This is a genomic window from Streptomyces sp. NPDC007189, from assembly GCF_040703635.1.
Classification (GTDB): domain Bacteria; phylum Actinomycetota; class Actinomycetes; order Streptomycetales; family Streptomycetaceae; genus Streptomyces.
On sequence record NZ_JBEYEY010000005.1, the window covers coordinates 219,568 to 277,238 of the forward strand.

Here is a 57,671-nt window from a genome sequence, read left to right on the forward strand (position 1 = left end):
CTTGGGCGGCACGATGACCCCGCCCTCGCCCTGCACCGGCTCCAGGATCACGCACACCTCGCCGGGGTGGGCCCGCAGCTCGGCCTCCAGGGCGTCGGCGTCGCCGTACGGCAGGTGCTGGAAGTCGGGGACGAGCGGGCGGAACGGCGCCTGGTAGACGTCCTTCGCGGTCGCCGACAGGGCGCCCAGCGTCTTGCCGTGGTAGCCGCCGCGCATCGAGACGGTCCGCTTGCGGCCGCCCGCGCGGGCCAGCTTCAGCCCCGTCTCCACGGCCTCCGCGCCGGACAGCGCGAAGTGCACCCGGTCCAGGCCGGGCGGCAGCACCGACACCAGCGCCTCGGCGGCGCGGGCCACCGTCGGCTCCAGCAGGATGCGGGTCGCGGTGGGGTGGGTGCGCAGCTGGCGCTCCACCTCCTCCATGACGATCGGATGCCGGGCGCCCATGATGAACACGCCGTAGCCGCCGGCGTTCAAAAAGCGCTCACCGTCACTGGTGGTGACCCAGGCGCCCTCCGACGCCACCTCCATATGACTACCGAACAACTCGGCAATCGTGGCCCGCCCCTTGCTGAGGTGGGCCCGGTAGAGACTGAGGATTTCCGCCTCGCTGTCGGCGGTGGTAGCCGCCGGAAGCTCCTGTATGACGGTCACGTGTCGCTCACTCCAAAAGGGTGGGTAGGGGAGCGCCCCGCAGGGGCGCGGGGAACTGCGCGATCAACCACGACGAACCCGCAGCCGCACACGCAGCTCTGCCGACCGAGCTCTACGCCAGAACCAACGGCCCCCCGCCGAAATACGCGAGCAACGGCTCCGACGCGGCGATCCGGGACGGCGGGTGAAAGGCCAGCGCACGCGTCGCGGCAGCGGCCTGCGCACTCGCGGAGTTGCTGATGAACTCCAGCCCGCCCAGCAGCTCCAGCGCCCGCCCCACGATCGCCGGCAGCGCGTTCTGCACGGCGTACCGGGCGACCAGCACCCGCGCCACCGACTCCTCGTCGCCGGGCTCGGCGCCCGTGCCGCGGGCCACGCCCTCCAGCAGGGCCAGCGCGGCCTCCATGTCCACGGCGAGCGCGGCGCGTTCCTCCGCGCCGCCCCGCTTGCGCTCCAGCACCTGCTCCACCAGCGCGGCGGCGGCTCCGGCGTACCCGGCGGAGATCAGCATCTCGAACCAGACGAAACCGGCCGACTGCAGGTCGTCCAGGCGGTGCGGGTCGTCGGCGCCGGCCCGCACCACCATCTCGGCCGGCACGAACACGTCCTCCAGGCGGACCTCGTCGCTCTCCGCGCCGGCCAGCAGGTCGTTGCCCCAGAAGGGGTGCACGGACAGGCCGGGCGCGCGGGCGGGGACGATCGCGAGCGCCAGCTCCGGCTCGCCGCCGTCCTCGCCGTGGATGGCGATGGACGCGGTGAGCAGGCTCATCGAGCGGGACAGGCTGCACGGCTTCTTCGACCCGGACAGCAGGAACCCGCCCTCCACGGGGCGCGCGGTGACGGCCGGCTTGAGGACGTTCTGCGCGGTACGGCCCTCGGCCCAGCCGGAGGCCATCACCTGCTGGTCCGGCACGATCCGGTGCAGCAGCTCGGTCTGCGCGGCGGTGAGCCGGCCGTCCTTGACGGCGAGGGAGTACAGCATGGCGGCGGTGAAGTGGTGCATGGACACGGCCGCGACCAGGGACGGGGACAGCGCGCCGAGGGCCAGCTGGACGCGCAGCGCCTCCAGCGGGGCGGCGCCGTGGCCGCCGTAGGACTCGGGTATGAGCAGGCCGACCCCGCCGTGGATGCGGAACAGGTCGATCACCGGGCTGCCGGGCCGCTCCCGTTCGGTGTACGGGAGCTGCTCCAGCTCCTTGAGCAGTCCGGGGTGGAACCGCTCGCAGACGGTCCTGGCGGCATCGAGGGAACGCACGGGAAACCTCCGCGGGACTCTGGGGATGGTCAGGCGCCGAAGACCGCGTCGTACGGGCTCACGTCGCGGGCGATGCTGACCCCCTGCACATGGGAGGTCTTGAGCATCGGGTAGTTGGCCTCGCCGAAGGCGCCGCCGGTGCGGCCGGTGCCGCCGTGGCTCGGCAGGTACGGCAGGAAGCCGATGTGGGAGTCGTTGACCTTCAGCAGGCCGCCGTTGACCGTGCGCCGCACGAAGGTCTCCACGACGTGGTCCGAGCGGGACCACAGGGAGTTGCGCAGCCCGTAGTCGTTGCTGTTGACGAACTGCAGGAACGCTTCCAGCAGGGCGTCGTCGTTCTCGCGTTCGGCGACCACGATCGGGACCAGCGGGAAGAAGGTCTCCTCGCGGACCACGTCGTACGTCCGCGCCCGGTCCAGGCCGTCCACCCGCACCACCGTCGGCTGCAGGAACACCCCGGTCTCCGAGACCGTGCCGTCCAGCTCGGTGCGGTGGCCGCCGGTCACCAGCTCGGCGCCGTTGTCCAGGGCCTGCCGCAGCAGCCGGAAGAACCGCTCGCTGCGCCTGACCGGCGACAGCAGCACGTCCTCCTCCTCGGGCAGGCCCGGACGGATGCCCTTGACCTGCTCCTTCACCTCGGCGATCAGCGCCTCGGCGACATCCGGGTGGACCAGGACGTAGTTGGGCACCATGCAGATCTGCCCGGAGCCGTAGAAGGCCTCCGTGATGGCCTCGGCCGCCCACTTGACGTCGGCGTCCTTCCACACCACGATGCCGTCGTTGCCGGCGAGTTCGAGGATCGGCTTCTTGCCGTGGGCCACGCACTGCTGCTCGAAGCGCAGGCCCTCCTGGCTGCCGCCGATGTAGAAGATGTCGTTGATGAGCGGGTCGGCGATCCAGCGGTCCATGGTCTGCTTCGGGTTGGAGCACACCGCGTTGAGCACCCCGGCGGGCGCGTCGATCTCCTCCAGCAGCGGGGCGACGACCTCGCGCAGCAGCCACATCGTGGACAGCGCGATGCTGCGCGGCGCCCGCACCACGACCGCGTTGCCGGCCATCAGGGCCAGCACGCACAGGGCGGCGCTGGGCAGCGGGGCGTTCTGCGGCGGGTTGAAGGCGACGACGCCGTCCGGCTGGCGGTGCAGGATCAGCTTGCGGCCGTTGTACTCCTTCTCCACCCGCATCTGCTTCAGGTACCAGCGCAGGGAGCCGGGGGCGTAGATCTGCAGCAGGCAGCTCAGCTCCCACCGGGCGAGCTTCACGGGGTGGGACTCGGCGACCAGCATGCGCAGGAACTCGTCCTGGTGCTTGATCAGTTCCTCGCGGAAGCGGGTGCCCAGCCGCATCCGCCGCTCCAGGGGCACGGCCGCCCAGTCGGGGGCGGCAGCGGCGGCGGCCTGGGTGGCCAGGTCGATGGCGGAGTCGTCCGCGATCGCGCAGCGCCCGACGACGTAGGGGTGCCTCGCCGCCTCCGACTCGGGGTCCTGTTCGAGGGAGCGCTTCAGGCTCACGCTGGTGAACACGTCTTCCAGCAGGGAACGTCCGCTGACGGTGTAGACCCAGCCGTCCCCGGCGACGTCCTTGCCCGCGATATAGAGGTCGTAGCTCTTCAATCCGGAAGGTGCCTCAGCACTCTCCTCCTGCGCGGCTTCGCGAAGCATCTTCAGCCTTTCGGATATGGCGTGTGGATTTCTTGAAGCAAGGCGAGCCTGACAGCGGAATCTGACCCGGCGCTGACGCCCGGCTGACCGGCCTGATCCGGCCAACCACACCGGTGGGAAGCCGTCAGTGGGGCGTCAGCCGGCGCTGCTTGCATGAGGCGCATGCCACCTGTCGACAGCACGAGCCGGCGCCTGCGTGAGCTGCCGCGCAGCGAACTCGCCGAAGAAATCGAGTCAATCGTCCTCGGCAAATTCAGGGCCGTTCTCCTCATGGACGATTCCGAGGATCTTCCGCTCGACATCAGCTATTTCGATCTCGGCCTCACCTCACTGCGGCTGACCGAGATACGGCAGAGCCTGGAGCAGCTCCTGGATCTGTCGATCAACGTCAGCGTGCTCTTCAACGAGCCGACGATCGACCATCTCGTGGACCACCTGACCCAGGCCATCCAGGAAGCTTGAGGAGTCGCTCCATGCCGCGTACGGAGACAGAGCAGGCGCCCGAGCCGGTCGCGATCGTCGGAATCGGTCTGCGGTTCCCCGGCGGCAGCGGCTCGCCCGACGAGTTCGACGCCTTCCTGCGGGAGGGCAGGAGCGGGATCGGCCCGATCCCCCGGGACCGCTGGGACGTGGAGGCGTTCACCCCCGAGGGCCCCGACGACAAGGGCAAGATCATCGCCTCGGCCGGCGGGTTCCTCGACCGCATCGACCTGTTCGACGCGGGCTTCTTCAACATCTCCCCGAAGGAAGCCCGGTACATGGACCCCCAGCAGCGGCTGCTGCTGGAGACCGCCTGGCAGGCCCTGGAGCACGCCGGCATCGACCCGGCCCCGCTGCGCCGCGGCAACGGCGGCGTCTACATCGGCGCCAGCTCCATCGACTACGCTCTGGAGCTGGACTCACTGCCGTACGAGGAACTGGACGGCCATCTGGCCTCCGGCATCACCATGTTCCCGCTGTCCGGCCGGCTGTCGTACTTCCTGGGCTGGCGCGGCCCGAGCATGAGCGTCGACACCGCCTGCTCCTCCTCGCTGGTCGCCCTGCACCTCGCCGTGCAGGCGCTGCGCGGCGGCGAGACCGACATCGCGCTGTGCGGCGGCGTCAACGCCCTGCACCACCCGCGCATCCCGGTGATGTTCTCCAACGCCCAGATGCTCGCCCCCGACGGGCACTGCAAGACCTTCGACGAGTCCGCCGACGGCTACGCGCGCGCCGAGGGCTGCGGCATCGTCGTCCTCAAGCGGCTGAGCGACGCCGAACGCGACGGCGACCGCGTCCTCGCACTGGTCCGGGGCACGGCCGTCGGACAGGACGGCGACAGCGCGGGCCTGACGGTGCCCAACGGGCCGGCCCAGGAGAAGGTCATCCGCAGCGCGCTCGGCGCCGCCCGCCTCACGCCCGGGGACATCCAGTACGTCGAGGCCCACGGCACCGGCACCCCGCTGGGCGACCCGATCGAGTTCGGCGCCATCGGGGACGTGTTCGTCGACTCGCACACCAAGGACCGCCCGGTGCTGGTCGGTTCGGTGAAGACCAACCTCGGCCACATGGAGCCCGCCTCCGGCATCGTCGGCGTCATCAAGACCGTGCTCCAGCTGCGCGCCCGCACGATCTACCCGCACATCAACCTTCAGACGCCCTCCGGCCGCATCCCCTGGGACCTGTACCCGCTGCGGGTTCCCACCGCCTGCGAGCCGTGGGACGCCGAGGTGCGGCGCGCGGTCGTCAACAGCTTCGGCTTCGCCGGGACCATCGGCGCTGTCGTGCTGGAGCAGGCGCCCGAGCGGGCGCCGGCCGCCGAAACGGCGGGTGGCGTGCCGCCGGTGTTCACCCTGTCGGCGAAGAACGCCACCGCACTGCGCGAACTCGCCGCCGCCTACCGCGGGCTGGTCGACGACCAGCCGCTGGAAGCGCTCTGCCACAGCGCCAACACCACGCGCGCCCACCACCCCCACCGCATCGCCGCCCCGGTCGCCGACCGGGCCGCGCTGGCGAGGCTCCTGGACCGGGCCGTCGGGCAGGAGCACGAGGGGCCCTCCGGCATCCGCAAGACCGCGTTCCTGTTCACCGGCCAGGGCTCCCAGTACGCCGGCATGGGCGCCGCCCTGTACGAGGCCTTCCCCGTCTTCCGCGCCCACGTGGACGAGTGCGACGAACTCTTCGCCGCCCATCTCGGCCGCTCCGTACGGGAGTTGCTGCTCGGCACCGCCGGTGACCCCGAGGCCGTCGACCGCACCGAGTACACCCAGCCCGCCCTGTTCACCCTGGAGTACGCGCTCGCCCGGCAGTGGATGGCCTGGGGCGCCCGGCCCAACGTGCTCATCGGGCACAGCATCGGCGAGGTCGTCGCCGCCGCCGTCGCCGGGCTGTTCGACCTGCCCGACGCCGTACGGCTGGTCGCCGCCCGCGCCCGGCTGATGCAGGCCGTGCGCACCGAGGGCGGGATGGCCGCCGTCACCGCGCCCGTCGAGGACGTCGAGCCGCTGCTCCAGGGCCGCGACGACCTCGCGCTGGCCGGGGTCAACGCCCCCGACCAGACGGTGATCTCCGGCGCCACGGCCGCCCTCGACGAGGTCAGCGGCATCCTCACCGGCCGGGGCGTCCGCGTGGAGCGGCTGAAGGTCTCCCACGCCTTCCACTCTCCGCTGATGACCGAGGTCTACGACGACTTCCGCGCCGCCCTCGACGGCATCGCCTTCCACGAGCCGCAGATCAGCATCGTCTCCAACGTCACCGGCCGGCTCGCCCGGTTCCGCGACATCGGCACCGCCGACTACTGGGTCCGGCACATCGGCGAACCGGTCCGCTTCCTCGACGGCATCCGGGCCGTCGCCCGGCGCGGCCGGCACGCGATGGTCGAGATCGGCCCGCAGGCCGGGCTGACCGCGCTCGCCCGGCGCGCCGTCACCGCCGAGGACCACGTGTGGCTGCCGAGCCTGCGCCGCCGCGACACCACCACCGCCACCACCCTCACCGCCCTCGCCGACTACTACACGGCCGGCCTGGCCGTCTCCTGGACCGGCTACCACGCCGGGCAGCCGGCGCCGGCCCGCGTGGACCTGCCGACGTACGCCTTCCAGCGCAAGCGCTACTGGCTGCCCTCCGTCACCCCGCGCCGCTCCGCCGCGAACGGCACCGCACGGCACCCGCTGCTCGGCACCGAGGAGCGGTTCGCCAGCGGGGTGCGGGAGTTCACCGCCGAGTTCACCGCCGAGGAGCTGGGCGCGCTCGCCGACCTCGCCGACGGCGGCCGTACCGTGCTGCCCGCCGGCGCCTACGTCGACCTGCTGCTCGCCGTGCAGGACGCGGTCCAGGGCCACGCCCGCTCCGCCGTCCGCGACCTGGCACTGCTCGCGCCGCTGGAGCTGCCCGCCGAGACCCTGACCGCGCTGACCACCCGCTGGCGGCCCCGGCAGGGCGGCGGCGCCGAGGTCGAGGTGTTCACGACCGTCGGCGGAGAGGAGAACCTGCACGCCACCGCCGTCGTCGCCGCCGACCCCGAACCCCTCGTGCCCGTCTCGGAGCTGGCGGAACTGGACGCGACCCTCGCCCCGGCCGCCCAGCACATCGACGACGAGGACATCTACACCGACCTCGCCTCCGTCGGCCGCCCCCAGGGCCCGCGCATGCGCCTGCTGCTGCGCGCCGCCCGCCACGGCGACGGTCTGGTGACCGGCGAGCTGACCGGGCGCGACGCCACCGCCGTCGAGCACGTCCCGGCCGAGCTGCTGGAGGCCGCCGTGCAGGCCCTGGTCGTCCTCGACCCCGAGGGTCCGGTGTTCGTGCCGCGCGAGATCGCCGCCGTACGGCACTTCCGCAAGCCGCGCGGGGAGAACCTGCGGGTGCTGGCCCGGGTGCGCGGCGAGCAGGACCGGCGCCTCGCGGACGTGCTGCTGCTGGAGAACGGCGAGCCGGTCGCCGAGCTGCTCGGCGTGCGCATGGCCCGGCCCGAGGGCCGCGCCGGCCGCCGCCAGTTCCTGCACCGCCCCGACTGGGTGCGCCGCGCCCTGCCCGCCCGCGAGCACGCCCCGGCCCGGCACGTGGTGCTGCTCGACCCGTCCGCCGCGCGCGCCGCCGAACTCGCCGCCGAGCCCGGTGTGAAGGTGACCTGGCTGGCCGACCTCACCGACCTCAAGGCCGCCCTGGAGGACCCGACCGTCACCGATGTGTGCCGGCTGTGGCGGCAGCGGCCCGAGCCGATGTCCGCCGGGCGGCTGCGCGCCGAGTGCGAGGACAACTACCGCGAACTGCTCGCGCTGCTGGGCACGTTGGAGGCCGCGGCGCGCCCGCCCCGGCTGTGGCTGGTCACCGAGGGCGCCCAGTGGCTGCCCGGCGACCCGGCCGGCGACGGCGGCCACCTCGGCGCCGCGACCCTGTGGGGCTTCGGCCGGGTGCTGCTCACCGAGTACCCGCAGTACCGGGCCACCCTGGTCGACCTCGCCCCCGGCAGCGGCCTCGCCCCGATCGCCGAGGAGTGGCGGGCCGAGCCGCCCGGCGAGTACCAGGTCGCCCACCGCCCCGGCCGCCGCTATGTGCGCCGGCTGCTCGCCGGTGACACCGCCCTCACCTGGACCGGAGGCTTCGAACTGCGCGCCCCCGACTCCGGCGACCTCTCCGACCTGGCCCTCGCCCCGGTCGCCGACCGGGCGCCTCGGGCCGGCGAGGTCCAGGTCCGCGTGCACACCGTCGGCCTCACCGCCGCCGACGCCCGCACCGCCCTGGACACCGGCAGGGCCGAACGCGCCGAAGAGGTTGCGGAGGAGGAACCCCCGCCGCTGCTCGGCCAGTTGGCGCGCGGCACCGTCCTCGCCGCCGCCGGCGGCACCGGATTCGCGCCCGGCGACGAGGTCCTCGTCCGGCACGACGGCACCTTCCGCTCCACCCTCACCGTCCCCGTCCCGGCCGTCGTCCACGCCACCGGCTCCGACGACACCGCCCCCCGCTTCCGGCTCGACGAGACCGGCGAGGCCCTGCGCACCGCCCTCGCCGACCCCGCCGGGCGGGCCTGGGTGACACTGCCCGAGGACATCGAGGAGCAGCCGCACCAGGCGGACGAGGGTCCCACCGGGCTGCGCGCCGACCGCACCTACCTGGTCACCGGCGGTCTCGGCGGGCTCGGCCTGGTCACCGCCCGCAAGCTGGCCGCCCTCGGCGCCCGGCACCTGACCCTGGTCAGCCGTAGCGGCCGCGCCACCGAGGAGGCCTCCGAGCTGCTCGCCGACCTCGCCGCCGACGCCGAGATCGACGTCGTACGCGCCGACGTCTCCCGCCCGCAGGACGTCCAGCGGCTGGTGCGGAAGCTGGCCGCGGGGCCGTACCCGGTCGGCGGGATCGTGCACGCCGCCGGCTCCTACGACAAGAAGCTGATCTCCGAACTCACCTGGGAGTCCATCGACGCCCAGCTCGCGGCCAAGGCCTACGGCGGCTGGCTGCTGCACGAGGCCGCCGAATCCTCCTTCCCCGAGCTGGAGTTCTTCGTCACCTACTCCTCCATCGCCTCCGTCCTCGGCGGCGCCACCCAGGGCCACTACGCCGCCGCCAGCGCCGCCCTCGACGCGCTCGCCGAATGGCGCGGCCGGCGCGGGGTGCCGGGACTGTCGGTGAACTGGGGCGCCTGGGCCCGGGTCGGCATGTCCGCCCGGCTGGAGGAGCACCTCAGCCAGGAGATCGAACGCAGCGGCGTCCGCTTCTTCTCCCCGACCCGCGCCCTGGACACCCTCGCCCGGCTCTGGGGCCGGCCGCGCACCCAGCGGATCGTCGGCGAGTTCGACTGGGACCGCTATGTCTCCGGCAGCGTCACCGGCGACCTGTTCTACGACCGGCTCGCCCGGCACACCCACGACGAGGACGGCACCGGCCTCGACCTCGGCGCGCTCGCCGCGCTGCCCGAGTCCGAACGCCTGGCCGCCGTCACCCCCGTGGTCCGCGAGAAGGTCGCCGCCGTCCTGCACCTGGAGGAGGGCGACGAACTGGACGTGAACTCCGAGTTCGTGTCGCTGGGCCTGGACTCGCTGATGGCCCAGCAGGTCAAGTCCGCGCTGGAGCAGGCCTTCCGGCTGCCCCTGCCGGCCTCCCTCACCCACGACCACCCCACGGTCCGCGCGCTCGCCCGGTTCGTCGCCGGGCAGCTCGCCTAAGGCAGCGCGGAAAGCAAGGGACGGGAAACCGAGATGACCGACATACCAAGGGAGCGCTGGACGCTCCACCACTCCTTGCGGGCCCACGCCGGAAGCCGCCCCGACCACCCGGCGATCATCTGTGAGGGCCACGTCACCACCTACGACAAGCTGCACCGCGACAGCAACCGGGCCGCGCACGCCCTGCACGCGAGCGGGGTCGGGCGCGGCGACCGGGTCGCCTACCTGGGCCGCGAGTCCGCGAACTACTACCTGGTGATGATCGCCTGCGCCAAGGCCGGCGCCGTCCTGGTCCCGGTCAACTGGCGGCTCACCCCCGGCGAGGTCGACCACATCCTGCGCGACTCCGGCGCCACCCTGATCTTCGTGGACGACGAGTTCTGGGACACCGTCGCCACGGTCCGCCACCAACTGCGCGGACTGCGCCGGGTGATCCGCGTCGACGGCACCGACCCCTACGGCGAACCCGCGCGCGGCGCCGGCCTGCTCGCCTGGGCGGCCGACCAGCCCGAGACCGACCCCGCGCCCGGCACCGGACCCGACGACGCCGTCATCCAGATCTACACCAGCGGCACCACCGGCCTGCCCAAGGGCGCCGTCCTCGCCCACCGCAGCTTCTTCACCCTGCCCGACGCGAGCCGCGCCGCCGGCGTCGACTGGATCGACTGGCTGCCCGAGGACGTGGCCCTGATCTCGCTGCCGGGCTTCGGCGTGGCCGGCATCGGCTGGTTCCTGCACACCTTCAACGCGGGCGGCACCAATGTGATCATGCCCCAGTTCGACCCGCAGGAAGCGGTCCGCCTCATCCGCGCCCACCGGGTGACCACCACCTTCGCCGCACCCGCCATGCTCCAGGCGATGGCCGCCGAACGCGAGGCCGGGCCCGAGGCGTTCGCGTCCCTGCGCAAGATCGCCTACGGCGCCGCGCCCATGTCCCCGACGCTGCTCAAGCAGTGCCTGGAGACCTACCGCTGCCAATTCGCCCAGATCTACGCCAGCACCGAGACCGGCAGCGTCGCCGTGTGCCTGCCGCCCGACGCCCACCACCCGGACAGCGCCAAGCTCACCTCGGTGGGCCGCCCCTGCCCCGGCAACGAGGTCAAGGTGATCGGCCCCGACGGCGAGAGCCTGCCGCCCGGCGCCGTCGGCCAGATCTGCGTGCGCACCCCCTCCCGGATGCTCGGCTACTGGAACCTGCCCGAGGCCACCGCCCGCACCCTGGTGGGGGAGTGGCTGCACATGGGCGACGCCGGCTACCTCGACGAGGACGGCTACCTCCACCTGTGCGACCGGATCAACGACACGATCATCGTCGCCGGGCAGAACATCTACCCGGCGGAGGTCGAGAAGGCCCTCGCCGCCCACCCCGCCGTCGCCGACGCGGCCGTCGTCGGCCTGCCCGACGAGCGGTGGGGCGAGAGCGTGCACGCGGTGGTCGTGCTCAAGCCCGGCGCGAGGGCGACACCCCGGGAACTGCTGCTGTCCCTGCGGGGCCGCATCGCCGACTACAAGATCCCGGGCGCCTACCACTTCACCGACTCCCTGCCGCGCAACCCCTCGGGGAAGATCCTGCGCCGCGCGGTACGGGAGCAGCTGACGGCACCGGCCAGGGACGTACTCGGGAGCACAGTGTGACCTCACTTCGGATCGGCATCCTCCTGCCCACCCGCGAGCAGGCCATCAACGGCAGCTACGCCGCCGCGCCCCTGCTCGACTTCGCCCGCCGGGCGGAAGCGCTCGGCTTCGACTCGCTGTGGGCCGGGGACTCGCTCACCGCCCGGCCCCGGCTCGACCCCCTGGTCGTGCTCTCGGCCGCGGCGGCCGCCACCACCCGCATCACCGTCGGCACCGCCGCCCTCACCCCGGCCCTGCGCCACCCCCTCATCGGCGCCAACATGATCGCGAGCCTGAGCCATGTGGCCGCCGGCCGGCTGGTCCTCGGGCTCGGCTCCGGATTCCCCATGCCCGAGACCGAGGAGGAGTTCGCCTCCGTCGGCGCCTCCTTCCAGGGCCGGGTGGGGCGGCTGGACGAGATCACCGCGCTGTGGCGCACCGCCTGGCGCTCCCACGACGAGGGCGAACCCGCCGAGTTCCAGGGCAGGTTCTGGCAGGCGGAGAACCTGGACCGGCTGCCCGGCCCCGCCGTCCCCGGCGGCCCGCCCCTGTGGCTCGCCGGCAGCGACACCCCCAAGGTGCTGGCCCGCGCGGCGGCCCGGTACGACGGCTGGCTGCCCTTCCTGCCGGACGTCGACGCCTACGCCCGCGCCCGCCGCCGTATCGCCGAACTCGCCGACGAGGCCGGCCGCGCGGTCACCCCCGCGCTGTACGCCACGGTCACCGTGAACAGCGACGAAGCCGCCGCCAGGGCGGAACTGGAGCACTACATCAGCCACTACTACGGCCGCTCCCTGGAGCAGATGAGCAGCATCCAGGCGTACGCCTGGGGCAGCGCCGAGAAGTGCGCCGAGTGGCTCGGCGGATACGTCCGGGCCGGCGCCCGGCACCTGGTCCTGCGGATCGGATCCCTGGACCCCGAGCCGCAGTTGAAGGAGATCGCCGAGGTGCTGCTGCCCGCCGTGCGCGCCCTCGGCCCGTCCACCACCGTTGGGAGTACGCAGTCGTGACCACCGAGATCGGCACCATAGGCAGCCGGATGTCCAGCGAGGGCCACTGGTTCCACCCCGTGGAGCCCTCGCCCGACGCCTCGATCCGGCTGTTCCTGCTGCCGCACGCCGGCAGCGGCGCCATCATCTACCGCGACTGGGAGCGCCTGCTGCCGCCGGACATCGCCCCGCAGGCCGTCACCCTGCCCGGCCGCCACAACCGCCGGGACGAGCCCACGTACGAGGAGTTCTGGCCGCTGCTCGACGCCCTGCACGAGGCGGTGCTGAACGACCTGGACGAGCGGCCGTTCGCCTTCTTCGGGCACTGCCTCGGCGCCCAGCTGGCGTTCCGGCTGGCCATCCGCATGCAGGAGGAGGGCGGGCCGGCGCCGGTGATGGTCGGCATGTCCGGCTGGTCGCCGGAGGGCTTCTTCCAGCCGACGGAGGAGCAGAGCCGGATGCCGGAGCCCGAACTCGTCGAGTGGATCAAGAAGTTGGGGTCCTTCCCGGCCGAGATCTACGACAACCCCGAGATGCTCGCCCTGGTCGTGCCCGCCCTGCGCGCCGATCTGCGGGTCGCCGCCCAGTACGAGGACGACGGCAAGGCCGTCACCTGCCCGCTCGCCTCCTACGGCGGCCGCAGCGACCCGCTCCAGGAGGCCCCGGACGCCATGACCCACTGGGCCGGCCGCACCCCCGCCTACCTCGGCCACAACGAGTACGAGGGCGGCCACTTCTACATCGACACCCACGCCCAGGCCGTCACCGCGCACTTCGCGCACCGGCTCCAGCGGCTGGCCGCCGCGGCCGTGGGCTGACGGCCGCCGGCGGTACGTGTCAGCGCCGTGTCAGCGGGGCGCGGGACAGTGCTCGGAGGACCGTCGTACCGAGCACCGTCCCGTGCCCCCTCGCGTGCGCCGCGGACACCTTCGGCACGCCCCCCACCAGCACGAAACGACCTAGGAGGGTCGTCCATGACCACCGAAGCGGAACTGACCGGCAGCGCGGCCTCGGCCGCCCCGCCACCGGACATCGAGGAGGCCGCGGGCAAGCCCGCCTGGGGTGCGCTCTGGGTCGTGCTGGCCGGTCTCTTCATCGCCAACGTCGACTTCTTCATCGTCAACGTGGCCATCCCGTCGCTGCAGCAGAACATGCACGCGACCAGCGCCGAGATCCAGCTCGTCGCCGCGACCTTCAACATCGGCCTGTCCGCCATGCTCATCACCGGCGGCCGGCTCGGCGACCTCTACGGCCGCCGTAAGGTCTTCTCCATCGGCCTGGCCCTGTTCACGCTGTCGTCGCTGGCCTGCGGCATCGCCCCGAACATGGCCGAGCTGATCGTGGCGCGCGCGGTGCAGGGCGCCGCGGCCGCCCTCGTCATCCCGCAGGTCCTCGGCATCCTGACCACGGCCTACGCGGGCAAGGCCCGGGTCGCCGCGTTCAACGCCTACGGCATCACGATGGGCGCCTCGGCCGTGTTCGGCCAGCTCATCGGCGGCCTGCTGATCAAGGCCGACGTCTTCGGCTGGGACTGGCGGACCATCTTCCTGATCAACGCCCCGATCGGCGCGGTGGTGCTGCTGCTCACGCCGAAGGTGGTGCCCGAGTCCCGGGCCGAGGGCCACACCGGCCTCGACTGGACCGGCGTGATCCTGGTGACCGCGGGACTCGCCGCCGTCGTGCTGCCGCTGGTCGAGGGCCGGGAGCAGGGCTGGCCGACCTGGACGTGGGAGTGCCTGGTGGCGGCGGTGCCGCTGCTGGCCGCGTTCTGGTGGACCCAGCGCCGCAAGGCGGCCCGCGACAAGTCGCCGCTGGTCCACCCGAGCCTGTTCGAGGACCGCGCGTTCGGCGTGGGCGTCGTCTCGCTGCTGGTGTTCTTCGCCGCGATGGCCTCCTTCTTCCTGGTCCTCGCGCTGTACCTGCAGGAGGGGCGCGGCCTGTCCGCCCTGGAGTCGGGTCTGCTGTTCATCCCGCTCGGCCTCGGCTTCTTCATCGGCTCCGCCCAGTCGCCGAAGGTCGCGGCCAAGCTCGGCAGGCAGGTCCTCACCATCGGCGCGCTGCTCCAGGCGGTCGGCAACGTCGCGCTCGCCGCCACCGCCTGGGAGCTGGGCGGCAGCGGCTCCGTCGCCTGGTGCATCCCGGCCATGGTGCTCGCCGGCTTCGGCATGGGCTTCGTCGTCGCCCCGCTCGCCTCGCTGGTCCTGGAGGGCGTCGCCCCGCACCACGCGGCCGCCGCCTCCGGTGTCTTCTCCACCGCCCAGGAGATGGGCAACGCCGTGGGCATCGCGGTCATCGGCGTCGTCTTCTTCGGCGTCGCCGGCCACAAGGTCACGCCCCACTCCTACTCCCACGCCTTCGGCGCGGGCCTGCTGGTGCAGGCGGCCATCTGCGTGGCGGTGGCACTGCTGGTGCAGCTGCTGCCGCGCAAGGCCGAGGCGTCCTGACGGCAGCGGAGGAACAGAACCCACACCCGGCGGGCGCACGGAGGCAGAACCTCTGTGCGCCCGTCAGTGCTGCGTCAGAAACCCGTCAGCCGTCTCCTCCACGCTGGCCGAAACGACCCGCCGCTTTTCGGCCGAGCCGACGGAGGACATCCGTGCCCGACACCCTTGACCCACTCCCCGCGTGGCCCATGCCGCGCTCCTGCCCCTACGCGCCCCCCGACGCCTACGCCGAGCTGCGCGAACGGCCCCCGCTGAAGGTGCGCATACGCGGCGGCGAGGCCTGGCTCGTCACCCGCCACGCGGACGTGCGCCAGGTGCTCAACGACCACCGCTTCAGCGCCGACGACCAGCAGCCCGGCTTCCCCATCCGGATCCAGCTGCCGCCCGAGCCCGGCGTGATGTCGTTCAACCGCATGGACGACCCGGAGCACGGCCGGCTGCGCCGCATGGCCATGACCGAGTTCACCGCCCGCCGCACCCGCGCCCTGCGCCCCGAGGTCGAGCTTCTCGTGCAGCAGCTGCTGGACGGCCTGGAAGCGGGCCCCCACCCGGTCGACCTGGTGCGCCACTTCGCGATCCCGCTGCCGTCGCTGGTGATCGCCCGGATGCTCGGCGTCCCCGAGCAGGACGAGGCGGACTTCACCGAGCAGAGCCAGGTCATCCTCTCCCAGGAGGCCGGCCCCGAGGAGACGTACGCGGCCTTCGTCGAGATGACGCGGTTCCTGGACCGGCTCGCCGCGCAGCGCACCGCCGAACCCCGGGACGACCTGATCAGCCGGCTGGCCACCCGGTACGTCGCCAGCGGCGAGCTGAGCCACGACGAACTCGTCGCCATGGCCCGCTTCTTCCTCGTCGCCGGGCACGAGACCACCGCCCACCAGATCAGCCTGAGCGTCCTCAGCCTGCTGCGCGACCCGGCCCAGCTCGCCGAACTGCGCGCCGACCCGTCCCTGTACAAGCGGGCGGTCGAGGAACTCCTGCGCTACTGGTCCATCTCCCAGGACAACCAGGTCCGCGCCGCCGTGGACGACGTCGAGCTGAGCGGGGCGCTGATCCGCAAGGGGGAGGGAGTGATCGTCGCGATCCCCGCCGCCAACCACGACGAGTCGGTGTACGCCGGCGCCGGCCGCCTCGACGTCCAGCGCGACGCCTCCGGCCATCTCGCCTTCGGCTACGGCGCCCACCTGTGCCCCGGCGCCTCGCTGGCCCGCATGGAGCTTCAGGTGTGCCTGAGCGCCCTCTTCGCGCGCTTCCCCACCCTGCGCCTGGCGGTGCCGCCGGAGCAGGTCCGCTTCCGGGAGAACACCATCGTGTACGGCCTGGAGGAACTGCCGGTCACCTGGTGACGCCGCCGGACAGGCCGAGGCCACCGGGCGAACCCGGTGGCCTCGGCCGGCTCGGGGTCAGGAGACGGCGTGGCTGAGCCAGAAGTCCAGCAGGGCGCGGTCGCCCAGCACCGTCATCCGCGGGCTCCGCGGCCGCAACCGCCCCTTGACCACCAGCAGCAGGTCCGAGGGCGTGGCGATCACGGTGGCGTGGGCCGGGTCGCCGGCCGGTGCGTCCCGGCCGACACGTACGCCCTCCGCCGCGCACGTGATCAGCCAGGCGCCGGGTCCGCCGGGTGCCGCCCGGGACGACCGGAAACTCAGCGTCTCGCCGCCGCGCGGCACCTCGGCGAACCGGGGCGAGAGGAACGGCCGGGCGGCCGGTTCCCCGAAGGCGCTGAGGCAGAAGTCGACGCAGTCCAGTGCGACGTCCGTGTCCATCTCGAACGGCAGGCCGGCCGCCAGGGCCACGTCGGCCCGGTGCACGGCCGTCTCGTACAGCGCCCAGCGCAGCCAGAACTCCTTGTTCTGCCTGCCGTGCGGCGCCCAGAGCGGCACGTCGGTACCGACCCCGTCGAGCGCCTCGGCCAGCCGGTGCGCGCCCTCGGCCAGGAAGCGCGCCCGTCGGCCCGGGTCGGCGAGGTCGCCGGCCGCTCCACGGGCGCCCAGCTCGGCCACGCGCTCGGTCCAGCTCCTGCCGTCCTCCGGGGCGTCGGAGAGGTCGCTGGGCGGCAGGAACTCGGTGCTCCGGCGGGTCAGGATCGTGGTCGCCCAGTCGTGGCCCTGTCGCACGTGCCGCACCAGGTCGGCGAGCGTCCATCCGGGGCACGTCGGGACCGGCTCGGCCGGCGGGATGCCGCGGGCCGCGTTCGCTAATCGGGCGGCCTCCCGGCGGAACTCCGAGGTGTAGCGAGGGAGGGCAAGGGCCGGACGCGTCCGTGTGGTCATGGCTGTCTCACTCCGGTCGACGGGACACAAATCGGTGCCATTCGACCCCGCACCGCTGATCGACCGCTGACGCGTCCGACGATCACCGGCCGGCCCCACGGCCCGGGCCGGACCCGGCGTCAGCCGCGCGTCAGCGCCGTGACAGAGGCCCCCGGCACAGTGGGGATCACCGCGGCGCCGGGCGTCCCCCGGCCCGGTCCCACCGGTGCCGTCCGACGAGAAGGAGCAGGCCCGCCATGGCAGACACCGCAGCCCCGGCTCCCACCCGGGCGCTCGTCCTGGGCAACCCCGCCTCCGGCAGCCACTCGCCCGAACTGGTCGAGGAGGTGCGCCAGTTGTGCGCCTCCTGCCTGGAGCACACGGAGGTGCACCTGACCACGGGTCCGGGCGACGCCACGGCCGCCGTGCGCCGCGCCCTGCAGCGGCCCGCGCAGGCCGCGCCCGGGGCGCCGGACCTGATCGTCGTCATCGGCGGGGACGGCACCGTCCGGGAGGCCGTCCAGGGACTCGTGCCCGTCACCGGGAACGCCACCCTCGCGGTGGTGCCCGGCGGCACCGGCAACTCCGGCTACAAGATGCTGTGGGGCGAGCGCCCCTGGAGCGAGTCCCTGAAAGCCGTCCTGACCGACTACGGCATCGGCGGCAGCGCCCGGCTGCGCCGTCTCGACCTGGCCCGCCTCGCCGAGACCCGCAACCTCGTGTACCTGGGCGCCTGTTCGGGGGTGATCGCCGACGCGCTGATCACCGCCCGCCGGCTGCCGCTGACCGGCCGGGAGCGCTACGCCCGCGCCTTCGCCGACACGGCCGCCGGCTACGAGCCGTACCCCGGCCGGGTCACCGTGGACGGCCGGGTGGTGCACGAGGGCCCCACGGTCCTCGCCAACGTCGGCGGCGGCCGCTACCGCGGCGGCCGGTTCCTGGTGCTGCCCGACTCGCTGCTGGACGACGGACTGCTCGACGTGTGTGTCATCGGCGGCGCCGTCCCGGCCGGCCAGGTGCCCGAACTGACGCTGGACGCACGGCACATGGACCATCCGGCGACCGTGTACGCCCGTGGCCGCACGATCACCGTCGAGCGCACCGACGGCCGCCGGCTCCCGCTGGAGCACGACGGCGAGTACCAGCACGGCATCGGCGCCAGGGCCACCTTCGAGGTGCTCCCCGGAGCCCTCCCGGTCTGGGCGCCGGCCCTCCCCTGAACCGGCCCTCCCCCGAACCACCTGTCCGAAGAACTGCCAGAAGCAACACCACGTAAGGAGATCGCCCGCATGAGCGACCTGACCACCACCGTCAACCGCTACCTCGCCATCTGGAACGAGGCGGACGCCGACAAGCGCGCCGCGGCCATCGCCGAGCTGTTCACCGCCGACGCTCCGTACATCGACCCGCTCGCCGCGGTCGAGGGCCACGAGGGCTTCGCGGCCGTGGTGGCCGGCGCCCGCGACCAGTTCAAGGGCCTCAGCTTCGAGCTGCACGGCACCGTCGACGCCCACCACGACCAGGCCCGCTTCCAGTGGGGCCTGGTGACCGAGCCGGGCGCCGAGCCGATCGCCATCGGCTTCGACGTGATCGTCACCGACGGCGCCGGCAAGATCAAGGGCGTCTACGGCTTCCTGGACAAGGTCCCGGCGGCGTAACACCCCTCTCACGGCGGGAGCACCGGGGCGACGGTGCTCCCGCTGCCGTGTCCGCGGACGTACCACCAGGCAGCAGGAAGGTTTCCGCCATGACCGCCGTCCTCGCGGAGAGCGTCGCCCGGGCGCTGTGCGCCGACTGGGCCGAGCAGGGCAGCGTCCCGCCCCGGGCCGCCCGCGGCCGCACGCCCGCCGACACCCCGCTGCGCGAACTGTCGCACTGGGCAGCGACCCTGCGCCCCAACGACGTGCCCTGCCGGGTGCTGAAGCTCGCCGCGAGCCAGGTGCTGTCCCAGATCGCCTCCATCCGCGCCGGACTGAAGCACCCGCTCGGCAGAAAGCTGGTGGCCGCGTTCGGGCACCCCATGCAGCGCGACCCGCGCCAGGCGGCCGGCGTCTTCGCCGCGCTCGGCTCCTGGCTCAACCTGGACGACACCGCGTACGCCGGGCACCTGTCGAACTCGACGGTCGCGGTGCCGCTCGCCTTCGCCTACGCCCGGCAGCTGGACGGGCTCTCGCTGCTCACCGCGGTCGTCGCGGCCAACGAGTGCGCGGCCCGGATCACCGCCTCCGCGACCCTCGGACCGCTGCGCGGCCAGAGCGCCGTGCACACCCATCTGGCCGGGGCGGTGGCCGGCCGGCTGCACTGCGACCGGGCGCCGGCGACCCTGTTCGAGAACGCCTTCGGACTGGCCTTCGCGATGCCCAACTGGCCGCTGATGCGGGCCTTCCTGGCCAGCGACGCCCGCCTGTTCAACACCTTCACCCCGGTGCGCACCGCGATGGACGCCTGCGACGCGGCGTACGCCGGGCTGCGCGGGGCCCCGGACATCATGGAGCACAGCGACGGCTTCCTGGCCCGCTTCGCCACCGTGCCGCTGCCGCAGGCGGTGGCCAAGGGCCTCGGGCGCCGCTGGCACACCGACACCCTGTCGTTCAAGATGCACCCGGGCGGCCCCGGCATCGACGCGGCGGTCGACTGCGCGGCGGAGATCCACAAGGAGCTGGGTCCCGTCCGGCCGCGGGACGTGGCCGAGGTGGTCGTGGAGGCCTCGCTGTACACGCTGTTCGCGGGGGAGCGGGCCGCCCGCTATGTCACCGGCCCCGGCTCCCCGCTCGGCGCGCTGGTCCTGGACGTGCCCTATCCGGTCGCCACCACGCTGCTCACCGGCGGCTTCGGCGTGGACGACTTCTCCCCGCCGCACCTGGACGACCCCGACCGCTGGGCGCTGGCCAAGCGGATACGGCTGGAACACGACACCGAGATGACCCGCGAGCTGTTCCTGTCCGACGCGCCGTTCGGCGAGGCCGTACGGGAGGCGGGCGAGCTGGCCGTGCCGTGGCTGCGCGGCTTCGGCGGCGACGAACTGGTCGACCTGGTGGGCGCGCCGGCCGCCGACGAGCGGGACTTCTCCCGGTCCACGAAGGCCACCGGCGCCCGGGTCACCGTGCGTCTGACGGACGGCCGTACCGTCTCGCGCACCCGGCTGATCCCCGTCGGCGCCGCCGGGCCGGAGACCCGGGCGGGCCATGCGGGGCTGGTGCGGGAGAAGTTCCTGTCGGTGGGCGGCGCGCCGGAGGTCGCCGACACCGTGGACCGGCTGCACCGGATGCGCCCGCGGGCGGTGCGCCGCTGGATCGAGACGGCGTTCCTGGACTGACGGCAACGGCAACGGCCGCGGCGCGCCGGTTCCCTCAGGGGACCGGCCGGCGCAGTCCCGCTTCCCCCGCCGGCCGGCGCAGGGCGGCCACGAACTTGTACCGGGAGCCCCGGTACACCGAGCGCACCCACTCCACCGGGGCGCCGTCCGCGTCCCGCGAGTGCCGGGAGAGCAGCAGCATCGGCAGGCCCACGTCGGTGCCGAGCAACTGCGCCTCGCGCGGGGTCGACAGGGAGGTCTCGATCGTCTCGTCGGCCTCCGCGAGCCGGACGCCGTACACCTCGGCGAGGGCCGTGTAGAGCGAGGGGTGCGTCGCAAGGGAGCGGCGCAGGCCGGGGAAGCGGCGCGCGGACAGGTGGGTGGTCTCGATCGCCATGGGCTCGCCGCCGGCCAGCCGCAGCCGCTCGATGCGCAGCACGCGTTCGCCTGCCGCGATGCCGAGCAGCTCGGCGAGCCGCCGGCCGGCCTCGACCTCCCCGAGGTCCAGCACCTGCGAGGAGGGCGTGAGGCCCTGGGCGCGCATGTCCTCGGTGTGGGAGGTCAGTTGCAGCGTGCGGTACAGCTTGGGCGGGGAGACGAAGGTGCCCTTGCCCTGGATCCGGTCCAGCCGGCCCTCGCCCACGAGTTCGGTGAGCGCCTGCCGCACGGTGGTCCGCGAGGTGCCGAACCGGACCGCGAGCAGCCGCTCGGCCGGCATGGCCGAACCGGGCTGCAGCGCCTCGGCCATGGCGAGGAGCTGCTGCTTGATCCGGTAGTACTTCGGCACGCGCGCGCCGCTGACGTCGATGGTCATGCCTGCCTTCCCGGCCGTGCCGACGGCCTCCCGTTATAGCGACCAACTGCCCTATGGTCTAGTCCAACTCGCCGCGCCCCTGATGGTCCGGTCCAGCGCCGGGCGAAAGGGGCGGATGCGGACGGAGGCGCTCCGGTGACGTTCTCGTAACGGCCGGAATCGGCTCGGTTGACCACCCTTGACACCCCGAAAGGTCTAGGCCAAGCTCCACCGTACTGGTCTACACCATTAGTGGCCAGGTCCCGAGCCCTACGTGCAACAGCGTCGTACGCAGGTCACCGCCGAGGGCGTGGGGGGTTAGTGGCATCCCTGAGGAGGGTGGCGTGAAGCGCAAGCTCGCTGCCGCGATCGTGATCGCGGGCATGATGGTCTCCGTTGCGGCGTGTGGCGGAAACGGCGGCAAGGACGGCTCCAAGGACGCGGGACCGAGCAGCTGGAAGGGCCAGACGCTCACCGTCTGGACCATGGACGGCTCCGCTCCGCCGCAGTGGAGCAAGGACGTCCAGGCCGCGTTCGAGAAGAAGACCGGCGCGAAGCTGAAGTTCGAGATCCAGAAGTGGGACGGGATCCAGCAGAAGATCACCACCGCCCTCTCCGAGGACAACCCGCCGGACGTCCTGGAGGTCGGCAACACCCAGACCCCGGCCTACGCGGCCACCGGCGGCCTCGCCGACCTCTCCGACGTCAAGAAGGCGATCGGCGCCGACTGGACGCCGTCCGTCTCCCAGTCCTCCGTGTACGACGGCAAGCAGTACGCCGCCCCCTGGTACTTCGCCAACCGCGTCGTCATCTACAACAAGGCGATCTGGGCGAAGGCCGGCATCAAGACCACCCCCAAGACCCGCGACGAGTTCTTCAAGGACCTTGAGACGATCGGCAAGAAGACCGACGCGGAGCCGCTCTACCTGCCGGGCCAGAACTGGTACTTCCTCGACGGCCTGATCATCGGCCAGGGCGGCGACCTGGTGAAGAAGCAGGGCGACACGTACGTCTCCAACCTCGCCGACCCCAAGGTCACCGCGGCCATGGAGCTGTACAAGAAGTACGCCTCCTACTCCAAGGCCCCCAAGGACAAGGACGAGGCCACCCCGCAGCAGGCCACGATCTTCGCCAAGGGCAAGACCGGCGCGTTCATCGGCATGGGCTGGGAGGCCGGCACCGCGATCCAGGCCAACAAGTCCATCGAGAAGCAGATCGGCTACTTCACCGTCCCCGGCGCCACGGCCGACAAGCCCGAGGGCGTCTTCCTCGGCGGCTCCAACCTCGCCGTCGCCCAGAACAGCAAGAAGCAGTCCCTGGCCAAGGAGTTCCTGAAGATCGCCCTGTCCGACCAGTACGAGGGCGAACTGGCCAAGCTCAACGGCGTCATCCCGAACAAGACGTCCCTGCAGAGCAACCTCCAGGGCAACGGCGCCGCCGAGGCCGCCGCCCCCGCCGCCGCCGTCGGCGGCACCACCCCGCTGATCCCGGAGTGGGCCGCGGTGGAGAACACCCCGAACCCCATCAAGTCCTACATGACCGCCGTGCTGAACGGTAAGGCTCCCGCGGCGGCCGCCAAGGACGTCCAGTCCGAGATCGACAAGCGCCTGGCCCAGCAGAACTGATGACCCGCGCCGGGGGCGCCGCGGCAGGCGCCCCCGGCTCAGCCGTTCGTACGGCCGGTTCGGCCACGGAAGAGATGACACCTCATGTCAGTGCAGACCCAAGGCACGGACACGGCCGGGGAGCCCGCTGTCCGCAAGGCCCGGACACCGGGGCCGCCACGGGGCGCGGAGCGCGACTCCGGATCCCCGGCCCGCCGCGGTGCCGCCACCCCCTATCTCCTGCTGCTCCCGGCGCTGCTGGCCACCCTGGTCCTGCTCGGCTGGCCCCTGGTCAAGAACGGCATGCTGTCGTTCCAGAACCTCAACCCGCGCCAGCTCATCCAGCACCTCACCGAGTGGAACGGCGTCGACAACTACAAGGAGGTCCTGACCGGTTCGGACTTCTGGAAGGTCGTCGAGCGCTCGGTCCTGTTCACCGCCGCCAACGTCGTCCTGATCATGGTGTTCGGCACCCTGACCGGGCTGCTGCTGGCCCGCCTCGGCAGGAAGATGCGGCTCACGCTGATGATGGGCCTCGTCCTCGCCTGGGCCATGCCGGTCATCGCGGCCACCACCGTCTACCAGTGGCTGTTCGCGCAGCGCTTCGGCGTCGTCAACTGGGTCCTGGACAAGGTCGGCTGGCACTCCATGGCCGACTACAACTGGCTCGGCACCCAGTTCTCCACCTTCTCCGTGGTCACCCTGCTCATCGTCTGGATGTCGGTGCCGTTCGTCGCGATCAACCTGTACGCCGCGACCACCACCATCCCCAGGGAGCTGTACGAGGCCGCCGCCCTGGACGGCGCCGGCGCCTGGCAGAGCTTCGCCTCCGTGACGCTGCCCTTCCTGCGGCCGTTCCTGTACTCCACGACCTTCCTCGAGGTCATCTGGGTCTTCAAGGCGTTCCCGCAGCTCTTCGCCATGAACGCGGGCGGCCCCGACCGGCTCACCGAGACCCTGCCGATCTACGCCTACGTCGAGGGCGTCGGCAACCAGCACTTCGGAGTCGGCGCGGCGATCTCCTTCCTGACCATCCTGGTCCTGCTCGCCATCACCTCGTACTACCTGCGCATGGTGCTCAAGCAAGAGGAGGACGAGCTGTGAAGCGCTCGCTCTTCGGCCGTATCTGGCCCAACGCGACCGCCGTCGTCCTCTTCGTCGGCTTCGTGTTCCCCGTCTACTGGATGTTCGCCACGGCCTTCAAGCCGACGGGCGACATCATCGCGGAGAACCCCGTGTGGTTCCCGACGCACGTCACCCTCGGCCACTTCGACCGGGCCGTGCACGCCGACCACTTCTGGACGCTGGTCCTCAACTCCGTCACCGTCACCGTCTGCTCGGTGCTGTGCTCGCTCGTCATCGCCCTGTTCGCCGCCTTCGCCCTCGCCCGGATGCGGTTCCGGGGCCGGCGCGGGCTCATCGTGACCTTCATGCTGGCGCAGATGGCGCCCTGGGAGGTCATGATCATCGCCATCTACATGATCGTCCGCGACGACGACATGCTCAACAGCCTGGTGCCGCTCACCGTCTTCTACACGATGATGGTGCTCCCGCTGACCATCCTGACCCTGCGCGGCTACGTCGCCGCCGTACCGAAGGAGCTGGAGGAGTCGGCCATGGTCGACGGCTGCACCCGCATGCAGGCCTTCGTCAGGGTGATCTTCCCGCTGCTCGCGCCCGGCCTGATGGCGACCTCGCTGTTCGGCTTCATCACCGCCTGGAACGAGTTCCCGCTCGTCCTGATCCTCAACAAGGACATCGAGAAGCAGACCCTGCCGCTGTGGCTGTCGCAGTTCCAGACCGCCTTCGGCGACGACTGGGGCGCCACCATGGCGGCCTCGTCCCTGTTCGCGCTGCCCATCCTGATCCTCTTCGTCTTCCTGCAACGCAAGGCCGTCAGCGGCCTGACCGACGGCGCCGTGAAGGGATGACCCCGCCGATGACCACACTCGCCACGGGCACGGACACCCTCACCCGGGACGCCCTCGCCGTGCTGCAGCCGGGGTTCGACGGCACCACCGCGCCCGACTGGGTGCGCCGCCGCCTCGGCGAAGGGCTCGCCTCCGTCGCCCTGTTCGGCCGCAACGTCGTCTCCGAGGACCAGGTCACCGCGCTCACCGCGCAGTTGCGGGCCGAACGCGACGACCTGCTCGTCGCCATCGACGAGGAGAGCGGCGACGTCACCCGCCTCGACGTGCGCACCGGCTCCTCCTTCCCCGGCAACCACGCCCTCGGCGCCGTCGACGACCCCGGCCTCACCCGCGCCGTCAGCCGCGAGCTGGGCCGGCGCCTCGCGGCCTGCGGCGTCAACTTCGACTGGGCGCCCTCCGCCGACGTCAACGCCAACCCCGACAACCCCGTCATCGGGGTGCGCTCCTTCGGCGCGAGCAGCGACCTGGTCGCCCGGCACACCGCCGCCTGGGTCGAGGGCCTGCAGTCCACCGGCGTCGCCGCCTGCACCAAGCACTTCCCCGGGCACGGCGACACAGCCGTCGACTCCCACCACGCGCTGCCCCGCATCGACGTCGACGCGGAGACCCTGTACGAGCGTGAACTGCCCCCGTTCCGCGCGGCCATCGCCGCCGGCACCCGGGCCATCATGAGCGCGCACATCCTCGTCCCGGCCCTCGACCCCGACCGCCCCGGCACCCTCTCCCACCGCGTCCTGACCGGACTGCTCCGCGAGGAACTCGGCTACCAGGGGCTGATCGTCACCGACGGCATGGAGATGCGCGCCATCTCCGGCACCTACGGCCTGGAGCACGGCGTGGTCCTGGCGATCGCGGCCGGCGCCGACGCCATCTGCGTGGGCGGCGGACTGTGCGACGAGGACACCGTGCTGCGGCTCAGGGACGCGCTCGTGGCCGCGGTGCGCTCCGGTGAACTGCCCGAGGAACGGCTCGCCGACGCGGCCGCACGGGTACGCGAGCTGGCCCGGTGGACGGCGCGGGCCCGCGGCCACGCGGCGGCCACCGCGCCCGACCCGGAGATCGGCCTGGTCGCGGCCCGCCGCGCGCTCACCGTGACGCGCGCGGGCGCCGCCGCACCGGTCACCGCGCCGGTGTACGTCGCCCAGTTCGAGCCGGCCCGCAACATCGCCGTCGGCGACCAGACCCCCTGGGGCGTGGCCGCCGAGCTGCGGCGGCTGCTGCCCGGCACCGCCTCCGGCTCCTTCACCGGCGACACCGCGGGCGCCGACGCCCTCGCCGTCTCCGACGGCCGCCGGATCGTCGCCGTGGTCCGCGACGAACACCGGCACCCCTGGATGCGCACCGCCCTCGACACCCTGCTCGCCGCCCGCCCCGACACGGTCGTCGTGGAGATGGGCCTGCCCGGGGCGGCCCCGCGCGGCGCCGTGCACATCACCACCTACGGCGCGGCCCGGGTGTGCGCGGTGGCGGCGGCGGAGGCGGTGGTGGCGGGCTGACGCCCTGGACGCGGGCCGGCCCTCACCGCGCCGGCGTGCCCCCGGCCAGGATGCCTTCCAGAACCGTGGTGCACGCGGCGTGCAGGTCCGCCTCCAGGTCCATTCCGGGGTTCGGCTGCGCCCACCGGAAGAGCGTGCCGAGATAGACGTCGCGCAGGAGGAAGCCGGCGAGCCGGGCGTCGACCGACGGCCGGATCTCCCCGCGGCCCTGCCCGGCCGCCACGAAGGCGGCGAACGTGTCGCTCACGTACGGCTGTTCGTGCAGCGGGAACCCCGCCTTCACCCAGGCGGTCAGCAGCGCACGCGTCTGGTCGGCGTCCCGCAGGCTGATGTCGGCGAGGATGCTCATACAGCGCAGCAGCGCATGGACGGTGCTCTCCCCGCCGTCCGGCCGGAGGCCCTCCGCGGCGAGCCCGCCGTGCAGGAGTTCGCGGCGGGTCTCCCCCCAGGCCGCGATGACGTCCTCCTTGCGCTGGAAGTGGTTGAAGAAGGTGCCACGCGCGACGTCCGCGGCCTCCGTGATCTCGTCGACCGTGGTCTGCTCGTAGCCCTGGCGCGTGAACAGCTCCAGGGCGGAGTCGTAGATGCGGCTGCGGATTCGCAGCTTGTTGCGCTCGCGGCGGCCAGGGACCACCGACTCCCTCTCTGCCATATTCGCTTCGCTCCTGTCACCGGCGTGGCCCCCGTCGGCGGAGGGCCGGTCAGGGCCCCTCCGTCTTACATGTATCACGATCTATCAATGAGTCATAGTTCACGTTTGGGGTGGGGGCGGCCTCCTGACGGGGCCGCCCCCCGGGGGGACCGCTCAGCAGGCCGCCGCCAGCCCCTGGGCCAGCGTCTGCAGGGTGCTGTCGCCGAGCAGCCGGGCGAGGGGCATGTCCTGTCCCAGCTCCTCCCGGACGCGGTTGCGCACCTGCACGGCCGACAGCGAGTCGACGCCGTAGTCGCTCAGCCGGCGGCGGGTGTCGATGCGTGCCGGACGGGTGCCCACGACCCCCGCGACGATCTCGACGAACCGGGCGGCCGCATCGCGGCGTCCCGGGTCCGTCTCGGCGCGCACGGGCTCCCCGGCAGGCGCCTCCACCGCGCGGATCGCGGGGACGGCGGCCGCGGTACCGCGCGCGGCGCCCGGCGCGCACGGAGGCGATGCCGCCGCGCCGGTCGCCCGCACCGCCCGGAACAGCCGCTGCGCGAGCAGCCCCGGCAGCCGCATCATCTCGTCGGTGCCCACGGGATGCAGCGTCCGCACCGCCCCGGCGACCAGCGCTCCGGCCGACCGGCCCAGCTCCCACAGCGGGCGGACGGTGGTCGGTCCGTCCGGTGCCGCGCCGAGGCGGCACAGCCGGATCCCGCGGAACTCGGCGAGCGGCCGGCCGTCCGGGTCCAGGACGGCCACGTCGGCACCGGCCGCGGCCGCGCCGCGCTCGGCCCGGAACGTGGCGTGCACCCAGCACTCCGGGGTCAGCGCGGCGAGGAACCGTGCCCGGTCCAGGCCGGCCACCCGGTAAGCCCAGTGCGCCGGAACCGATCCGGGGACCGCGGCGAGCAGCGGCAGCAGGCAGGCCTCCCAGGCGGCCGGCCCGGAGATCGCGGGGCGGTGCAGCTGCGCCACTGCCTCTCCGTCCCGGCGCCACAGGTGACGTACGGCGACCAGTGCGGGACTCGGTTCGTAGCCGCGGGTGGCGAGTCCGGCCAGGAACTCGTCCCGGGTGAGGTGCGTGCGGCAGCGGCCGAGCGCGGTGTCGAGCCGTTTCCGTCCGTCCGGGACGGCCCCCGCCGCCGTGCCGGACTCGGCGGGATCCGCGCCGCTGCGCACGGTCGCCGTCAGGCAGAGCGTCCGCGCCGCCCCGGGGCCGGCGTACACCTCGGCGGCGAGCGCCCCGTCCCGTGCCTCGGTGTGCACGCGCAGCGCCAGCTCCGCGCGGTCGGACGGTATCTCGACCAGCTCGTCCGACAGGCGGATGTCCTCGATGGCGACGGCACCGGGGTCCGCGGCGGCCGTACCCGAGACGACCGCCTCGTGCAGCACGGCCAGATGCACCGCGGGCGGCACAGGAGCCAGCCCGCCCACCCGCACGACCGCCTCGCGCAGGTCGGCACGCACCTCGGTGGCGGACCGCAGGGGCGCCGGGACCGGCGGGGCCAGGGGGCGCCGCAGCGGCTCGGTGTCCCAGGGGAGGGCGGGCAGCGGGACCCGGCGGACCTCGCCGCGGAACCAGCGCTCCCAGTCGACCCGGCCGCCGTGCGCGAAGAAGGCGCCGAGCGACCGCGCGAGCGCCAGTGGTCCGTCCGGCCCGCGGCGGTGCAGGGAGGCGATCACGGTGGGCGCACAGCCGGCTTCCAGCAGGGTGTCGCGGATCGCGCCCTGCAGCAGCGGGTGCGGGCTGATCTCCACGAAGACCGGCGTGTTCTCCTTGGCCAGGTGGCGTATCGCGTCGTGGAAGAGGACCGGCTCGCGCAGGTTGTCCATCCAGTATCCGGCGTCGAGTTCCGGGCCGGCCAGCAGGGCACCGGTCACGGTGGACAGCATCGGAATCGTGGCCTGACGAGGAGTCAGATCGGCCAGCCGGGCGAGGAGTTCCGCACGCAGCGGTTCCATGGCGGGGGAGTGGGAGGCGACGTTGACCTGGACCTGCCGGTGGAAGACCTCGCGCCGCTCCAGCCGCGCGGCGATGCGCCGCAGGGCGTCGGCGTCACCGGCCAGGACGCAGGAGCGCGGCGCGTTCTCCACGGCGACGCACACGGCGCCGCCGTCCTCCGCGATCGCGTCCCGCGCCTGCTCGGGGGAGAGTTCCACGGCCAGCATCGCGCCCCGGCCGGTGACGCCCTGCATCAGCGCGCTGCGACGGCAGATCACGGCCGCGGCGTCGGCCGGGGTGAGCCCGCCCGCGACGGCGGCCGCGGCGGCCTCGCCCATGCTGTGCCCGACGCAGAGGTCCGGGTCGACGCCCATGTCGCGCCACAGGGCGGCGAGCGCGACCTGCATGGACCACAGCACCGGCTGCACGGTGGCGACGTCGTCGGGGAAGTCGCCCGTGGCGGAGGCCGGCGTCTGCAGGACGGATCGGCCCGTCTCCGCGCGCACCAGCGCGTCGCACTCGGTCAGCGCGCGGGCGAAGGCGGGGCTCTGGGCCCGCAGGGAGCGCTCCATGCCGGTCCACTGGGAGCCCTGGCCGGGGAAGACGAAGGCCGTCGGACGGGGGCCGTCGAAGCCTGCCTCGCCCATGCCGCCGTGGTCGGTCGGCCGGTCCTCGGCGAGCGCGCTCAGCACCTCGGCCAGTTCGTCGTGGTCGGCGCCGACGGCCCACAGCCGGTAGGGATGCGCCTGCCGTTTCAGCGCCGCCGTGGCACACACGTCCCACAGGGGAAGGGCGCGCCCGGCGCCGTCCGCACCGAGGAAGGCGGCGTGGTCGGCGGCCGTGCGCCGCAGCGCGGTGGGCGAGTGGGCGCTGAGCACCAGCAGGTGAGCGGGGCGGCCGGCGGGCAGCTCCGTCGGGCCGTGCGGCCGTACGGCGGGCGGCGCGGGCGCAGCGGCGACCACCACATGCGCGTTGGTGCCGGACAGGCCGAAGGAGCTCACCCCGGCCAGGGCGCGCTCCCCGCCGGTCTCCAGCGGCCGGTTGGCGGCCACCACCTCCAGTGGGCAGTCGTCCCCGGCGAGCAGCGGCTGGGGGTCCCGCAGGTGCAGGGAGGCCGGGACGAGCCCGTGGCGGACGACGAGGAGCGCCTTGATGAGCCCGGCCACGCCTGCGGCCGCCTCGGTGTGCCCGATGTTGGACTTGACCGAACCGACGGGCAGCCGGCGGCGCACCGGTCCGTCCTCGCGCAGCACCTGGGTCAGCGCCCGCAGCTCGACGGTGTCCCCCACGGGGGTGCCGGTGCCATGGGCCTCGACGTAGTGGAGCTGGGAGGCGCGCACTCCCGCGGACCGCAGCGCCTCGCGGAGCATCGCCGCCTGGCCGTCGACGGCCGGTTTGACCAGCGAGCCGCCGGCCCGGCCGTCGTTGGTGACGGAGCTGCCCAGCAGGACGCCGAGCACCGGGTCGCCGGCCTGCTCGGCGTCCCGCAGCCGCTTGAGGACGACGACGCCGACCCCTTCGCTGCGGACGAACCCGTCGGCCTCGCTGTCGCCGAACTTGCACCGGCCGTCCGGGGAGAGCATGCCGCCCTGTGAGAAGGCGACCGCGTCCCGCGGCGAGAGGATGATGTTCGCACCGCCGGCGATGGCCAGGTCGGTCTCCCCGGACAGCAGGCTCTGCCGCGCCATGTGGACCGCGACCAGGGACGAGGAGCAGGCGGTGTCCACGGTCATGCTGGGGCCGCGCAGGTCGAGGTCGTAGGAGATGCGTCCGGCGGCCATGGCGCGGAAGTGGCTTCCGGTGGCTTCGCGCAGGGTGTGCGCGGCCAGGCTGTCGTCACCGGCCGGCGGGCCGGCGTAGTCCGCCGTGGCCTGGCCGATGAAGACTCCGGCCGTGCTGCCCCGTACGTCGGGTGCGGGGATGCCCGCGGCGTCGAGGGCCTCCCGGACCACCATCAGCAGCAGCCGGTGCTGCGGGTCCATGGTGACGGCCTCGGCCGGGGAGATGCCGAAGAAACCGGGATCGAACCCGAACGGGTCCGGCACGAAGCCGCCGTGGCGGGAGACCGTACGGCCGGGGGTGCGGGCGGCCGGGGCGTAGTGGGCCGCGACGTCGAAGCGTTCCGGCGGGATCGGCGTCACCGCGTCGACGTTGCCGACCAGTCCGGCCCAGAACTCCTCGACGCTTTCGGCCTGCGGGAACCGGCAGGCCATCCCTACGACGGCGATCGGCGTTTCCGTGCGCTCTGCACCCATCAAGAAATCCCCCTTGGCGTGCGGGTGGTGAGTGTCACGTCATGATCGATCGTAGTACAAACATGTACTGCAGAACAAGCATCTTCTGGGATGCACGAAAAGCGTAGTCTTCGATCCAAGAAAAGACTCTGGATCAAAAGAGGACTCTAGTTTAGTGTGGGCGGCACGGCGGCTGCCGTACCTGAGCGAGAAGGGGTGAGTTCTGTTGGATCACCACACGCCGGGGGTCACAGCCGTGCGGGAGCCGGCGGACACGGACACGCTGGCCTTAGTGCTCCGCCGCGCCGCACGACTGCCGCACCTGGCCTCCCGTTATGCCCCCCACCTGCGCGGAGGAGCGGTGCCGGCGCTGGCGGACCTTCCGGTGATGACGCGGGAGGACCTCGCGCGGGCCACCGAGGAGGCGCTGAGCCTGCCGGGCGGCGCGGGTCCGGCTCTGCTGTGGGCGGACGGGGGCACGCTGGCCGACCCGGCGCTGACCCTGCTCCCCGCGGACATGTTCGCGCCGGACGTGCGCACGGTGTGGAATCCGCTGCGTCCGTCCGATGTCCTGGCCAATCTCCACCCACCGGGCCGGCTCAGCCAGGACCACTACTTCCACAACCGCCTCGCCGCCGAGTCGGGCGCGACCGCGCTGGCCCTCGGCCGGCTGCCCGACGGGGGCCACGAGGACTGGCTGGACCTCCTCGCCCGGCTCGGCGTCACCGCCGTGGCGGCCCCGCCGGAAGCCATGGAGCGACTGCTCTCCGGCACCGCGGCCGGCCGCCCGGTGCCCTGGCTGCGCACGCTGCTGCTGGGCGGGGCGACGCACGACACCACCCCCGACTGGCTGATCGCCGAGCGCTTCCCGTACACGGAGGTCTGGCGCCTGTACGGGACACCGAGCACCGGCGCGACCGGCCACCGCGGACCGCAGTGCCTGACGGACGTCTACCACCCGCTGCCGTACCAGCACGTGGAGTTCTCGGGCGGACGGCTGCTGGTCACCTCGCTGCACCCGGACCGGAACCCGCCGCTGATCCGTTACCGGACCGCGGACCGCGGCGAGCCGGCCGCCTGCACCTGCGGGCTGCCGGGCCCGGCCCTGCGGGTCTTCGGCAGCGCGGAGCCGTACGTCCGCCTGCACGGCCGGGCCGTGTCCGCACAGGAACTGGTCTGCCTGGCGGTGGCCACGGGAGAGGTCACCGCCGCGCAGGTCGCGGTGGGCCGGGGTCAACGGCTGCAGCTGCGCGTCCGGTTGGCGCCCGGCGTCCCCGACGACCACCACACGCACGCCTGGATCCGGTTCCGGGTGCTGGAGGGACATCTGACGCTGGCCGCGTGCGTCGACGAGCGGGCGGACGCGTTCGAGGTGGTGGCGGTGGACGAGCTCGACGGCACCGCCGTGCTGGTCACCGAGGACGCCTAGACCAGCCCACGCGGAACCCACGGAGAACCACGCAGGACCCACGCAGGACTCATGCAGGACTCATGCAGGAAAGGAACCTTCATGACCGAGCAGTTCACGTTCCGGCAGACCCTCGCGGCCCCGAGCACCGCCACGCCGCAGGCCGACGACGAGATCCTCGTCGTGGTGCGGGCCGTGGCCCCGGAACACGACGAGATGATCAAGGCGGAGCCGCTGCCGGAGGGCTGGCTGCGGGGCTGGGACATCGCCGGTGTGGTGCTGCGGGGCGCCCCCGAGGGCTTCAGCCCCCTGCCCGGCGACCGGATCGTGGGCGTGGCGTCGGCGGGGACGTGGGCGCCGTGCATGGCGATCCCGGCCGAGTACGCCGTGGTCCTGCCCGACCACGTCAGCTTCGAGCAGGCGGCCGCGCTGCGGGTCGCGGTGCTGACCGCGCTGCGCCTGATCCGCGGCGCCGGGACCGTCTCCGGCCGCCGGGTCATGGTGACCGGGGCCGACCGCGGCATCGGCCGCCTCCTGGTGGAGCTGGCCGCCGCGCTGGGCGCCGAGGTGACCGCGGTGGTCCACGACCCGGCGCGCGCTGCCGAGGTGACGGAGCTGGGCGCGGGCCGGGTGCTGTGCGACCTGGACGGTGTGACCGACACCTGCGACGTCCTCTACGAGGCCGCGTCCGGCGACCTGACGGCGGCGGGCCGGGGGCTGCTCGTGCCGGGCGGTTCGGTCTTCCTGTACGAGTCCTTCACCGCCCACGGCGCCGACATCGGCTTCTTCCGCTTCTTCGGCGGTCCTGAGCAGGCCGGTCTGCGGCACTTCGTGTTCCGCACGGCCACGCCCGAGGACCGCGAACTGGCCCAGATGCTCGACCTGCTGACGACCGGTGAGATCTCGCTGGGTCTCGGCGAGCCGGCCGAGCGGGTCGCCTGACCGGCGGTCGGCCGGAGACGAGGAAAGGGGGGTGCGGCCCACGGGCCGCACCCCCCTTCCGCTGCTTCGCGGATCAGCGGGCGCCGAGCCACTCGGTGAGCTCGGCCCGCAGCCGCCCCAGGTCGTCCTGGTGACCGTGGGCCGCTATGTGGCCGTCGGGCCGCACCAGGTAGTAGCCCTGTGCAGCGCAGCCCGTGGCGGTCCGCGCCGAGCCGGCGGCCAGCGACACGGCCGCCACCTCCGGCCAGGGCGCCGTCACTCCGGCCACCTGCTCGCGCCAGGCCGCGCCGGCGTCACGGCCGACGACGGCCAGCGTCCAGCCGTGCGGCTGGCCGGCGGGACCGGCGAAGCCGTGCGGAACGGCGAGTTCGCGGGGGAAGACCGCCCCCACCCGCAGGCCCCCGGGCATCCGGGAGCGCAGCCGGCAGGCGGAGCGGGAGCCGGGCACCTGGGTGGGGCGGGTCGCCGGGTACGACAGCCGGCGGCCCGCCATCACGGGCGCGTACAGCCGGAACAGCCCGGTGCGCTCGGCGGCCCTGAAGGCCGCGTCCCGCGCCACCACCGCCGAGGGCCGGCGCACCAGCCAGCCCCGGGTCTGGATGTCGGTGTCCCGCACGACGCGCCGCGCCACCGCCGAGCGTTCCGGCCCGTAGGTGGCGAGCAGGGAGGACGGGGCCTGCCCCCGGATCACCGCGGCCAGCTTCCAGGCCAGGTTGTGGGCGTCCTGCATCCCGGTGTTGAGTCCCTGGCCGCCCGCGGGGCTGTGCACATGGGCGGCGTCCCCGGCGATGAAGACCCGGCCGAGCTGGAACGCGCCGGCGTGCCGGGCGTGGATGCGGAACTCCGACACCCACACGGGCTCGGCGAGCGTGATGCCGCTGGGGCCGCGCTCGTCGACGATCCGCTGCATGTTCTCCACGTCGACCCGTTCCCCGGGGCGCAGGCTGCAGAAGAACCGGAAGACCCCCTCCGGCAGCGCCACGATCACGAGGGCACCGGACGCGGACTGGTAGTACAGCGCCTGGTCGGACGGGAGCCGTCCCTTGATCCGGGCGTCGACGAGGGCGAAGGCGCTCTCGTAGGTGGATCCGGTGAACCCGCTGCCCAGTTGGGCGCGTACGGCGCTGCCGGCGCCGTCGGCCCCGACCAGGAAGGGCACCCGGGCGCGCTCGATGCGGCCGTCGGAGTGCTCCAGCACGGCGGTCACCAGAGCGGTGCCCTCGATGCGGCCGGAGAAGTCCAGGCCTTCCAGGGTCAGGAGGCGGACCCCGCGCTCGATCTTGCCCCCCAGCTGCTCCAGGCGGGTGCGCAGGATCCGTTCCGTCTCGTTCTGCGGCAGGCAGAGGGGGCTGAGGTGCTGGGGGAAGTGGAAAGCGGCCAGCCGGCGGCGCTCGGAGAAGTAGCTGAAGGCGTTGATCTGGACGCCCGCGTCGCGCAGTTCGGGCAGCACGCCGAGGTCCTCGAAGAGGTCGATGCTGCGCGGCCAGACCAGCAGCGCCTTGGGGAACGGCGACGGTTCGGGGGCGCGGTCGACGATGCGGACGCGTATGCCGCGCCGCAGCAGTTCGCAGGCGGTGATCATCCCGGTGGGCCCGGCGCCCACGATCAACACCTCGTCGTGCTCGCGTGCCGGCTTCTCCGCTTCTCTGCTCGCCATGGTTCCTCCCGTGTCGGTTCGGCATAGGTCTCAGATTGACGATGGATATCAGATGTCTTACAGTCCTCGGGTATCTTATAGTCGTGCACGGCGGCCGAGAAGATGCGGCAGACGAGAAGAAGCGGAAGAAAGAGGGGACATGACCACGCAGACCGAGACCCGGCCTCTGGTGCCGGAGAGTCGGGAGGGCGCGGGCTCGAGCGTCGTGATGATCGCGGTCGCCCTGGCCAGCGTGCTGCTCCCGCTGGCGGTCACCGCACCGGCGGTGGCCATGCCCGACCTCACCGTCGACCTCGACGCCGGTGTCGCGGCGGGGCAGTGGGTGCAGAACGCCTACGGCGTGACCTTCGCGGCGTGCATGCTGGCGGCCGGCTCGCTGGCCGACCAGTTCGGCAGGCGCCGGGTCCTGGCCGTCGGCACCATCGTGTTCAGCGCCATGTCGGCCGTGGCAGCACTCGCCACGGACATCGTCGTCCTGGACGTTGCCCGGGCACTGCAGGGCATCGGCGCCGCCGGGGTCCTCACCAGCGGCGCGGCCATCCTGGCGGCCTCGTTCTCCGGCCGGCGGCGCACCCAGGCCTTCGGTGTCCTCGGCGCCTCCTTCGGGGCCGGTCTGGCGGTGGGTCCGGTGCTCGGCGGCGCCCTGGTCCACCTGGCGGGCTGGCGCGCGGTGTTCTGGCTGAACGTGGTGCTCGGCGCCGTCGCCCTCGCCCTCATGCCCCGGATCAGGGAATCCAGGGACCCGAACGCCACCCGTGTCGACGTGGCCGGCCTCCTCACGTTCAGCGGCAGCCTGTTCCTGCTCGCGCTCGCTTTCGTGGAGGGCGGCGAGCGCGGCTGGGGCGACCCGGTCACCCTCGGCTCGCTGGCCGGCTTCCTGCTCTTCATGGCGGCGTTCGTCGTGGCCGAACTGCGGGTCGCCCGGCCCATGTTCGACCTGTCGCTGTTCCGCAACCCGACGTTCGTGGTGGTGGTGTGCCAGCCGTTCACCATCACTTTCGGCTTCGTGGTGCTGATCAACTTCCTGCCGCCCTTCTTCACGGGCGTCGGCGGCCGGTCCAGCACCGAGTCGGGCCTTCTGCTGCTGCCCCTGATGCTGCCGGTCTTCGCGCTGCCCCTGCTGATCGGCCGGCTGGTCGCCGACCGGGTCTCGCCGCGGGTGCTGCTCACGGCCAGCTCCGTGCTGATCGCCGTCGGCTCGCTCTGGCTGGTCGTGCTCGAACCCGGCCAGTCCCCGGCCGCCGTGGTCGGCCCGCTGCTCGTCTTCGGCCTGGGAGTCGGCTCGGCCTTCGGCGCCATGGACAACGCCGCGGTCAGCGTCGTCCCGGTGGAGCGGGCCGGCATGGCCTCCGGCATCTTCAACACGATGCGCATCACCGGTGAGACGGTCGCCATCGCCGCTGCGGGTGGCTTCCTGGCCTCCTACACGCGCGGCGAACTGACCGACAACGCACCGCAGTTCAGCAGTCAGGCCGCCCGCCTGGCCGGCGAGGCCACCCAGGGCCGCATCGACGCGGCGCTGTCCGCCGTCGCACCCGCCCGGCGGCCGGAGGCACTCGACGCGGTCGCCCGCAGCCTGACGTCGGGCATGCACGTGGCCTTCGTCTTCCTGGCGCTGCTCGCGGCGGCCGGAGCGCTCGTCACCTACCTGGTCGTCAAGGACCGCCACCTCGCGGACGCGACGGGCTGAACCCCCGCCGCCCCTGAAGCCGGGAGCGTCCGGTAATCCCCCGTTCCGGGCGCTCCCTTCCCGGCCCCGGCCCCCCTCGGCAGCACACCGCCGGCCGCGCGGACAGCGCCGTCCGCGCGTGCCGACCATCCACGTCAACCGAAAGCAGGAGAACATGCGTTACCGCTACCTGGGCGACACCGGACTGTCCGTCTCCGAGCTGTGCTTCGGCGCCATGACCTTCGGCGGCGGCGCCAGCTTCCTCGGCGCCGCCGACCGCAACTGGTCGGAGTTCGGCACGGTCGACGACCAGAACGTGGCGCGGATGATGGACCAGGCCCTCGACGCCGGCATCAACTTCTTCGACACCGCCGACGTCTACAAGAACGGCATGGGCGAGGAGTTCTTCGGCCGCACGCTGAAGAAGGTACGCGACCGCGTCATCATCGGCACCAAGGGCCGCTGGCGGATCACCGACGACCCCAACGACGTCGGCGCCACGCGCCACCACCTGTACGCGGCCGTCGAGGCGAGCCTGCGCCGCCTGGACACCGACTACATCGACCTGTACCACATCCACGGCTTCGACCCGCGAACCTCGCTGGACGAGACCCTGCGCGTGCTCGACGACCTGGTCCGGGCCGGCAAGATCCGCTACATCGGCGTCTCCAACTTCGCCGGCTGGCAGCTGATGAAGGCACTGTCGGTCTCCGACCGCCGCAACCTCAGCCGCTTCGTGTGCTACCAGGGCTACTACAACATCGGCTGCCGCGACCTGGAGCGCGAGATCATCCCGCTCGCCGTCGACCAGAACGTCGGCGTCACCGCCTGGTCGCCGCTGGCCGGCGGCTTCCTCACCGGCAAGTACCGCCGGGGCGAGGGCCGTCCCGAGGGAAGCCGGCTCGCGCAGCGCACCCCTGCCGAGTCCGCTCCGCTCACCGACGAGAACCAGGCCTACGACATCGTCGACGAGATGGCCCGGATAGCCGAGGAGCGCGGTGCGAGCGTCGCCCAGGTCGCCCTGAACTGGGTGCTCGCCAAGCCGGGCATCACCTCGGCGGTCATCGGCGCCACCAAGCCGCACCAGCTCGAGGACAACCTGCGCGCGACGGAGTGGGAGTTCACCGCTGAGGAGCTGGCCCGCCTGGACAAGGTGAGCGAAACCACCGCGCCGTACCCGTACTGGCACATCGGCACCGTGGGCGCGGACCGCAAGCTGCCGGGCGACGTGTACCCGGCCTGACACGCGCAGCGGTCCCATCCGGCGAGTACCGCGCACCCGGCACCACCGCGGAGGGACGACTCGGGCAGTCGTCCCTCCGCCCGCGTTGGTGCCGGCTCCCCGTCCGCACGACCAGCACGACACAGAGCAGGAAGCACCATCCGCGACAGAAAGACAGGAAGCCATGACGACTGCCCCCGACATAACGCAGGGAACACCGTCCCTGGACTACACCCGCACCGTGGACCGCTCCCTGGTCCACCGGGACGCCCTGGGGGAGGTGTTCCTGACCGACCTGCAGCCCGTCGACGACGAGCGCTACGCCGCGGGGGCCCAGTTGCCCCGCTCCCACGCCTACTACGGCGACCACCTGCTGCGCCCCGCCGGCTACGACCCGCTGCTCATCCTGGAGGCATGCCGCCAGGCCGCGCTCGCCGGCGCCCACCGGTTCTTCGGGGTGCCCGCCGACAACAAGTTCATCCTCACGCACCTGGGGCTGCGGCTGGACCACCCGGCCACGCTCGTCGTGGGGTCCTCCCCGCTCCCCCTGGCGATGGCGGTGCGGATCACCAGCCGCAAGGAACGCGAGGGACGGGTCACCGGCCTCGACTACGTGCTCGCGCTGACCACGGCCGACGGCCGGCCCGTGGGCGAGGCGGCCGTCGGACTGCGCTTCAAGACCCCCACCGGCTATCTCACCCTGCGGCTGAACAACCGCGACGGACTGGCGCTGCCGTCCTCCGCGACGTACCCGGTGAGCACGCCCGGGACACCGGTACCGCCGCACCTGGTCGGCCGCGCCAACCCGGACAACGTCGTCCTCGTGGACGCCGCCGTCACCGACCGCGTGGCCCAGGCCCTGCTGCGCATCCCCGCGCACCACGCCAGCCTCTTCGACCACCCGCAGGACCATCTGCCCGGCATGGTCATCGCCGAGGGCGCCCGCCAGCTGGCCGTGCTCGCCGCCCAGGACGTCCAGGGCGTCGCCACGACGAAGACGCTCGTCACCGATCTGGACGTGCGGTTCACCCGCTTCGGCGAGCTGGAGGACGAAACCGTGCTCACCGCATGGGTCGACGACCTCACCGAGCCCGTGCCGACCGCAGGCTCCGTCACCCTCTACACCCTGGCCGGCGCGCTGCCGGCCGAGCGCAAACCCGCCGCGTCGGGCCCCTCGCACACCGTGCGGGTCGAGGCCACGCAGAAGGGCGAGCCGCTGTGCGTCTTCTCCTTCACGCTCAGCCGGATGCCGTCGTGACCGGCCGCACGGGGCAGGCAGGACCGGCCATGACCACGACCGGGACGACCAGGACGGCCGTGTTCTCCGACGTCGACGAGACGCTCATCCGCGTCAAGAGCATGTTCCGCTTCCTCCGCTTCCACCTGCGCTCGCGCGGCGAGCCGGAGGACACCTACCGGAGGCTGGCGGGAGAGCTGCAGGCCGCGGCCCTGCGGGGGGCGCCGCGCAGCGAGATCAACCGCCGCTACTACGGCTTGTACCGCGGGGAGAGCGCCCGCCGGCTGGCCGAGTCGGGGCGGCGCTGGTACCTCGCCGAATGGCGCGACGACCCCGACGGGCTGTTCGTGCCGCAGGTGGAGGACGAACTCAGGCGGCTGCGCAAGGAAGGACGGCTGCTGGTGCTGGTCTCCGGGTCCTTCTTCGCCTGTCTGGACCCGGTCGCCGAGGACATCGGCGCCGATCATGTGCTGGCCACCCGCCCGGTGATCCGGCGGGGGGAACTCACCGGCGAGGTGCTGGTGCCGATGATCGGCGCCGCCAAGGGCCGGGCCGTGCGCGCCGCGGGCGCCGTGGCGGGCGTCGACCTGACGCGCAGCTCCGCGTACGGCGATCACATCAGCGACGTGCCCATGCTCGAGGCCGTCGGCTGTCCGGTCGTCGTCGGCGACGACGGGGAACTGGCCGCCCACGCGCGCAGGAACGGCTGGGCCCGGCTGCTCACGGGCCTGCCGCGGTGAGGGGCGTCAGGACAGGGGAGGGAATCTGATGACACGCATCGGGATCGTGGCGACCGGCTCGTACCTGCCCACGACGGTCGTCACCAACGAGGAGATCGCCCGCGGCGCGGGCGTGACGGACGAGTGGATCGTCCGCAAGACCGGCATCCGCGAGCGGCGCCGGGCCGACGACCGGGACGCCACCTCGGACCTGGCGGCGCGCGCCGCGCGGACCGCGCTGGAACAGGCCGGGGTCGCCGCGGACGAGGTGGCGTACATCGTGCTCGCCACGTCCACACCGGACCACCCGCAGCCGGCCACCGCGAGCATCGTCCAGCATCTGATCGGGGCGCGGAACGCCGCCGCGTTCGACATCAACGCGGTGTGCAGCGGTTTCGTGTACGCCCTCACGGTCGCCGAGCGGCTGCTGCGCACGGCCGGTGACGGCCGGTACGCACTCGTCGTCGGTGCCGACATCTACTCGCGGATCCTGGACTACTCCGACCGCAAGACCGCCATCCTCTTCGGTGACGGCGCCGGAGCCGTCCTGCTGGGCGCGGTGCCGGACCACTCCGGGATCCGCGACACCCTGCTGCTCACCCGCGGCGACCAGTACCGGCTGATCAGCGTGCCGGCCGGGGGCAGCCGGATGCCGGCCGACGAACGCACCCTGAAGGAGGGCGCGCACTTCTTCCGGATGGACGGCCGTGGGGTCCGGTCGTTCGTGCAGGAGCATCTGCCCGGTGCGCTGCACGAGCTGCTGGCCCGGGCCGGGGTGCGGCGCGAGGACGTGGCGCACTTCGTGCCGCACCAGGCCAACGGCGTGATGCTGGGCGAGGTGTGGCCGGCGATCGGGTTGCCGGCGGCGACCATGCACCTGGCGCTGGAACGGTTCGGCAACACCGGCTCGGCCTCCGTGCCCGTGACCCTCGACCTCGCGCACCGGCAGGGCGCCTTCGGGGACGGTGACACGGTGCTCATGGCCGGCTTCGGCGGCGGGATGACCGCGGGCGCGGTGCTCGCCCACTGGGGGCCCACCGCCCACGCCCGGCCTGCCGAGCCCGCACTCGCGGCCGCACGGTGAGCGCCTTCACGGCAGATCGGCGGGCGTGCCTGCGGCAGGCGGCCGTACTGTCCCTGCAGCTACGGCTGCTGGGTGTCGCCCCCGGGGCGGCGCCACCGCCCCGGGTCGCCGTCCGGCCCCGGCAAAGAGAAGAAGGGCAAAGAGAAGAAGGGCAAAGAGAGAGGCAAAGCGAGGCGGCGCCGGGCACGTCCCGGGCAGCGGCGTGAACAGGGGCGGCGGGCCAGGCCCGCCGCCCCTTCGTCGCGCCCGCGTGTCAGCCGGCCGCGGGGTCCGGCACGCGGGTGCCGCGCACCAGCCGCGTCGGGCCCTCGGCCCAGTCGCCCACGGCCGCGAAGAACCGGGCGAAGTGCTCGCCGGCGCAGTGCGCCTCGAAGGCCGCCTCGTCGTCGTGGGCCTCGTAGAGGTGGAAACGGCCCGGGTCCTCGGCATCGGCGATCAGGTCGAAGGCCCGCGTGCCCGGCTCCTCGGCGAGCGAGCGGCGGCCGTCCTCCAGAGTCCGGCCGGCGTCCATGGGCCCGGCCGGTGAAGCGAAACGCCCCGGGCGGAGCCCGGGGCGGGAGGGTGCCGAGGGGGTGCCGTGAGCGCGCGCGTCACTTCTTGGCGCTGTCCGGCTTCCACCCCGACAACTTCTCGGAACAGCGGTCCAGTTGGGCGAAGAGAAGCCGGGCCTCCTCCGGCGTGAAGCAGTCGTCCAGGAGCGCCTCCACCTGGGCGACCGCGGCGTCGGCCCGCCGCAGCAGCGCACTCCCGCTGCGCGTGAGGCGCGCCTCGAGGATGTGGCTGTGGATGGGATGCGGCCGCCGCTCCACGAGGCCGCGCCCCTCCAGGGTCGACAGCACCGACGACATGGTCTGCGGTGTGACCATGCCGCGCCTGGCCAGCGCCGCACCGGACAGGCCCGGCTCCAGCGACAGGGCCAGCAGTACGTTGTACTGCGGCACATTGATCTTGAAGGGGCGCAGGGCCGCGTGCTTGGCGGCGGTCACTTCCTGCTCCACGCGCTTGATGCGGTGCCCGATACGCTCTTCTGCCGTCCCCATGCGGGACAGCATAGCGACAGGCTCCTGATGGGGATACGGCATCTGCTCACCATTCTGCCTCAGATGCCCGAGCGGCCGGATCCCCCGACGGCCGACGCCAGGCGAAACAAAGGTCCTCGCCGGAATCCGGGCGTGCCACGACCAGGCGCAGCGCGAAGGCCAGCACCTCCTGGACGAGGGCGCGCCGCAGGGCCCGGTCGTACGCGTGCTCCCACTGGTGCACGGCGTCCTCGAGCGACACCGGCACCCGGTTGCGGCTCCGGTACCCGAGCCCGTCCAGCAGCCGCTGGGCCTCGGCCATGCGCGCCAGGGTTCCCGGGGTCCACATCCGTGCCAGCACCGCCCGGGCCACCTGTCCTTCCAGGTCGTCCGCGGGAACGGGCGGACGGCAGCCGGCCGGACAGAGGTACCCGGGGAACGGTGCCGGCACGTGGTGCAGCGGTTCACCACAGCCGGCGCACCAGACCATCCCCTCCAGGACGGCGGGCTCCGGCATCCCCGGTCACCCCCGGTTCCGCCGGCGCAGCGCCGGGTCCGCCAGGTGCGGCGGCGTGTAGTCGGCGTCCGCCGGGTTGAGGTCGGTGCCGGGCGGCACCAGTTCGTCGATGCGGTCCAGCACGGCGTCGTCCAGGGTCACGTCCGCCGCGGCGAGCAGGTCGGTGAGCTGCTCGACGGTCCGCGGGCCGATGATCGCGCTGTCGACGGCCCGGTGCGCGAGGACGAAGCCCAGCGCCAGATGGGTCAGCGGCAGCCCGGCCTCCTCGGCGAGCTTGACCAGCTCCTCGACGACCTCGTACTTGCGGACGTTGCCCGGAAGCGTCTGGTCGAACTTGTGGGCGATGAGGTCGCGGCGGAAGTCGTTGAGCACCAGCGGCTCCTGACGCCGGTACCGGCCGGCCAGCCAGCCGCTGGCCAGGGGGCTCCAGGTCAGCACGCCCACGCCGTAGCGCCCGGCGGTCGGCAGCACGCCCCGCTCGATGCCGCGCATGAAGATGGAGTACGGCGGCTGTTCGGTGTGGAACGGCACGTGGCCGCGCCGCTCGGCGATCCACCGCGACTCGACGAGCTGCTCGGCGGGGAAGTCGGAGCTGCCGACGGCGAGCACCTTGCCTTCGCGGACCAGGTCGGACAGGACGGACAGCGTCTCGTCGAGATCGGTCGTCGGGTCCGGCCGGTGAATCTGGTAGAGATCGATCCGGTCGGTGTCCAGGCGCCGCAGGCTGTCCTCGACCGCGCGCCGGATCCAACGGCGCGAGTTTCCGCGCCGGTTGGGGTCGTCGCCCATCGGGAAGTGCACCTTGGTCGCGAGCACCACGTCGTCCCGGCGGCCCTTCAGGGCCTTGCCCACGATCTGCTCGGACTCGCCCGCCGAGTACATGTCCGCCGTGTCGATGAGGTTGACACCGGCGTCCAGCGCGGTGTGCACGAGGCGTACGGCGTCGTCGTGGTCCTTGTTGCCCCATGCTCCGAGCATCATCGTGCCCAGAGCGATGCGGCTGACCGTGATGCCCGTCCGCCCGAGGGTGGTGTAGCGCACGGAGGCTCCTTTCGTCAGATGTGCCGTGCCTCTCCATCCTGCGTGCCGCCCGCCGTGTTTCCAGGCCCGGCGCGTCCCTCCTCCCCGCCGTCCGGCGGACCGGCTTTCCGGGGATCCGCCTTCCTGGTACCGGCAGTACCCGGCAAGGGGTACGATACGCGATAGCTATTCGATATCTGATGCTTGTTAGGTATCTGGCAAGCCGCAGTCTGGGAGTCCGGGAGTCATGGCATCCGACCTGGGAGACTTTCTGCGCGCCCGGCGAGCCGCGCTCAGCCCCGGCGACCTCGGTCTGGCCGCGGGGCCGGCCCGGCGCCGGGTGCGGGGGCTGCGCCGCGAGGAACTGGCCCTGGCGGCGGGCATCAGCGTCGACTACTACGTCCGGCTGGAGCAGGGCCGTACCCGCAATGTGTCGGACGCCGTGATCGACTCGGTCGCCGACGCCCTCCGCCTGGGCCCGGACGAACGGTCCTATTTACGGCACCTGGTGCGACCGCCCCGCCAGAGCCCCGGTCGGACCGCGCCGCAGCGGGTCCGCCCCGGGCTGCGGCGGCTGATGGACCAGCTGCACGACGCGCCGGCCGTCGTCCTGGGCCGCCGCCTGGACGTCCTGGCCTGGAACCGGGCCGCGCTCGCCGTTCTCGACGACTTCGCGACCCGTTCGGCGCCAGAACGCAACTTCGCCCGGCTCGTCTTCGCACCGGACCGAGCCGCCGGCAACCGCCCCCGCTTCGACGACGCGACGGCCGAGGAGGTGGTCGGCGCGCTGCGGTTGTCGGCGGCACGGCATCCCGACGACCCGGGCCTCACCGCCCTCGTCGACGAACTGCTGCGGGACAGCGGCCGGTTCCGTCGGCTGTGGTCCAGCGGCACGGTCCGCCGCAGGCCGCACGGACCGCGGACCGTCCATCACCCGGTGCGGGGGACACTCACGATGTACCTGGAGACGCTGACCCTGCCGGACGACCCCGACCAGACCCTGCTCACCTACACGAACGAGAACCCCGCACAAGACGCCTGACGCCACCGCCCCCGGGAGTGCTCAGATGTCCCGGAACGTCTCGATCTGCGCCCCCACCGAGTTCAGGCGCTCGGCGAGGTCCTCGTAACCCCGGTTGATGACGTACACGTTGCGCAGCACCGACGTGCCCTCGGCGGCCATCATGGCCAGCAGGACGACGACGGCGGGGCGCAGGGCCGGCGGGCACATCATCTCGGCGGCGCGCCAGCGGGTCGGGCCCTCGACCAGCACCCGGTGGGGGTCCAGCAACTGCAGGCGGCCGCCCAGGCGGTTGAGGTCGGTGAGGTAGATCGCGCGGTTGTCGTAGACCCAGTCGTGGATGAGGGTCTTGCCCTGCGCGACGGCCGCGATCGCCGCGAAGAACGGGACGTTGTCGATGTTCAGGCCCGGGAAGGGCATGGGGTGGATCTTGTCGATCGGGGCTTCGAGCTTGGAGGGGCGGACCGTCAGGTCGACCAGGCGGGTGCGGCCGTTGTCCGCGACGTACTCGGGGCTGCGGTCGTGGTCGAGGCCCATCTCCTCCAGGACCGCCAGCTCGATCTCCAGGAACTCGATGGGGACCCGGCGGACCGTCAGTTCGGACTCGGTGACGACGGCGGCGGCCAGCAGGCTCATCGCCTCCACCGGATCCTCGGAGGGGGAGTAGTCCACGTCGACGTCGATGTCCGGCACGCCGTGCACGGTCAGCGTGGTGGTGCCGATGCCCTCCACCTTGACGCCGAGGGCCTCCAGGAAGAAGCACAGGTCCTGGACCATGTAGTTGGAGGAGGCGTTGCGGATGACGGTCACGCCGTCGTGCCGGGCGGCGGCCAGCAGCGCGTTCTCGGTCACGGTGTCGCCGCGCTCGGTCAGCACGATCGGGCGGTCGGGCCGGACCGCGCGGTCGACCTGCGCGTGGTACTGGCCCTCGGTGGCGGCGATGTCCAGGCCGAACCGGCGCAGCGCGATCATGTGCGGCTCGATGGTGCGCGTACCGAGGTCGCAGCCGCCGGCGTAGGGCAGCTTGAAGGCGTCCATGCGGTGCAGCAGCGGGCCGAAGAACATGATGATGGAGCGGGTGCGCACGGCGGCCTGCGCGTCGATGGCCGCCATCTCCAGCTCGGCCGGGGGCACCAGCTCCAGGTCGACGCCGTCGTTGATCCAGCGGGTGCGCACGCCGATGGAGTTCAGCACCTCCAGCAGGCGGTACACCTCCTCGATCCGCGCGACCCGGCGCAGCACCGTGCGTCCCTTGTTCAGCAGCGAGGCGCACAGCAGCGCCACGCAGGCGTTCTTGCTCGTCTTGACGTCGATGGCCCCGGAGAGCCGGCGGCCGCCGACGACGCGCAGATGCATCGGCCCCGCGTATCCCAGCGACACGATCTCGCTGTCCAGGGCCTCACCGATGCGGGCGATCATCTCAAGGCTGATGTTCTGGTTGCCGCGCTCGATGCGGTTGACCGCGCTCTGGCTGGTACCGAGCGCCTCGGCGAGCTGTGCCTGTGTCCAGCCCCGGTGCTGCCGGGCGTCACGGATGAGCTTGCCGATGCGTACGAGGTAGTCGTCTGCCATGAGGTTGAGGCTATCTCAGATATGAGATGCCGCCCGTCATGGGGGGCCATTCGGGTGACGCCGCGTCAATGACCTGCGCCAACGCGGCAGTCCACCCGATTGGAGGCGAGTACCCGATTTCGGCCCTACTCTCCCCCTAGGAGATGAATTCGGCGTATTGCGCGACCCCGCGCGCCGCGACCGGCATGGAGGGGGTGTCCGGGCATGACCATCCGGCCCCCATGTACTAGAGTTATCTCGACATCGAGATATCTGCCAGACGCACCGTAGCCGCCAGCCAGTAAGGGTTACCTAACTTAGCCTTACCTCAGCGGATCGGCCAGACCGGCGTGGCGGCACGATTGACGGTGGTACGCGCACATCAATGAAGGAGACTGTCGTGTCGGCGAACAGCTTCGACGCCCGCAGCACGCTGCAGGTGGGCGACGAGTCGTACGAGATCTTCCGGCTGGACAAGGTGGAGGGCTCGGCCCGCCTGCCGTACAGCCTCAAGGTCCTGCTGGAGAACCTGCTCCGCACGGAGGACGGCGCGAACATCACCGCCGACCACATCCGCGCCCTCGGCGGCTGGGACTCCCAGGCCCAGCCCAGCCAGGAGATCCAGTTCACGCCGGCCCGCGTGATCATGCAGGACTTCACCGGCGTGCCCTGCGTCGTGGACCTCGCGACCATGCGTGAGGCCGTGAAGGAGCTGGGCGGCGACCCGGCGAAGATCAACCCGCTGGCCCCGGCCGAGCTGGTCATCGACCACTCCGTCATCGCCGACAAGTTCGGCACCAACGACGCCTTCAAGCAGAACGTCGAGCTCGAGTACGGCCGCAACAAGGAGCGCTACCAGTTCCTGCGCTGGGGCCAGACCGCCTTCGACGAGTTCAAGGTCGTACCCCCCGGCACCGGCATCGTGCACCAGGTCAACATCGAGCACCTGGCCCGGGTCGTGATGGTCCGCGACGGCAAGGCCTACCCGGACACCCTGGTCGGCACCGACTCGCACACCACCATGGTCAACGGCCTCGGCGTCCTCGGCTGGGGCGTCGGCGGCATCGAGGCCGAGGCCGCCATGCTCGGCCAGCCGGTCTCCATGCTCATCCCGCGCGTCGTCGGCTTCAAGCTCACCGGCGAGCTGCCGCCCGGCACCACCGCCACCGACCTGGTGCTCACCATCACCGAGATGCTCCGCAAGCACGGTGTGGTCGGCAAGTTCGTGGAGTTCTACGGCGAGGGCGTCTCCGCCACGTCGCTGGCGAACCGCGCCACCATCGGCAACATGTCCCCGGAGTTCGGCTCCACCGCCGCGATCTTCCCGATCGACGACGAGACCCTGAACTACCTGCGCCTGACCGGCCGTTCGGACCAGCAGGTCGCCCTGGTCGAGGCCTACGCCAAGCAGCAGGGCCTCTGGCTGGACCCGAAGGCCGAGCCGGACTTCTCCGAGAAGCTCGAGCTGGACCTGTCCACCGTCGTGCCGTCCATCGCCGGCCCGAAGCGCCCGCAGGACCGCATCATCCTCGCCGAGGCCGCCCAGCAGTTCGCCAAGGACGTCCTCAACTACGTCGAGGCCCCCGTCGCCCAGACGCCGGCCGCCGCCACCTCCGTGGTCGACGAGGCGAGCGCCGAGTCCTTCCCGGCCTCCGACGCCCCGGCCTACGGCCACCAGGAGAACGGCGCCGGCGCCCCGCAGCACGGCCACGGCACCGGTGCCGTACCGTCCCACCCGGTCCCGGTGACCGCCCCCGACGGCACGACCTACGAGCTGGACCACGGTGCGGTGACGGTCGCGGCCATCACCTCCTGCACCAACACCTCCAACCCGTACGTCATGATCGGCGCCGCCCTGGTCGCCAAGAAGGCGGTCGAGAAGGGCCTGACCCGCAAGCCGTGGGTCAAGTCCACCCTCGCCCCGGGCTCCAAGGTCGTCACCGACTACTTCGAGAAGGCCGGCCTCACCCCGTACCTGGACAAGCTGGGCTTCAACCTCGTCGGCTACGGCTGCACCACCTGCATCGGCAACTCCGGCCCGCTGCCGGAGGAGGTCTCCAAGGCCGTCAACGACAACGACCTCGCGGTCACCTCGGTCCTCTCCGGCAACCGGAACTTCGAGGGCCGGATCAACCCCGACGTCAAGATGAACTACCTGGCGTCCCCGCCGCTGGTCGTCGCCTACGCCATCGCGGGCTCCATGAAGGTGGACATCACCCGCGAGGCCCTGGGCACCGACCAGGACGGCAACCCGGTCTACCTGAAGGACATCTGGCCCACCGAGGCCGAGGTCAACGAGGTCGTCGCGAGCGCCATCGGCGAGGACATGTTCGCCAAGTCGTACAGCGACGTCTTCGCGGGCGACGCCCAGTGGCAGTCGCTCCCGGTCCCGACCGGCAACACCTTCGAGTGGGACCCGCAGTCCACCTACGTCCGCAAGCCCCCGTACTTCGAGGGCATGGGCATGGAGCCGGCCCCGGTGGAGGACATCACCGGCGCCCGGGTCCTCGCCAAGCTCGGCGACTCGGTCACCACCGACCACATCTCCCCGGCCGGCGCCATCAAGGCCGACACCCCCGCCGGCAAGTACCTCACCGAGCACGGCGTCGAGCGCCGCGACTTCAACAGCTACGGCTCGCGCCGTGGCAACCACGAGGTCATGATCCGCGGCACGTTCGCCAACATCCGCCTGCGCAACCAGATCGCACCGGGCACCGAGGGCGGCTACACGCGTGACTTCACGCAGGAGGGCGGCCCGGTCTCCTTCATCTACGACGCCTCGCAGAACTACCAGGCCGCCGGCATCCCGCTGGTCGTCCTGGCCGGCAAGGAGTACGGCTCCGGCTCGTCCCGCGACTGGGCGGCCAAGGGCACCGCGCTCCTCGGCGTCAAGGCCGTCATCGCCGAGTCGTACGAGCGCATCCACCGCTCGAACCTCATCGGCATGGGCGTGCTGCCGCTGCAGTTCCCGGAGGGCGCCTCCGCCGAGTCCCTCGGCCTGACCGGCGAGGAGACCTTCTCCATCTCCGGCGTGACCGAGCTGAACGAGGGCCGCACCCCGCGCACGGTGAAGGTCACCACCGACACCGGTGTCGAGTTCGACGCGGTCGTCCGCATCGACACCCCCGGTGAGGCCGACTACTACCGCAACGGCGGCATCATGCAGTACGTGCTGCGCAACCTGATCCGCAAGTAAGCGGCAGGACGCAGCGGTTTCAGGGCCGCACCCCCGGCACCGGGCGTGCGGCCCTCCGCCGCGCTACGGCAGCTCCTGCTCCGCCCAGATCACCTTGCCCCGCGGGCTGTACCTGACCCCCCACCGCTCGGTCATCTGCGAGACCAGGAACAGCCCGCGGCCGCCCTCGTCGGTGGTCGCGGCGTACCGCAGATGCGGCGCGGTGTTGCTGCCGTCCGCCACCTCGCAGATCAGCGTGCGGTCGCGGATCAACCGCAGATGGATCGGCTCGGCACCGTGCCGGATGGCGTTGGTGACCAGCTCGCTCAGCACCAGTTCGGTGGCGAAGTCGAGTTCGGCGAGACCCCATTCCCCGAGCTTCTCGGACACCGCCACGCGCATGTCCGCCACGGCCGCCGGATCGGGCGGCACGTCCCAGTCGGCGACCTGGCCGGGGGACAGCGCCCGGGTGTGCGCGACCAGCAGCGCCACGTCGTCCGTGGCCCGTCCGGGCAGCAGCTCGTCCAGCACCCCCTGGCACATCTCGTCCGGCGACCGGCCGGCATGGCGCGCCAGCGCCTGCCGCAGCAGATCCATGCTCACGTCCAGGTCACGGGTGCGGTTCTCGATGAGCCCGTCGGTGTAGAGCACCAACCGGGTGCCCTCGGCCAGCTCCAGCTCGGCCGTCCGGAACGGCAGGCCCCCGATGCCCAGCGGAGGCCCGGCCGGCACGTCCGCGAAGGTGACGCTTCCGTCGGGGTGGACCAGGGCGGGCGCCAGGTGCCCCGCCCGCGCCATGGCACACCGGCGCGTCACCGGGTCGTAGATCGCGTACAGACAGGTGGCGCCGGCGATCTCCCGGGCCGCCTCCGGGCACGCCTCGTCCTGGTCGATGCGGCCGACCAGGTCGTCCAGATGGCTCAGCAGCTCGTCCGGCGGCAGGTCGAGGGTGGAGAAGTTGTGCACCGCCGTGCGCAGCCGTCCCATCGTGGCGGCGGCGTGCAGTCCGTGGCCGACCACGTCGCCGACGACCAGCGCCACCCGGCCCCCGGGCAGCGGGATCACGTCGAACCAGTCCCCGCTCACCCCGCTCTGCGCGGGCAGATAGCGGTAGCCGACGTCGAGGGCGCTCTGCTCGGGCAGCGCCCGCGGCAGCAGGCTGCGCTGCAGGGTGACCGCCAGCGCGTGCTCACGGGCGTAGCGGCGGGCGTTGTCGATGCTGACGGCGGCGCGCGCCACCAGCTCCTCCGCCAGCGACAGGTCCTCCTCGTCGAAGGGGTCACGCTTGGCCCGGTAGAAGTTGGCGATGCCGAGCACCGCACCGCGGGCCCGGATCGGGGCGGTGATCAGCGACTGGATGCCGTAGTCCAGGATCTCCCGGGTGCGCGGCGGGTCCTGCGCCCGCCAGTCCGGCGCGGCGGACAGGTCGGTCACCAGCTCCGAGTGACCGCTGCCGTAGCCCCGGGCCTGCGGCGTGGTCGGCAGGAAGTCGATCAGCCGGTCCTTCTCGTAGAGCGGGTGATCGTCCCGGATCCCCTGGACGGCGATGCGCCTGAGGTCCGTCGCGGTCGCGGCGGGCTCCTCGCCCTGCAGCACGGCGTCGGACAGGTCCACGGTGACGAAGTCGGCGAAACGCGGCACGGCGACCCGCGCCAGCTCGTCCGCGGTGTGGGCCACGTCGAGGGTGGTGCCCAGGCCCAGACCGGCGTCGTACAGCAGCGTGAGCCGCTCCCTGGCGTCCTCGGCGCGGCCGGACAGCGCCTGCAGCTCGGTGGTGTCGCGCAGGGTCACCACGGTCCCTCCGGGGCCTCCGGCGCGGTCCGTGGGCCGCTGGTTGACCGCCAGCAGCCGCTCCCCGGCGAACAGCACCTCGTCGCTGGCCTCGCGCCCGGACAGCAGCAGCTCCACCATGTCCGGTTTCAGGTCGGGCAGCTCGGACACCCGCTGTCCCTCGGCGTCGGCGGGCAGCGCCAGCAGCCGCCGGGCCTCGTCGTTGACCAGCAGCAGCCGCCCGTCGGCGCCGACGATGAGCACGCCTTCGCGCACCGCGTGCAGCACCGTGTCGTGGTGCTCGTACATCCGGGTCATCTCGTCCGGGGCCAGGCTGTGCGTCTGCCGCCGCAGCCGCCGGCTCATCAGGGCCGTGCCCCCGGTCGACACCACGAGCGCTCCGGCCCCGGCGCCCAGGATGATGGGCAGCTGCCGGTCCACGGCGTTGGTGATGTGCTTGACCTTCAGCCCGGCGGAGACCAGGGCGACCACCTTGCCGTGGGTGTCGCGGACCGGGACGGTCGCCTGCTCCTCGTGACCGAGCGGTCCATGGACGCTCTCCGTGTAGACCTTGCCGGCCAGCGACGGCCCGATCGTGCCCACGAACCGGTGCCCGATCTTGCTCGGCAGCGGGTGGGTGTAGCGGATGCCGTGCGTGTTCATGACGACGATGAAGTCGACGCCCGCCGACTTGCGCCCGGCCTCGGTGAGCGGCTGGAGGACCTTGGACGGCTGGGGCGTCCGCAGTGCCTGCAGCAGACCGGGGGAGTGCGCGAAGGTCTGGGCGACGGCTATGGAACGGCGTTCGGCCTCGGTGCCCGTGTCCCGTTCCGACTGCAGGACCAGGGCGAGAACGCCGCACAGGACGAGCGCCGCGACGAGAGCCACTTGCAGGACGAAGACCTGCCCGGCGACGCTTCGTGGGCTTTTGCCGATCACAGACCGCCAGGAGAGTCGCCTGGATCGGCCAGGGATGTCCGACATGCGGCCTTTGTAGCATTCGTTTTCATCGTGTGGCTACGGCCGTCCGCGGGCCGGACGTCCCCTCCGCCCCGGCGGAGGGGAATCACCGCTGGTCGGTGGGTGGCGGCGGGGACTGAGACATGGCACACATTCCGCGCCCGTATCCCGCCCGGGCTCTGGGCGGACCCGGTGTCCAGGCGCACCGGGTCCGCGAGCCGGGCGGGGGGGGTTCGGAAAACCCGCCCGGATGGTGCTGGATTGTGAAGTCGGACACAGTTGCCGACGCGGCTCGACGACAACGTTGTCCATGGCCGGTACATGACTCTATCGCGGCAACCGACAACGATGTCAACACACTTGGGTACGACGGGTGGGACACGACGACGAGCGGCCGCCCCCCCCCCGCAGGGGACGGCCGCTCGCACTCAGGGGTGCGCGTCAGGCCAGCAGCTCCACCTCCGCCAGCGTCGACTCGCCGTCCAGGACCAGCCGGTACTTCGTGTACCTGCCCGGCGCGGCGATGGTGAACGCCCGGGTCTGGCGGTCCCAGGTGAACGTTTCCCCGGAGCGGTGGTCCAGGGTCTGCCAGGTGGCGCCGTCCGTGGAGCCCTGGAGGGTCCAGCCGGTCGGCGCCTTCGTGTGGTCGGCCGACGAGGTCAGCGTGTACTGGACGGGCTTCACGGCCCGGTCCACCGGCAGGTCCACAGAGGTGACCGTGGCGTCCGTCGCCGAGGTGTCGTCGAACAGCGGGCCGTCGCCCTTCAGCACGTCCGACCGGGGCGCCGGCACCTTGTCGTCCTGGGTGATCGAGACCGGCGCCGCGTTCTTGCCCGTGCCCCAGGTGGACGGCCTGGACCCCATGGAGAACTCCAGCACCCCGCCCTTCGACAGCAGCGCGTGCGGCAACGACGTCGACGTCCAGGGCCGGCCATTGAAGGTGACACCCTGGACGTAGACGTTCCTGGCGCTGTTGCCGGGCGCCTTGACCACCAGATCATGGCCGTTCTCCAGGTGCACGGTGACCTTCTTGAACAGCGGGGAGCCGATGGCGTACTCGCCGCCGCCCATCACCAGCGGGTAGAAGCCGAGCGCGGAGAACAGGAACCAGCCCGACTGCTCGCCGTTGTCCTCGTCCCCGTGGTAGCCCTGCCCGATCTCGCTGCCGAGGTAGAGCCGGGAGAGGATCTCGCGGACCGCCGCCTGCGTCTTCCAGGGCTCGCCGGCCGCGTCGTACATGTACGCCACATGGTGCGCGACCTGGTTGGACTGCCCGAGCATGCCCATCCGGACGTCCCGCGCCTCCGTCATCTCGTGGATCACACCGCCGTAGGAGCCGACGAACTCCGGGGAGGCCGTCTCGGGGGTGGAGAAGAACGCGTCCAGCTTGTCGGCGAGCCCCTGCCGGCCGCCGTAGAGGTTGGCCAGGCCCCGGCTGTCCTGCGGGACGCTGAAGGCGTACCCCCAGCCGTTGGTCTCCGTGTAGTCGTACCCCCAGATCCGCGGGTCGTACGCCGAGGAGTCCACCCGCCAGCCGCCCCGGGCGTCGCGGCCCTGGAAGAAGCCCGCCTTGGAGTCGAACAGGTTCACATAGTCCCGGGCGCGGTTGAGGAAGTACTCCGACTCCTCCTGGTAGTGCTTCTCGCCCGTCTTCTTGTACAGGGCCTCGCCCATCCTCGCGATGCCGTAGTCGTTGACGTACCCCTCCATCGCCCAGGACAGGCCCTCGGGGGTGTCGGTGCTGGTGTAGCCGAGGAAGGGGGACGTGCTCATGCCCTTGCGGCCTACCCCCGACATCGGCGGGACGACGGTCGCGTTCTTCAGGGCCGCGTCATAGGCCGCCTTCGCGTCGAACTTCACGCCCTTCACATACGCGTCCGCGAACGCCACGTCCGAGGAGGTGCCGGTCATCAGGTCCGCGTAGCCGGGGGAGGACCAGCGGGACGTCCAGCCGCCGTCCTTGTACTGCTGCACGAACCCGTCCACCATCTCGCCCGCCTGAGAGGGCGTCAGGAACGAGTACGCCGGCCACGTCGTCCGGTAGGTGTCCCAGAAACCGTTGTTGACGTACACCTTGCCGTCCACGATCTTCGCGCCCGTGTGCGTCGGCGTGTCCTGGCTCGGCATGGGCGAGAAGGGGGAGGCGTACCGGTACGTGCCGTCGACCTTCTCGAAGCCCGAGTTCGGGTACAGGTACAGCCGGTACATGCTGGAGTACAAGGTGGTCAGCTGGTCCGGGGTCGCGCCCTCCACCTCGACCTTGCCGAGCAGCTTGTCCCAGACCTGCTGCGCCCGCGCCTTCACCGTGTCGAAGGAGGCGCCGTCCGGGATCTCCTGGCGCAGGTTGTCCTTCGCCTGGTCCACGCTGATCAGCGAGGTCGCCAGGCGCAGGGTCACCGTGCGGCTCGAACCCGCGTCGAAGCGCAGATAGCCCTTCACCCCGCTCGACCCGCCGTCCGTCACCGGCTTGTCGAACTCGCCGTACACGAACAGCCGGGTCGCACCGGCCGACAGGCCGGACTTCACGTCCGAGTAACCGGTGACGATCCCGTGGTCCTTGTCCAGGGTCAGCCCCGCCTGCTCGGTGACGTTGTCGAACAGCACGCTCGCGTCGTCGCCGGGGTAGGTGAAGCGCAGCATCGCCGCGTGGTCGGTCGGCGTCATCTCGGCCTTGAGACCGTTCTCGAAACGGACGCCGTAGTAGTACGGCCGCGCCGTCTCGTTCTCGTGCCGGAACGCCAGCGCGCGCGCCTCGCGGCCGGTGTCCGGGGTGCCGGACGCCACCGACGGCATCACCTGGAACGTCTGCCGGTCGCCCATCCACGGGCTCGGCTCATGGCTCGCGCTGAACGCCTGGATCGTGGGCAGGTTGTCGTCGTTGTTCGCGTGCGCGTACTCGTACAGCCAGCTCAGCGACGACGCGTTGGTCACCGGGGTCCAGAAGTTGAAGCCGTGCGGAAGGGCCGTCGCCGGGAAGTCGTTGCCGCGCGAGAAGCTGCCGCTGGAGTTGGTGCCGCGCGTCGTCAGCGCGTAGTCCGACAGGTGCGCCTTCGGCCGCTCGGGAGCAACCGGCTTCAGGGACACGTCGTCGATCCAGCCCCGGAACTTCGCCGGCCCGGCGGGGGAGTCGTACGCCACCAGGATCCGGTCGACCGTCTTGCCGGCCGCCACCGAACCGATCCGCGCCACCACGTTGTTCCACTGGTTCACGTACAGCGACTTCGCCTCGCCCTGCCCGCGCGGCGTGAGCGGGAACCCGTGCTGGTCCAGCGCGCCCAGACCGCTCAGATACGTGCCGTCGGTGAACGCAAGGTCCAGGGAGACGTTGGAGGCGTCGTAGTCCCGGTCCCCGTCGGCCATCTGCGGGAAGATCCGGTACGACAACTCCGTGTCGGCGCCGACCTTCACGTTCACGTCGAAGACCTTGTTGTACGAGTACGCCCGCCCGGCCGCCGTGTGCCGTCCCGCGTACCGCAGCGCCCGTTTCCCGGTGAACCCGACCCGGGCCTTGGCCGTCGGCGAGGCGGTCGGGCCCTTGTCCACCAGCGTCAGCATGTCCTGCGGCACCGGGCCGCCCCCGCCGCCGGTGGAGAACTGCACATCGGCGAGCTGCAGGATGCCCGAGGCGCCGTTGTTCTTCGTGACCTCCAGCCGGAAGTGCTGGTACTCGGCAGGCTGGTCCAGGTCGTAGGACTTGGTCTGGAAGCGCTCGGAGAAGGTCTCGCCCGAGCGGGTGTCGACCGTCTTCCAGTCCTTGCCGTCGGTGGAGCCGAGCAGCGTCCAGTCCCTCGGGTCGCGCTCGGCGTAGTCGTTGGCCGAGGTCAGCGCGTACGTCACCAGCTTTATGGGCTTGTCGAGGTCGAACTCCACCCAGCCCGTTGGCTCGAAGGTCAGCCACTTGGTGCCGGGCTCGCCGTCGGCCAGGTTCTCCTTCACCTCGCCCGCGCCGGCGTTCTCGCCGCTCGCCCGGACCTCGGTGACATGGTCGTTGACGTTGCCCGGTATGCCGGTGCTGTAGCCGCCGTCGACACCCGAGGCGCGCTTGGCGCCGTCCGGGCCGGTGTCGACGGTGTTCAGCCAGTCCGGCGCCGGATCACCCGTCTCGAACGACGATGCGAACTCCCGGTCCGCTGCCGGAGCCTTGGCCGGCAGGGCGACCGCCGCGCCCTGCGCGCCGACGGCCATGACAAAGGCGGCCGTGAGGACGACCGCCGGACCCCATCTGTGCCGCGTTCTCCGCTGCATCTACGGATTTCCCCTCCTGCGACCGCTTTGGACAACGTTGTCAACTTCGGTGCGCAGGAACCAGTAGGGCGTCAAGTGACCGGCGATGTCAAGGGTGTTGGCTGTGGCATTCAGGCACTTATGCGGCGAGTTTTTCTCGCAGGTGCTCCACAGGGGCCTCATATTTCCGCGAGGTCTCAACTCGGAAAAGACCCATAGCCAACCTTGCATTCGATCTTGCTCCGCTGGCGGGAAGTGGACTATACCTGTCGGCGTTTCCCGCACAACCCAGCACTACCCGACCGCGGTGCCGGGGAGGATCCGGTTCACCGCCTGAGTCCTGGAGAAAGCGAGGACTTGAGCATGGGATCCACTGCGCACCACGGTGGCGAGGGTGTCGGCCGCCGCGATCTGATCAAGCGTTCGGCCGCGCTCGGACTGGCGTCCGTGCCCGCCATGGGCCTGCTGTCCGCCTGCGCGAGCGGCGGCGGGGGCGGCGGCGGCTCGGACGAGGGCAACACGAAGGGGAAGTCGTCCAAGGACAACCCCTTCGGCGCCAAGAACGGCAGCAAACTCGATGTCGTCGTCTTCAAGGGCGGCTACGGCGACGACTACGCCAAGGCGTGGGAAGCCGACTTCAGCAAGAAGCTCGGCATCACCTCGACCCACACCGGCACCCAGGAGATCACCGGCAAGCTGCAGCCGCGCTTCAACGCCGGCAACCCGCCGGACATCGTGGACGACTCCGGCGCCCAGCAGATCAAGGTCGACGTCCTCTACAAGAACGGCTCGCTGCTCGACCTCTCCGAGGTCCTGGACGCGCCGTCGGTGGACGACCCGAGCAAGAAGGTCCGTGACACGCTGATCCCGGGCACCCTCGACCCGGGCGTCCAGGAGGGCAAGGTCGTCGCCCTCAACTACATCTACACGGTGTGGGGTCTGTGGTACTCCGGCAAGCTCTTCAAGCAGAAGGGCTGGGAGGCGCCGAAGACCTGGGACGACTTCCTCGCCATCTGCCAGGACGCCAAGAAGCAGGGCATCGGCGGCCTCGCCCACCAGGGCAAGTACCCGTACTACATCAACGTCGCCATCATGGACCTCATCGCCAAGAAGGGCGGCATCGACGCCGTCAAGGCGATCGACAACCTCGACCCGAAGGCGTTCGTCGGCTCCGACGCGGCCCAGGCGGGCGTCGAGGCGATCTACGAGGTCGTCGAGAAGGGCCTGTTGATGCCGGGCACCAACGGCCTGACCCACACCGAGTCGCAGACCCGGTGGAACCAGTACAAGGCCGCGTTCATCACCTGCGGCTCCTGGCTGGAGAACGAGCAGTTGAAGCAGACGCCGACCGACTTCGACATGAAGTTCCTGCCGATGCCGCTGCTGTCCGGCAGCAAGATGCCGTTCGAGGCGATCCGGGCCGGCTCCGGCGAGCCGTTCATCATCCCGGCGAAGGCGGCGAACCTGCCCGGCGCCAAGGAGTTCATGCGGCGGATGCTGTCCAAGGACTGGTCGACGCTGTTCGCCAAGGAGGCGAACTC

39 protein-coding genes (2 of these 39 only partly in view) are annotated in these 57,671 nt (G+C 72.1%); 24 read left to right on the top strand and 15 right to left on the bottom strand.

Translation table 11 applies throughout. The annotated features are described in order from the left end of the window. The 3 genes from AB0950_RS12995 to AB0950_RS13005 all read right to left on the bottom strand — a co-directional run. On the bottom strand, window positions 1-651 hold the 5' portion of the coding sequence (locus AB0950_RS12995; RefSeq protein WP_366778505.1) for an aspartate aminotransferase family protein. Its footprint begins 645 nt before the window's first position; 651 of the gene's 1,296 nt are visible here — the first part of the coding sequence; it begins with the start codon at window positions 649-651; its stop codon lies off the left edge, out of view. Between the two features lie 112 nt (window positions 652-763). After that, window positions 764-1,906, bottom strand: coding sequence for an acyl-CoA dehydrogenase family protein (locus tag AB0950_RS13000; RefSeq protein WP_360147983.1), 1,143 nt, complete (start codon window positions 1,904-1,906; stop codon window positions 764-766). Between the two features lie 29 nt (window positions 1,907-1,935). After that, window positions 1,936-3,567: an aldehyde dehydrogenase family protein gene (locus AB0950_RS13005; RefSeq protein ID WP_360147980.1), complete on the bottom strand. Its 1,632-nt coding sequence runs from the start codon at window positions 3,565-3,567 to the stop codon at window positions 1,936-1,938. A gap of 162 nt (window positions 3,568-3,729) precedes the next feature. Between AB0950_RS13005 and AB0950_RS13010 the strand changes: the two genes are divergently transcribed. From AB0950_RS13010 to AB0950_RS13040, 7 genes are all read left to right on the top strand, one after another. Further along, complete coding sequence (locus AB0950_RS13010; RefSeq protein WP_330337278.1) at window positions 3,730-4,029, top strand: acyl carrier protein; 300 nt, start codon at window positions 3,730-3,732, stop codon at window positions 4,027-4,029. Window positions 4,030-4,040: 11 nt separating this feature from the next. Further along, window positions 4,041-9,704, top strand: a complete 5,664-nt coding sequence (locus AB0950_RS13015) for an SDR family oxidoreductase (RefSeq protein WP_366778506.1) — start codon at window positions 4,041-4,043, stop codon at window positions 9,702-9,704. Window positions 9,705-9,737: 33 nt separating this feature from the next. Beyond that, the gene (locus AB0950_RS13020; RefSeq protein WP_360570404.1) at window positions 9,738-11,339 is read left to right on the top strand and encodes a fatty acid--CoA ligase; all 1,602 of its coding nucleotides are present in this window, start codon (window positions 9,738-9,740) and stop codon (window positions 11,337-11,339) included. After that, window positions 11,336-12,328 carry an LLM class flavin-dependent oxidoreductase gene (locus AB0950_RS13025; RefSeq protein WP_360147968.1) on the top strand — a complete coding sequence of 331 codons (993 nt, stop codon included), beginning with the start codon at window positions 11,336-11,338 and terminating at the stop codon, window positions 12,326-12,328. Before AB0950_RS13020 ends, AB0950_RS13025 begins: the two co-directional genes overlap by 4 nt. Window positions 12,329-12,357: 29 nt before the next feature. Then, window positions 12,358-13,125, top strand: a complete 768-nt coding sequence (locus AB0950_RS13030) for a thioesterase domain-containing protein (RefSeq protein WP_360148545.1) — start codon at window positions 12,358-12,360, stop codon at window positions 13,123-13,125. Between the two features lie 156 nt (window positions 13,126-13,281). Next, window positions 13,282-14,751, top strand: a complete 1,470-nt coding sequence (locus AB0950_RS13035) for an MFS transporter (RefSeq protein WP_360147965.1) — start codon at window positions 13,282-13,284, stop codon at window positions 14,749-14,751. Between the two features lie 152 nt (window positions 14,752-14,903). Continuing rightward, window positions 14,904-16,097 carry a cytochrome P450 gene (locus AB0950_RS13040; protein WP_360147962.1) on the top strand — a complete coding sequence of 398 codons (1,194 nt, stop codon included), beginning with the start codon at window positions 14,904-14,906 and terminating at the stop codon, window positions 16,095-16,097. Window positions 16,098-16,154: 57 nt separating this feature from the next. Here AB0950_RS13040 and AB0950_RS13045 read toward each other — a convergent pair whose 3' ends face one another. Further along, on the bottom strand, window positions 16,155-17,024 hold the full coding sequence (locus AB0950_RS13045; protein ID WP_366778507.1) for a maleylpyruvate isomerase family mycothiol-dependent enzyme: 870 nt from the start codon (window positions 17,022-17,024) through the stop codon (window positions 16,155-16,157). A gap of 236 nt (window positions 17,025-17,260) precedes the next feature. Here AB0950_RS13045 and AB0950_RS13050 point away from each other — a divergent pair, with 236 nt between their 5' ends. The 3 genes from AB0950_RS13050 to AB0950_RS13060 all read left to right on the top strand — a co-directional run bounded on the left by AB0950_RS13050 (window position 17,261) and on the right by AB0950_RS13060 (window position 20,319). Next, window positions 17,261-18,223 (top strand): diacylglycerol kinase family protein, encoded by a 963-nt coding sequence (locus tag AB0950_RS13050; protein WP_360147956.1) that lies wholly within the window; start codon window positions 17,261-17,263, stop codon window positions 18,221-18,223. 69 nt (window positions 18,224-18,292) lie between these two features. Continuing rightward, window positions 18,293-18,661, top strand: coding sequence for a nuclear transport factor 2 family protein (locus AB0950_RS13055; RefSeq protein WP_360147953.1), 369 nt, complete (start codon window positions 18,293-18,295; stop codon window positions 18,659-18,661). 89 nt (window positions 18,662-18,750) lie between these two features. Then, window positions 18,751-20,319: an MmgE/PrpD family protein gene (locus AB0950_RS13060; protein WP_360147950.1), complete on the top strand. Its 1,569-nt coding sequence runs from the start codon at window positions 18,751-18,753 to the stop codon at window positions 20,317-20,319. Window positions 20,320-20,353: 34 nt separating this feature from the next. Here AB0950_RS13060 and AB0950_RS13065 read toward each other — a convergent pair whose 3' ends face one another. Next, complete coding sequence (locus tag AB0950_RS13065; RefSeq protein ID WP_360147947.1) at window positions 20,354-21,112, bottom strand: GntR family transcriptional regulator; 759 nt, start codon at window positions 21,110-21,112, stop codon at window positions 20,354-20,356. 323 nt (window positions 21,113-21,435) lie between these two features. Here AB0950_RS13065 and AB0950_RS13070 point away from each other — a divergent pair, with 323 nt between their 5' ends. The 4 genes from AB0950_RS13070 to AB0950_RS13085 all read left to right on the top strand — a co-directional run bounded on the left by AB0950_RS13070 (window position 21,436) and on the right by AB0950_RS13085 (window position 26,122). Continuing rightward, window positions 21,436-22,716 carry an extracellular solute-binding protein gene (locus AB0950_RS13070; protein ID WP_360147944.1) on the top strand — a complete coding sequence of 427 codons (1,281 nt, stop codon included), beginning with the start codon at window positions 21,436-21,438 and terminating at the stop codon, window positions 22,714-22,716. Between the two features lie 84 nt (window positions 22,717-22,800). After that, the gene (locus AB0950_RS13075) at window positions 22,801-23,799 is read left to right on the top strand and encodes a sugar ABC transporter permease (protein WP_366778508.1); all 999 of its coding nucleotides are present in this window, start codon (window positions 22,801-22,803) and stop codon (window positions 23,797-23,799) included. After that, window positions 23,796-24,626, top strand: coding sequence for a carbohydrate ABC transporter permease (locus AB0950_RS13080; protein ID WP_360147938.1), 831 nt, complete (start codon window positions 23,796-23,798; stop codon window positions 24,624-24,626). Before AB0950_RS13075 ends, AB0950_RS13080 begins: the two co-directional genes overlap by 4 nt. Before the next feature lie 8 nt (window positions 24,627-24,634). After that, complete coding sequence (locus AB0950_RS13085; RefSeq protein WP_360147935.1) at window positions 24,635-26,122, top strand: glycoside hydrolase family 3 N-terminal domain-containing protein; 1,488 nt, start codon at window positions 24,635-24,637, stop codon at window positions 26,120-26,122. Window positions 26,123-26,144: 22 nt separating this feature from the next. Here AB0950_RS13085 and AB0950_RS13090 read toward each other — a convergent pair whose 3' ends face one another. Both AB0950_RS13090 and AB0950_RS13095 read right to left on the bottom strand, forming a co-directional pair. Beyond that, entirely contained in the window at window positions 26,145-26,774 is a 630-nt protein-coding gene (locus AB0950_RS13090) for a TetR/AcrR family transcriptional regulator (protein WP_360147932.1), read from the bottom strand. A gap of 153 nt (window positions 26,775-26,927) precedes the next feature. Beyond that, a complete protein-coding gene (locus AB0950_RS13095; protein ID WP_366778509.1) occupies window positions 26,928-30,956 on the bottom strand; it encodes a beta-ketoacyl synthase N-terminal-like domain-containing protein in 4,029 nt (1,342 codons plus the stop codon). Between the two features lie 367 nt (window positions 30,957-31,323). On the opposite strand from AB0950_RS13095, the gene AB0950_RS13100 reads away from it, so the two are divergent. Both AB0950_RS13100 and AB0950_RS13105 read left to right on the top strand, forming a co-directional pair. Beyond that, the gene (locus tag AB0950_RS13100) at window positions 31,324-32,364 is read left to right on the top strand and encodes a hypothetical protein (RefSeq protein WP_366778510.1); all 1,041 of its coding nucleotides are present in this window, start codon (window positions 31,324-31,326) and stop codon (window positions 32,362-32,364) included. An 81-nt stretch (window positions 32,365-32,445) separates the two neighbouring features. After that, complete coding sequence (locus tag AB0950_RS13105; protein ID WP_366778511.1) at window positions 32,446-33,285, top strand: hypothetical protein; 840 nt, start codon at window positions 32,446-32,448, stop codon at window positions 33,283-33,285. A gap of 73 nt (window positions 33,286-33,358) precedes the next feature. Here the strand turns inward: AB0950_RS13105 and AB0950_RS13110 are convergent, their stop codons facing one another. Next, window positions 33,359-34,942, bottom strand: a complete 1,584-nt coding sequence (locus AB0950_RS13110) for an FAD-dependent monooxygenase (RefSeq protein WP_366778512.1) — start codon at window positions 34,940-34,942, stop codon at window positions 33,359-33,361. A gap of 139 nt (window positions 34,943-35,081) precedes the next feature. Here AB0950_RS13110 and AB0950_RS13115 point away from each other — a divergent pair, with 139 nt between their 5' ends. The 5 genes from AB0950_RS13115 to AB0950_RS13135 all read left to right on the top strand — a co-directional run bounded on the left by AB0950_RS13115 (window position 35,082) and on the right by AB0950_RS13135 (window position 40,873). Beyond that, the gene (locus AB0950_RS13115) at window positions 35,082-36,632 is read left to right on the top strand and encodes an MFS transporter (protein ID WP_360147917.1); all 1,551 of its coding nucleotides are present in this window, start codon (window positions 35,082-35,084) and stop codon (window positions 36,630-36,632) included. A gap of 154 nt (window positions 36,633-36,786) precedes the next feature. After that, window positions 36,787-37,854: an aldo/keto reductase gene (locus AB0950_RS13120; RefSeq protein ID WP_366778513.1), complete on the top strand. Its 1,068-nt coding sequence runs from the start codon at window positions 36,787-36,789 to the stop codon at window positions 37,852-37,854. A 163-nt stretch (window positions 37,855-38,017) separates the two neighbouring features. Continuing rightward, on the top strand, window positions 38,018-39,091 hold the full coding sequence (locus tag AB0950_RS13125; protein WP_366778514.1) for a ScbA/BarX family gamma-butyrolactone biosynthesis protein: 1,074 nt from the start codon (window positions 38,018-38,020) through the stop codon (window positions 39,089-39,091). 29 nt (window positions 39,092-39,120) lie between these two features. Continuing rightward, window positions 39,121-39,810 (top strand): HAD-IB family hydrolase, encoded by a 690-nt coding sequence (locus AB0950_RS13130; protein ID WP_360147908.1) that lies wholly within the window; start codon window positions 39,121-39,123, stop codon window positions 39,808-39,810. A gap of 28 nt (window positions 39,811-39,838) precedes the next feature. After that, entirely contained in the window at window positions 39,839-40,873 is a 1,035-nt protein-coding gene (locus AB0950_RS13135) for a ketoacyl-ACP synthase III (protein WP_360147905.1), read from the top strand. A gap of 253 nt (window positions 40,874-41,126) precedes the next feature. On the opposite strand, the gene AB0950_RS13140 is transcribed toward AB0950_RS13135, so the two are convergent. The 4 genes from AB0950_RS13140 to AB0950_RS13155 form a co-directional block, all read right to left on the bottom strand. Next, window positions 41,127-41,384 carry an antibiotic biosynthesis monooxygenase gene (locus AB0950_RS13140; RefSeq protein ID WP_360147902.1) on the bottom strand — a complete coding sequence of 86 codons (258 nt, stop codon included), beginning with the start codon at window positions 41,382-41,384 and terminating at the stop codon, window positions 41,127-41,129. Window positions 41,385-41,463: 79 nt separating this feature from the next. Further along, window positions 41,464-41,913: a MarR family transcriptional regulator gene (locus tag AB0950_RS13145; RefSeq protein ID WP_360147899.1), complete on the bottom strand. Its 450-nt coding sequence runs from the start codon at window positions 41,911-41,913 to the stop codon at window positions 41,464-41,466. 46 nt (window positions 41,914-41,959) lie between these two features. Continuing rightward, the gene (locus AB0950_RS13150; RefSeq protein ID WP_366778515.1) at window positions 41,960-42,409 is read right to left on the bottom strand and encodes a hypothetical protein; all 450 of its coding nucleotides are present in this window, start codon (window positions 42,407-42,409) and stop codon (window positions 41,960-41,962) included. Window positions 42,410-42,415: 6 nt separating this feature from the next. After that, window positions 42,416-43,450, bottom strand: coding sequence for an aldo/keto reductase (locus AB0950_RS13155; RefSeq protein ID WP_366778516.1), 1,035 nt, complete (start codon window positions 43,448-43,450; stop codon window positions 42,416-42,418). 226 nt (window positions 43,451-43,676) lie between these two features. Between AB0950_RS13155 and AB0950_RS13160 the strand changes: the two genes are divergently transcribed. After that, window positions 43,677-44,471, top strand: coding sequence for a helix-turn-helix domain-containing protein (locus AB0950_RS13160; RefSeq protein ID WP_366778517.1), 795 nt, complete (start codon window positions 43,677-43,679; stop codon window positions 44,469-44,471). 21 nt (window positions 44,472-44,492) lie between these two features. Here AB0950_RS13160 and AB0950_RS13165 read toward each other — a convergent pair whose 3' ends face one another. Beyond that, the gene (locus tag AB0950_RS13165; RefSeq protein WP_360147887.1) at window positions 44,493-46,022 is read right to left on the bottom strand and encodes a UDP-N-acetylglucosamine 1-carboxyvinyltransferase; all 1,530 of its coding nucleotides are present in this window, start codon (window positions 46,020-46,022) and stop codon (window positions 44,493-44,495) included. 379 nt (window positions 46,023-46,401) lie between these two features. On the opposite strand from AB0950_RS13165, the gene AB0950_RS13170 reads away from it, so the two are divergent. Beyond that, window positions 46,402-49,197 carry an aconitate hydratase gene (locus AB0950_RS13170; protein ID WP_366778518.1) on the top strand — a complete coding sequence of 932 codons (2,796 nt, stop codon included), beginning with the start codon at window positions 46,402-46,404 and terminating at the stop codon, window positions 49,195-49,197. 63 nt (window positions 49,198-49,260) lie between these two features. On the opposite strand, the gene AB0950_RS13175 is transcribed toward AB0950_RS13170, so the two are convergent. Both AB0950_RS13175 and AB0950_RS13180 read right to left on the bottom strand, forming a co-directional pair. Beyond that, a complete protein-coding gene (locus AB0950_RS13175; protein WP_360147881.1) occupies window positions 49,261-51,930 on the bottom strand; it encodes a SpoIIE family protein phosphatase in 2,670 nt (889 codons plus the stop codon). Window positions 51,931-52,347: 417 nt separating this feature from the next. Beyond that, window positions 52,348-56,151: a GH92 family glycosyl hydrolase gene (locus tag AB0950_RS13180; protein WP_366778519.1), complete on the bottom strand. Its 3,804-nt coding sequence runs from the start codon at window positions 56,149-56,151 to the stop codon at window positions 52,348-52,350. A 342-nt stretch (window positions 56,152-56,493) separates the two neighbouring features. On the opposite strand from AB0950_RS13180, the gene ngcE reads away from it, so the two are divergent. Then, window positions 56,494-57,671 carry the 5' portion of an N-acetylglucosamine/diacetylchitobiose ABC transporter substrate-binding protein gene (gene ngcE / locus AB0950_RS13185; protein WP_360147875.1) on the top strand. Its footprint extends 268 nt past the window's final position, so 1,178 of the gene's 1,446 nt are visible here — the first part of the coding sequence; the start codon lies at window positions 56,494-56,496; its stop codon lies off the right edge, out of view.

What these genes read in the sequence shown, in the direction of transcription:
- AB0950_RS13005 (WP_360147980.1), bottom strand. Translation starts at nt 3,567, where the DNA reads ATGCTTCGCGAAGCCGCGCAGGAGGAGAGTGCTGAGGCACCTTCCGGA.
- AB0950_RS13010 (WP_330337278.1), top strand. Translation starts at nt 3,730, where the DNA reads ATGCCACCTGTCGACAGCACGAGCCGGCGCCTGCGTGAGCTGCCGCGC.
- AB0950_RS13015 (WP_366778506.1), top strand. Translation starts at nt 4,041, where the DNA reads ATGCCGCGTACGGAGACAGAGCAGGCGCCCGAGCCGGTCGCGATCGTC.
- AB0950_RS13020 (WP_360570404.1), top strand. Translation starts at nt 9,738, where the DNA reads ATGACCGACATACCAAGGGAGCGCTGGACGCTCCACCACTCCTTGCGG.
- AB0950_RS13030 (WP_360148545.1), top strand. Translation starts at nt 12,358, where the DNA reads ATGTCCAGCGAGGGCCACTGGTTCCACCCCGTGGAGCCCTCGCCCGAC.
- AB0950_RS13035 (WP_360147965.1), top strand. Translation starts at nt 13,282, where the DNA reads ATGACCACCGAAGCGGAACTGACCGGCAGCGCGGCCTCGGCCGCCCCG.
- AB0950_RS13045 (WP_366778507.1), bottom strand. Translation starts at nt 17,024, where the DNA reads ATGACCACACGGACGCGTCCGGCCCTTGCCCTCCCTCGCTACACCTCG.
- AB0950_RS13050 (WP_360147956.1), top strand. Translation starts at nt 17,261, where the DNA reads ATGGCAGACACCGCAGCCCCGGCTCCCACCCGGGCGCTCGTCCTGGGC.
- AB0950_RS13055 (WP_360147953.1), top strand. Translation starts at nt 18,293, where the DNA reads ATGAGCGACCTGACCACCACCGTCAACCGCTACCTCGCCATCTGGAAC.
- AB0950_RS13060 (WP_360147950.1), top strand. Translation starts at nt 18,751, where the DNA reads ATGACCGCCGTCCTCGCGGAGAGCGTCGCCCGGGCGCTGTGCGCCGAC.
- AB0950_RS13065 (WP_360147947.1), bottom strand. Translation starts at nt 21,112, where the DNA reads ATGACCATCGACGTCAGCGGCGCGCGCGTGCCGAAGTACTACCGGATC.
- AB0950_RS13075 (WP_366778508.1), top strand. Translation starts at nt 22,801, where the DNA reads ATGTCAGTGCAGACCCAAGGCACGGACACGGCCGGGGAGCCCGCTGTC.
- AB0950_RS13085 (WP_360147935.1), top strand. Translation starts at nt 24,635, where the DNA reads ATGACCACACTCGCCACGGGCACGGACACCCTCACCCGGGACGCCCTC.
- AB0950_RS13090 (WP_360147932.1), bottom strand. Translation starts at nt 26,774, where the DNA reads ATGGCAGAGAGGGAGTCGGTGGTCCCTGGCCGCCGCGAGCGCAACAAG.
- AB0950_RS13095 (WP_366778509.1), bottom strand. Translation starts at nt 30,956, where the DNA reads ATGGGTGCAGAGCGCACGGAAACGCCGATCGCCGTCGTAGGGATGGCC.
- AB0950_RS13100 (WP_366778510.1), top strand. Translation starts at nt 31,324, where the DNA reads ATGACGCGGGAGGACCTCGCGCGGGCCACCGAGGAGGCGCTGAGCCTG.
- AB0950_RS13105 (WP_366778511.1), top strand. Translation starts at nt 32,446, where the DNA reads ATGACCGAGCAGTTCACGTTCCGGCAGACCCTCGCGGCCCCGAGCACC.
- AB0950_RS13110 (WP_366778512.1), bottom strand. Translation starts at nt 34,942, where the DNA reads ATGGCGAGCAGAGAAGCGGAGAAGCCGGCACGCGAGCACGACGAGGTG.
- AB0950_RS13115 (WP_360147917.1), top strand. Translation starts at nt 35,082, where the DNA reads ATGACCACGCAGACCGAGACCCGGCCTCTGGTGCCGGAGAGTCGGGAG.
- AB0950_RS13120 (WP_366778513.1), top strand. Translation starts at nt 36,787, where the DNA reads ATGCGTTACCGCTACCTGGGCGACACCGGACTGTCCGTCTCCGAGCTG.
- AB0950_RS13125 (WP_366778514.1), top strand. Translation starts at nt 38,018, where the DNA reads ATGACGACTGCCCCCGACATAACGCAGGGAACACCGTCCCTGGACTAC.
- AB0950_RS13130 (WP_360147908.1), top strand. Translation starts at nt 39,121, where the DNA reads ATGACCACGACCGGGACGACCAGGACGGCCGTGTTCTCCGACGTCGAC.
- AB0950_RS13135 (WP_360147905.1), top strand. Translation starts at nt 39,839, where the DNA reads ATGACACGCATCGGGATCGTGGCGACCGGCTCGTACCTGCCCACGACG.
- AB0950_RS13140 (WP_360147902.1), bottom strand. Translation starts at nt 41,384, where the DNA reads ATGGACGCCGGCCGGACTCTGGAGGACGGCCGCCGCTCGCTCGCCGAG.
- AB0950_RS13145 (WP_360147899.1), bottom strand. Translation starts at nt 41,913, where the DNA reads ATGGGGACGGCAGAAGAGCGTATCGGGCACCGCATCAAGCGCGTGGAG.
- AB0950_RS13150 (WP_366778515.1), bottom strand. Translation starts at nt 42,409, where the DNA reads ATGCCGGAGCCCGCCGTCCTGGAGGGGATGGTCTGGTGCGCCGGCTGT.
- AB0950_RS13160 (WP_366778517.1), top strand. Translation starts at nt 43,677, where the DNA reads ATGGCATCCGACCTGGGAGACTTTCTGCGCGCCCGGCGAGCCGCGCTC.
- AB0950_RS13165 (WP_360147887.1), bottom strand. Translation starts at nt 46,022, where the DNA reads ATGGCAGACGACTACCTCGTACGCATCGGCAAGCTCATCCGTGACGCC.
- AB0950_RS13175 (WP_360147881.1), bottom strand. Translation starts at nt 51,930, where the DNA reads ATGTCGGACATCCCTGGCCGATCCAGGCGACTCTCCTGGCGGTCTGTG.
- AB0950_RS13180 (WP_366778519.1), bottom strand. Translation starts at nt 56,151, where the DNA reads ATGCAGCGGAGAACGCGGCACAGATGGGGTCCGGCGGTCGTCCTCACG.